Source organism: Pantoea sp. E2023-21, assembly GCF_051302795.1.
Lineage (GTDB): Bacteria > Pseudomonadota > Gammaproteobacteria > Enterobacterales > Enterobacteriaceae > Pantoea > Pantoea ludwigii_A.
On the sequence record NZ_CP195344.1, the window covers coordinates 284,584 to 341,802 of the forward strand.

Annotated in this window: 55 protein-coding genes and 7 tRNA genes (2 of these 62 cut by a window edge); 21 read left to right on the plus strand and 41 right to left on the minus strand. The window is 53.6% G+C overall.

Annotated elements, in window-relative coordinates; genetic code table 11:
* The 14 genes from ACRQ84_RS01360 to leuS all read right to left on the minus strand — a co-directional run.
* A protein-coding gene (locus tag ACRQ84_RS01360) for a hypothetical protein (RefSeq protein WP_483816988.1) crosses the window boundary here: on the minus strand, nt 1–634 show its 5' portion. 428 nt of this gene lie to the left of the window's left edge; 634 of the gene's 1,062 nt are visible here — the first part of the coding sequence; its start codon is at nt 632–634; its stop codon lies off the left edge, out of view.
* Nucleotides 635–759: 125 nt separating this feature from the next.
* A complete protein-coding gene (gene lipA / locus ACRQ84_RS01365; RefSeq protein WP_064740543.1) occupies nt 760–1,725 on the minus strand; it encodes a lipoyl synthase in 966 nt (321 codons plus the stop codon).
* Nucleotides 1,726–1,895: 170 nt separating this feature from the next.
* Complete coding sequence (lipB, locus tag ACRQ84_RS01370) at nt 1,896–2,552, minus strand: lipoyl(octanoyl) transferase LipB (protein WP_483816989.1); 657 nt, start codon at nt 2,550–2,552, stop codon at nt 1,896–1,898.
* A gap of 69 nt (nt 2,553–2,621) precedes the next feature.
* The gene (ybeD, locus tag ACRQ84_RS01375) at nt 2,622–2,885 is read right to left on the minus strand and encodes a DUF493 family protein YbeD (protein ID WP_008103691.1); all 264 of its coding nucleotides are present in this window, start codon (nt 2,883–2,885) and stop codon (nt 2,622–2,624) included.
* 97 nt (nt 2,886–2,982) lie between these two features.
* On the minus strand, nt 2,983–4,194 hold the full coding sequence (gene dacA / locus ACRQ84_RS01380) for a D-alanyl-D-alanine carboxypeptidase DacA (RefSeq protein WP_064740545.1): 1,212 nt from the start codon (nt 4,192–4,194) through the stop codon (nt 2,983–2,985).
* A gap of 117 nt (nt 4,195–4,311) precedes the next feature.
* A complete protein-coding gene (rlpA, locus tag ACRQ84_RS01385) occupies nt 4,312–5,412 on the minus strand; it encodes an endolytic peptidoglycan transglycosylase RlpA (RefSeq protein ID WP_483816990.1) in 1,101 nt (366 codons plus the stop codon).
* A gap of 10 nt (nt 5,413–5,422) precedes the next feature.
* Complete coding sequence (mrdB, locus tag ACRQ84_RS01390) at nt 5,423–6,535, minus strand: peptidoglycan glycosyltransferase MrdB (RefSeq protein ID WP_064741197.1); 1,113 nt, start codon at nt 6,533–6,535, stop codon at nt 5,423–5,425.
* An 8-nt stretch (nt 6,536–6,543) separates the two neighbouring features.
* On the minus strand, nt 6,544–8,448 hold the full coding sequence (gene mrdA / locus ACRQ84_RS01395) for a peptidoglycan DD-transpeptidase MrdA (protein ID WP_064740547.1): 1,905 nt from the start codon (nt 8,446–8,448) through the stop codon (nt 6,544–6,546).
* A gap of 34 nt (nt 8,449–8,482) precedes the next feature.
* Nucleotides 8,483–8,953, minus strand: coding sequence for a 23S rRNA (pseudouridine(1915)-N(3))-methyltransferase RlmH (rlmH, locus tag ACRQ84_RS01400; protein WP_008103678.1), 471 nt, complete (start codon nt 8,951–8,953; stop codon nt 8,483–8,485).
* 3 nt (nt 8,954–8,956) lie between these two features.
* Entirely contained in the window at nt 8,957–9,274 is a 318-nt protein-coding gene (gene rsfS / locus ACRQ84_RS01405; RefSeq protein WP_064740548.1) for a ribosome silencing factor, read from the minus strand.
* A gap of 91 nt (nt 9,275–9,365) precedes the next feature.
* Entirely contained in the window at nt 9,366–10,010 is a 645-nt protein-coding gene (gene nadD, locus ACRQ84_RS01410; protein ID WP_483816991.1) for a nicotinate-nucleotide adenylyltransferase, read from the minus strand.
* Complete coding sequence (gene holA, locus ACRQ84_RS01415; protein ID WP_483816992.1) at nt 10,003–11,034, minus strand: DNA polymerase III subunit delta; 1,032 nt, start codon at nt 11,032–11,034, stop codon at nt 10,003–10,005. The genes nadD and holA overlap by 8 nt, the downstream gene beginning before the upstream one ends.
* Nucleotides 11,031–11,630: an LPS assembly lipoprotein LptE gene (gene lptE, locus ACRQ84_RS01420; RefSeq protein ID WP_064740551.1), complete on the minus strand. Its 600-nt coding sequence runs from the start codon at nt 11,628–11,630 to the stop codon at nt 11,031–11,033. Before lptE ends, holA begins: the two co-directional genes overlap by 4 nt.
* Nucleotides 11,631–11,644: 14 nt before the next feature.
* Complete coding sequence (gene leuS / locus ACRQ84_RS01425) at nt 11,645–14,227, minus strand: leucine--tRNA ligase (protein WP_483816993.1); 2,583 nt, start codon at nt 14,225–14,227, stop codon at nt 11,645–11,647.
* Nucleotides 14,228–14,449: 222 nt separating this feature from the next.
* On the opposite strand from leuS, the gene ACRQ84_RS01430 reads away from it, so the two are divergent.
* Entirely contained in the window at nt 14,450–14,932 is a 483-nt protein-coding gene (locus ACRQ84_RS01430; protein WP_007890691.1) for a zinc ribbon-containing protein, read from the plus strand.
* An 83-nt stretch (nt 14,933–15,015) separates the two neighbouring features.
* On the opposite strand, the gene ACRQ84_RS01435 is transcribed toward ACRQ84_RS01430, so the two are convergent.
* The 9 genes from ACRQ84_RS01435 to miaB all read right to left on the minus strand — a co-directional run bounded on the left by ACRQ84_RS01435 (nt 15,016) and on the right by miaB (nt 24,321).
* Entirely contained in the window at nt 15,016–15,741 is a 726-nt protein-coding gene (locus ACRQ84_RS01435; RefSeq protein ID WP_061717389.1) for an amino acid ABC transporter ATP-binding protein, read from the minus strand.
* Entirely contained in the window at nt 15,742–16,419 is a 678-nt protein-coding gene (gltK, locus tag ACRQ84_RS01440) for a glutamate/aspartate ABC transporter permease GltK (RefSeq protein WP_483816994.1), read from the minus strand.
* On the minus strand, nt 16,419–17,159 hold the full coding sequence (locus ACRQ84_RS01445; RefSeq protein ID WP_064740553.1) for an amino acid ABC transporter permease: 741 nt from the start codon (nt 17,157–17,159) through the stop codon (nt 16,419–16,421). The genes gltK and ACRQ84_RS01445 overlap by 1 nt, the downstream gene beginning before the upstream one ends.
* Nucleotides 17,160–17,320: 161 nt before the next feature.
* On the minus strand, nt 17,321–18,214 hold the full coding sequence (locus ACRQ84_RS01450; protein ID WP_064740554.1) for a glutamate/aspartate ABC transporter substrate-binding protein: 894 nt from the start codon (nt 18,212–18,214) through the stop codon (nt 17,321–17,323).
* 437 nt (nt 18,215–18,651) lie between these two features.
* Nucleotides 18,652–20,178 (minus strand): apolipoprotein N-acyltransferase, encoded by a 1,527-nt coding sequence (lnt, locus tag ACRQ84_RS01455; protein WP_483816995.1) that lies wholly within the window; start codon nt 20,176–20,178, stop codon nt 18,652–18,654.
* Between the two features lie 4 nt (nt 20,179–20,182).
* Nucleotides 20,183–21,064 (minus strand): CNNM family magnesium/cobalt transport protein CorC, encoded by an 882-nt coding sequence (gene corC, locus ACRQ84_RS01460; protein WP_064740556.1) that lies wholly within the window; start codon nt 21,062–21,064, stop codon nt 20,183–20,185.
* A gap of 82 nt (nt 21,065–21,146) precedes the next feature.
* Nucleotides 21,147–21,620 (minus strand): rRNA maturation RNase YbeY, encoded by a 474-nt coding sequence (gene ybeY / locus ACRQ84_RS01465; RefSeq protein WP_064740557.1) that lies wholly within the window; start codon nt 21,618–21,620, stop codon nt 21,147–21,149.
* Nucleotides 21,617–22,690, minus strand: a complete 1,074-nt coding sequence (locus tag ACRQ84_RS01470) for a PhoH family protein (RefSeq protein ID WP_483816996.1) — start codon at nt 22,688–22,690, stop codon at nt 21,617–21,619. Before ACRQ84_RS01470 ends, ybeY begins: the two co-directional genes overlap by 4 nt.
* Nucleotides 22,691–22,896: 206 nt before the next feature.
* Nucleotides 22,897–24,321, minus strand: a complete 1,425-nt coding sequence (gene miaB, locus ACRQ84_RS01475) for a tRNA (N6-isopentenyl adenosine(37)-C2)-methylthiotransferase MiaB (protein ID WP_483816997.1) — start codon at nt 24,319–24,321, stop codon at nt 22,897–22,899.
* Nucleotides 24,322–24,603: 282 nt separating this feature from the next.
* Here miaB and ubiF point away from each other — a divergent pair, with 282 nt between their 5' ends.
* Nucleotides 24,604–25,776, plus strand: a complete 1,173-nt coding sequence (ubiF, locus tag ACRQ84_RS01480) for a 3-demethoxyubiquinol 3-hydroxylase (RefSeq protein WP_483816998.1) — start codon at nt 24,604–24,606, stop codon at nt 25,774–25,776.
* 86 nt (nt 25,777–25,862) lie between these two features.
* Here the strand turns inward: ubiF and ACRQ84_RS01485 are convergent.
* The 12 genes from ACRQ84_RS01485 to nagB all read right to left on the minus strand — a co-directional run bounded on the left by ACRQ84_RS01485 (nt 25,863) and on the right by nagB (nt 32,755).
* Nucleotides 25,863–25,937 (minus strand) — tRNA-Gln (locus ACRQ84_RS01485).
* A gap of 27 nt (nt 25,938–25,964) precedes the next feature.
* Nucleotides 25,965–26,039, minus strand: a tRNA-Gln gene (locus ACRQ84_RS01490).
* A 6-nt stretch (nt 26,040–26,045) separates the two neighbouring features.
* A tRNA-Met gene (locus tag ACRQ84_RS01495) sits at nt 26,046–26,122 on the minus strand.
* A gap of 26 nt (nt 26,123–26,148) precedes the next feature.
* A tRNA-Gln gene (locus tag ACRQ84_RS01500) sits at nt 26,149–26,223 on the minus strand.
* Between the two features lie 34 nt (nt 26,224–26,257).
* A tRNA-Gln gene (locus ACRQ84_RS01505) sits at nt 26,258–26,332 on the minus strand.
* A 21-nt stretch (nt 26,333–26,353) separates the two neighbouring features.
* Nucleotides 26,354–26,438 (minus strand) — tRNA-Leu (locus ACRQ84_RS01510).
* Between the two features lie 6 nt (nt 26,439–26,444).
* A tRNA-Met gene (locus ACRQ84_RS01515) sits at nt 26,445–26,521 on the minus strand.
* Between the two features lie 216 nt (nt 26,522–26,737).
* The gene (asnB, locus tag ACRQ84_RS01520) at nt 26,738–28,405 is read right to left on the minus strand and encodes an asparagine synthase B (protein ID WP_483816999.1); all 1,668 of its coding nucleotides are present in this window, start codon (nt 28,403–28,405) and stop codon (nt 26,738–26,740) included.
* Nucleotides 28,406–28,722: 317 nt separating this feature from the next.
* The gene (locus ACRQ84_RS01525) at nt 28,723–29,475 is read right to left on the minus strand and encodes an HAD-IIA family hydrolase (RefSeq protein WP_064740562.1); all 753 of its coding nucleotides are present in this window, start codon (nt 29,473–29,475) and stop codon (nt 28,723–28,725) included.
* A gap of 41 nt (nt 29,476–29,516) precedes the next feature.
* The gene (gene nagC / locus ACRQ84_RS01530; RefSeq protein ID WP_483817000.1) at nt 29,517–30,737 is read right to left on the minus strand and encodes a DNA-binding transcriptional regulator NagC; all 1,221 of its coding nucleotides are present in this window, start codon (nt 30,735–30,737) and stop codon (nt 29,517–29,519) included.
* 7 nt (nt 30,738–30,744) lie between these two features.
* Nucleotides 30,745–31,893, minus strand: a complete 1,149-nt coding sequence (nagA, locus tag ACRQ84_RS01535) for an N-acetylglucosamine-6-phosphate deacetylase (RefSeq protein WP_064740564.1) — start codon at nt 31,891–31,893, stop codon at nt 30,745–30,747.
* A gap of 61 nt (nt 31,894–31,954) precedes the next feature.
* Nucleotides 31,955–32,755, minus strand: coding sequence for a glucosamine-6-phosphate deaminase (nagB, locus tag ACRQ84_RS01540; RefSeq protein WP_064740565.1), 801 nt, complete (start codon nt 32,753–32,755; stop codon nt 31,955–31,957).
* Nucleotides 32,756–33,098: 343 nt separating this feature from the next.
* On the opposite strand from nagB, the gene nagE reads away from it, so the two are divergent.
* The 3 genes from nagE (at nt 33,099) to ACRQ84_RS01555 (ending at nt 37,576) form a co-directional block, all read left to right on the plus strand.
* A complete protein-coding gene (gene nagE / locus ACRQ84_RS01545; RefSeq protein WP_483817864.1) occupies nt 33,099–35,126 on the plus strand; it encodes an N-acetylglucosamine-specific PTS transporter subunit IIBC in 2,028 nt (675 codons plus the stop codon).
* Nucleotides 35,127–35,278: 152 nt separating this feature from the next.
* The gene (gene glnS / locus ACRQ84_RS01550) at nt 35,279–36,946 is read left to right on the plus strand and encodes a glutamine--tRNA ligase (RefSeq protein WP_483817001.1); all 1,668 of its coding nucleotides are present in this window, start codon (nt 35,279–35,281) and stop codon (nt 36,944–36,946) included.
* A gap of 234 nt (nt 36,947–37,180) precedes the next feature.
* The gene (locus ACRQ84_RS01555) at nt 37,181–37,576 is read left to right on the plus strand and encodes a hypothetical protein (RefSeq protein WP_483817002.1); all 396 of its coding nucleotides are present in this window, start codon (nt 37,181–37,183) and stop codon (nt 37,574–37,576) included.
* 60 nt (nt 37,577–37,636) lie between these two features.
* On the opposite strand, the gene fur is transcribed toward ACRQ84_RS01555, so the two are convergent.
* The 4 genes from fur to ybfF all read right to left on the minus strand — a co-directional run bounded on the left by fur (nt 37,637) and on the right by ybfF (nt 40,316).
* Nucleotides 37,637–38,086, minus strand: a complete 450-nt coding sequence (fur, locus tag ACRQ84_RS01560) for a ferric iron uptake transcriptional regulator (protein WP_064740568.1) — start codon at nt 38,084–38,086, stop codon at nt 37,637–37,639.
* Between the two features lie 354 nt (nt 38,087–38,440).
* Entirely contained in the window at nt 38,441–38,971 is a 531-nt protein-coding gene (gene fldA / locus ACRQ84_RS01565) for a flavodoxin FldA (protein ID WP_110865727.1), read from the minus strand.
* Nucleotides 38,972–39,108: 137 nt separating this feature from the next.
* Complete coding sequence (gene ybfE / locus ACRQ84_RS01570; RefSeq protein WP_007890670.1) at nt 39,109–39,384, minus strand: LexA regulated protein; 276 nt, start codon at nt 39,382–39,384, stop codon at nt 39,109–39,111.
* Nucleotides 39,385–39,551: 167 nt separating this feature from the next.
* A complete protein-coding gene (ybfF, locus tag ACRQ84_RS01575) occupies nt 39,552–40,316 on the minus strand; it encodes an esterase (RefSeq protein WP_483817003.1) in 765 nt (254 codons plus the stop codon).
* A 248-nt stretch (nt 40,317–40,564) separates the two neighbouring features.
* Here ybfF and seqA point away from each other — a divergent pair, with 248 nt between their 5' ends.
* Together seqA and pgm are read left to right on the plus strand one after the other, a co-directional pair.
* Nucleotides 40,565–41,104 carry a replication initiation negative regulator SeqA gene (gene seqA, locus ACRQ84_RS01580; RefSeq protein ID WP_483817004.1) on the plus strand — a complete coding sequence of 180 codons (540 nt, stop codon included), beginning with the start codon at nt 40,565–40,567 and terminating at the stop codon, nt 41,102–41,104.
* 24 nt (nt 41,105–41,128) lie between these two features.
* Nucleotides 41,129–42,769, plus strand: a complete 1,641-nt coding sequence (gene pgm / locus ACRQ84_RS01585; RefSeq protein ID WP_064740573.1) for a phosphoglucomutase (alpha-D-glucose-1,6-bisphosphate-dependent) — start codon at nt 41,129–41,131, stop codon at nt 42,767–42,769.
* A gap of 40 nt (nt 42,770–42,809) precedes the next feature.
* Here pgm and kdpE read toward each other — a convergent pair whose 3' ends face one another.
* Nucleotides 42,810–43,484, minus strand: coding sequence for a two-component system response regulator KdpE (gene kdpE / locus ACRQ84_RS01590; RefSeq protein ID WP_064740574.1), 675 nt, complete (start codon nt 43,482–43,484; stop codon nt 42,810–42,812).
* A gap of 247 nt (nt 43,485–43,731) precedes the next feature.
* On the opposite strand from kdpE, the gene ACRQ84_RS01595 reads away from it, so the two are divergent.
* From ACRQ84_RS01595 to nei, 11 genes are all read left to right on the plus strand, one after another.
* Nucleotides 43,732–43,932: a YbfA family protein gene (locus tag ACRQ84_RS01595; protein ID WP_008107019.1), complete on the plus strand. Its 201-nt coding sequence runs from the start codon at nt 43,732–43,734 to the stop codon at nt 43,930–43,932.
* 152 nt (nt 43,933–44,084) lie between these two features.
* A complete protein-coding gene (locus ACRQ84_RS01600) occupies nt 44,085–45,041 on the plus strand; it encodes a YbgA family protein (protein ID WP_064740575.1) in 957 nt (318 codons plus the stop codon).
* Between the two features lie 12 nt (nt 45,042–45,053).
* Entirely contained in the window at nt 45,054–46,481 is a 1,428-nt protein-coding gene (phrB, locus tag ACRQ84_RS01605; protein WP_483817005.1) for a deoxyribodipyrimidine photo-lyase, read from the plus strand.
* Between the two features lie 18 nt (nt 46,482–46,499).
* Nucleotides 46,500–47,243, plus strand: coding sequence for a type 2 GTP cyclohydrolase I (locus ACRQ84_RS01610; RefSeq protein WP_064740577.1), 744 nt, complete (start codon nt 46,500–46,502; stop codon nt 47,241–47,243).
* 175 nt (nt 47,244–47,418) lie between these two features.
* Nucleotides 47,419–48,075: a 5-oxoprolinase subunit PxpB gene (gene pxpB, locus ACRQ84_RS01615; protein WP_483817006.1), complete on the plus strand. Its 657-nt coding sequence runs from the start codon at nt 47,419–47,421 to the stop codon at nt 48,073–48,075.
* Nucleotides 48,069–49,001 carry a 5-oxoprolinase subunit PxpC gene (gene pxpC, locus ACRQ84_RS01620; protein WP_483817007.1) on the plus strand — a complete coding sequence of 311 codons (933 nt, stop codon included), beginning with the start codon at nt 48,069–48,071 and terminating at the stop codon, nt 48,999–49,001. Before pxpB ends, pxpC begins: the two co-directional genes overlap by 7 nt.
* Nucleotides 48,991–49,728, plus strand: coding sequence for a 5-oxoprolinase subunit PxpA (pxpA, locus tag ACRQ84_RS01625; RefSeq protein WP_483817008.1), 738 nt, complete (start codon nt 48,991–48,993; stop codon nt 49,726–49,728). Before pxpC ends, pxpA begins: the two co-directional genes overlap by 11 nt.
* 58 nt (nt 49,729–49,786) lie before the next feature.
* Complete coding sequence (locus tag ACRQ84_RS01630) at nt 49,787–50,515, plus strand: DUF969 domain-containing protein (protein WP_064740581.1); 729 nt, start codon at nt 49,787–49,789, stop codon at nt 50,513–50,515.
* The gene (locus ACRQ84_RS01635; protein ID WP_483817009.1) at nt 50,515–51,531 is read left to right on the plus strand and encodes a DUF979 domain-containing protein; all 1,017 of its coding nucleotides are present in this window, start codon (nt 50,515–50,517) and stop codon (nt 51,529–51,531) included. The genes ACRQ84_RS01630 and ACRQ84_RS01635 overlap by 1 nt, the downstream gene beginning before the upstream one ends.
* 7 nt (nt 51,532–51,538) lie before the next feature.
* A complete protein-coding gene (gene pcp / locus ACRQ84_RS01640) occupies nt 51,539–52,186 on the plus strand; it encodes a pyroglutamyl-peptidase I (RefSeq protein ID WP_064740583.1) in 648 nt (215 codons plus the stop codon).
* 11 nt (nt 52,187–52,197) lie between these two features.
* Nucleotides 52,198–52,986, plus strand: a complete 789-nt coding sequence (nei, locus tag ACRQ84_RS01645; protein ID WP_483817010.1) for an endonuclease VIII — start codon at nt 52,198–52,200, stop codon at nt 52,984–52,986.
* 51 nt (nt 52,987–53,037) lie between these two features.
* Here the strand turns inward: nei and ACRQ84_RS01650 are convergent, their stop codons facing one another.
* The gene (locus tag ACRQ84_RS01650) at nt 53,038–54,321 is read right to left on the minus strand and encodes a citrate synthase (protein WP_008107361.1); all 1,284 of its coding nucleotides are present in this window, start codon (nt 54,319–54,321) and stop codon (nt 53,038–53,040) included.
* A gap of 636 nt (nt 54,322–54,957) precedes the next feature.
* Here ACRQ84_RS01650 and sdhC point away from each other — a divergent pair.
* The 3 genes in view from sdhC to sdhA are tightly spaced (each overlapping or abutting the next) and all read left to right on the plus strand, a layout consistent with a single transcriptional unit that may run on beyond the window.
* The gene (sdhC, locus tag ACRQ84_RS01655) at nt 54,958–55,347 is read left to right on the plus strand and encodes a succinate dehydrogenase cytochrome b556 subunit (protein WP_036621571.1); all 390 of its coding nucleotides are present in this window, start codon (nt 54,958–54,960) and stop codon (nt 55,345–55,347) included.
* Complete coding sequence (sdhD, locus tag ACRQ84_RS01660; protein ID WP_064740586.1) at nt 55,341–55,688, plus strand: succinate dehydrogenase membrane anchor subunit; 348 nt, start codon at nt 55,341–55,343, stop codon at nt 55,686–55,688. Before sdhC ends, sdhD begins: the two co-directional genes overlap by 7 nt.
* Nucleotides 55,689–57,219, plus strand: partial view of a succinate dehydrogenase flavoprotein subunit gene (gene sdhA, locus ACRQ84_RS01665; RefSeq protein WP_483817011.1) — the 5' portion only. The gene runs 236 nt beyond the window's last position; only the first 1,531 of its 1,767 coding nucleotides appear in the window; its start codon is at nt 55,689–55,691; its stop codon lies beyond the right edge, outside the window.

The following is a 57,219-nucleotide window of genomic DNA, read 5'->3' on the forward strand; positions in this document are numbered from 1 at the left end:
CAGGTGCCTCACCGCTGAATGTCACGGCATCATTTTCTTGCTGATACTGACCGCGAATGATGACTTCATTTGCCGCGACGCTCTCTGGTTTGAACTGCGTCTGTAAATGAGTTTCGCTGCTGCTTTGCTGAGGCAAAGTGATTACGTCCACGTCTGCCGATTGCTGGCTGGTATAGGGCAGCGAAAACTGTGGTGATGGCGAACTGAAAGTGGCCTGCAGCAGACCGAAGTTCCATTCAGGTTCGGGTAATTGCTGCATTGCGGGTTGCACGGTATCCAGAATGCCCTGCGCAGACGTTTGTACCTCAATTTTTTCGCTCTGAACCGTAACCATGGGAATAGTCGCAATGGACGGCTTTACGGCAACCGGCAGTTGCAGATGTATTTCATCGAAGCGATGCTCAATACTGATAGCGGTGGCAATAAAAGCATTCGCACAAGAGGCATGAGATGACGTATAGGGATTGGTGATGTCCATGGGCGTGGTGCGTGCTTTAAGCGCATCCAGACTCTCTCCTGATGCGCTATAACGTCGCACATCTGAGGATGAAAGTGGTACATCCGGTGCTCGGAAAAATTCGAGCCCCTGTTCATGAAAGGATGTTTGCATTATCTGACCTTCAAAAAATGACACTGAGAAAAGAGAAATAGGCTCTTATGGCCTCAGCGGTTAAAGCGACAGATTTCAGACAGGGATTAAGACTTTTAAGGGGGTTTTTTACGATTGCGCCCTATTAAGAGCGCAATCGTGGGAGGTCATTACTTAACTTCCAGGCCTTTAGCTTGCATATCAGCATGATAAGACGAGCGCACAAACGGGCCGCAGGCAGCATGAGTAAAGCCCATCGCCATGGCTTCTTCTTTCATCTCGTCAAACTCTGCTGGGCTCACATAGCGCTGCACCGGCAAGTGGTGGCGGCTCGGCTGCAAATATTGCCCCAGCGTCAACATGGTGACGCCGTGACGACGCAGATCGCGCATTACTTCGATGATCTCAGCATTGGTTTCGCCCAGACCTACCATCAAGCCTGATTTGGTCGGAATATCCGGATGCGCTTCTTTGAACCGCTCCAGCAGCTTCAGTGACCAATCATAGTTGGCGCCCGGACGAACCTGACGATACACACGCGGCACGTTTTCCAGATTGTGGTTAAACACATCCGGCGGCGTTGCGGTGAGAATTTCCAGCGCGCGATCCATACGACCACGGAAATCAGGCACCAGAGTTTCAATTTTGATAGTGGGGCTTTTCTCGCGAATCGCGCTGATGCAGTCAGCAAAGTGCTGAGCACCACCATCACGCAAATCATCACGATCCACAGAGGTGATGACCACATAACGCAGCGCCATATCGGCGATGGTTTGTGCCAGTTTCAGCGGTTCGTTTGCGTCAGGCATATTCGGACGACCATGCGCCACGTCGCAGAATGGGCAGCGACGCGTACAGATTGCGCCGAGGATCATAAAGGTCGCGGTACCGTGGTTAAAACATTCTGCGAGGTTAGGACAGGAGGCCTCTTCGCACACCGAGTGCAGACCGTTTTTACGCATCGCAGCTTTGATGCCCTGAATACGACTGGAGTCCGCAGGCAGTTTGATCTTCATCCATTCCGGCTTACGCAGAATTTGTTCACGCTCTACCACTACGGTTTTCACCGGGATTAGCGCCATCTTGTCGGCATCGCGATACTTGACGCCACGTTCCATCTGAATTGGTTTACTCATAAATCTGCAGGTTCCGGTCGGGATTGCGATTTGAAAGCTTCCTCACTCAAACTGAGAACCAGGCTTTCAACTTTTTTTGAAAATATGGCAAAAATTATATCATCTCGTCTGCCCATAAGCAGCCGATTAGCCGGTGCAAAAGTTACAATTTTGTAAATACGCACGTACAGTCAAGGTCGGGCCGCGGCATCACGTTGCCATTCCAGTTGGGTAAATCCGCTTAAACGGGCGAAATGCTGCACCAGACGCGGCTGCACGTCGGCAAGCGTGACGCCCGGCTGGAACTGGCTCAGCTGTGTCATCTGCATGCCGGCATAACCGCAGGGATTGATACGCAGGAAAGGCGCTAAATCCATCGCTACATTCAGCGCCAGGCCGTGAAACGAACAGCCTTTACGGATGCGCAGCCCCAGCGAACAAATCTTGTCATCGCCCACATACACGCCTGGCGCATCCGGTCGCGCGCGCGCGTTGATATCATAGTCTGCCAGCGTCGCGATGACCGTTTCTTCCAGTGCGGTGACCAACTCGCGCACACCCATCTTGCGGCGTTTGACGTCAATCAGCACATACATCACCTGCTGGCCCGGGCCGTGATAGGTTACCTGGCCGCCGCGATCGCTTTGTACTACCGGGATATCGCCCGGCATCAGCAAATGTTCGGCTTTGCCCGCCTGACCTTGGGTAAAAACAGGATGATGTTCAACCAGCCAGATTTCATCGGCCGTGTTGCTGTCGCGCTGATCGGTAAATTGATGCATAGCATCGGAGATGGGTTGCCAATCGCGCTGGCCGAGTTGACGAACAAGAAGCGTATTAGCTGACAAAGCGACGTTCCGGTAGAGAGTGGAAGGCAGAGTATAACGCTGGCAAAGCGGACTTTGCCAGCGCCAGCATTACAGCACCATACGCACGATTTCGATGTTGCCCAACTCTTCATACAGGGTTTCAACCTGCTCAATGTGGGTGGCGATGATGGTAATAGAAACAGAGTGATAATTGCCTTTGCTGCTTGGCTTCACATCCGGTTTGTAATCGCCTGGCGCGTGGCGCTGCACCACTTCAACCACTTGATCAACCAGCTCCGGTTGCGCCAAACCCATCACTTTGTAGGTGAAGGGGGTCGGGAATTCGAGCAGTTCATTCAACTTGGTTTTCATATTTTGGCTCCGGTGCTTAAAAAAACAGGCTCCCGCCGTGGCGGGAGCAAAGATAGTAGCTTATTTGGGGGCAAATTGGCGTTTTTTCAAGCGCGCCTTAGCCGAACCAGTGGTGGAACATCAGTTTGATGTAATCGATAATGCGGCCAAAGAAACCACCTTCTTTCACTTCGTTCAGCACCACCAGCGGACGCTGTTCAACAGTTTTGCCATCAAGCTGGAAGTTGATGCTGCCAACCACCTGATTTTTCTGCAGCGGTGCGTGCAGTTCCGTGTTGTTTAACACATAGCTGGCTTTCAGGTCTTTCATACGGCCACGAGGAATGGTCAGATAGGCATCTTTTTCTACACCCAACTGCACGCGATCGCTATCGCCGAACCACACTGGCTCAGAAGCAAACTCTTTGCCGGCTTTCAGCGGTGCCACGGTTTCAAAGAAACGGAAGCCCCACGTCAGCAGTTTCTTGCTCTCAGTTTCACGGCCCTTATAGGTACGACCGCCCATTACGGCTGAGATCAAACGCATCTGGCCTTCAGTTGCGGAGGCGACCAGGTTGTAGCCCGCTGCATCCGTGTGACCCGTTTTGATGCCATCAACGTTTAGGCTGGTATCCCACAGCAAACCGTTACGGTTGGTCTGACGGATATTGTTAAAGGTGAAATCTTTTTCGCGATACACCGCGTACTCATCCGGTACATCACGGATCAACGCTTGGCCGATCAAGGCCATATCGCGCGGCGAGCTATATTGGCCTTCCGCATCCAGGCCGTGTACGGTCTGGAAGTGGGTATTTTTCAGACCCAGTGCGCCAACATAGTTATTCATCAGGTTAACGAACGCGTCCTGACTGCCCGCCACATAATCCGCCATCGCCACGCAGGCGTCGTTACCTGATTGCAGCACGATTCCGCGCGTCAGCTGAGAAACCGGTACACGATCGCCTGGCTTCAGGAACATCAGTGATGAACCTTTGAATACCGGATTACCGGTTGCCCAGGCATCTTTACCCACGGTCACGATATCATCGTTATGGATTTTGCCTGCTTTGACCGCTTGACCAATTACGTAGCTGGTCATCATTTTGGTCAGACTTGCCGGATCGCGACGTGCGTCAGCATTCTTTTCGGCCAGCACTTTGCCGGAGTTATAGTCGATCAGCACATAAGCTTCAGCATCAATGTCCGGTACGCCCGGAATCATAGTCTTAAGATTAATATCGTCCGCAAAAGCGACATGGCTGAGAGAAAGGGCGACCAGTGATCCCACTGTCAGGCGTTTCAGAAAACGAGAAGGTTTCAGCGTATTCATGTTCAGGACTACAACATCCGTGGGTTTAGAGTGAAAAAAGTGCCTAACTATAGCAAACGCCCGATCGGGCGACATCTTGCTTTGCAAATCAGTTTCAGCAGGAAATGTCACTGTCCGTTACATCGATGGACGGGCAGTGGTAATAAATGAGCTCATTTGCGCTTCCGTGTTTAGGCGCTGCTGTAATGCGGCGGCCTCGGCGCGGCTTTTATAGCCACCTAACTGGATGCGATAGACGTTGCCATTGGCTTCAACGGCACCCGGTACGCCAAAGCGTTTACCGAGATTTTCCGCCAGCTGACGTGCGCGCACTGGATCGTTAATGGCACCCACCTGCACCACATAACCGCTGCCGGGATGGGCATTCTGGCTGGTGGTTGGCGTAGCAGTTGCTGCTGGCGCTGGCGCTGAAGAGGTTGTTGGTGCTGACGCGGCAACCGGTTCGTTGCCTTCCAGCACGCCATTGGCTAATGGCTGCGGCGCGCCAAGAAAACCACTGCTCTGTACTGGCGCACCCATGCTGCCATTGCTTTGCAAGGTGCTGTTATCGACGGCGCGGACATCCTGTGGAGGCGGTGCGGGTGTGGCATTGGCACTGCCGCCCATCATAACCATACCGCCGCCAAGGTCTGGACGGGCGGGCAGGGCATAGCTCTGCTTGGCGACGGTTGTACCAATGGTGCCGGGACCAGAAAGTGAGCCATCTGGCGCCACTTTGATGTAGTCAACGCGCACGCGGGTATTGTTGGAGATATTCAGGCGATCGCCTGCCGCACGCGACAGGTCAATAATGCGGCCCGGCGTGTAAGGACCACGATCGTTGACGCGCACCACAATTTGGCGACCGTTAGCGAGGTTAGTGACGCGCACGTAACTTGGCAGCGGCAGCGTAGGATGCGCGGCGGTCATACCTTCCGGATCGTAAGATTCACCGATAGCAGTGCGATTACCCTGCGCTTCGTCACCGTACCAAGTTGCCAGTCCCACTTCGCTGTAGTTTGAAGGATCTTTTATCACGCGGTAGCTTTTACCGTTGACGCTGTAATCCTGGCTGGTGGCAGGGTTGATCGGTTCATAGCGGGGTTCCACGCCAGGAATTTCCACTACCGGGCCGTTATAGGCCGGTTGCGGCGGCGCAGTATTATTCTGCGGTTCCGGTGTGGAACAGGCAGCCAGTACCAATGATGCCAGTGCAACCCCAAGCCAGTCCTTACGCATGTGCAGCCTCTTAAACGCTTTTAGATAACATTTTTCGATGAGTATGGATCGACATCACGATGCCAAATCCAGCCATTAACACAATCAGTGCCGATCCGCCGTAGCTCACCAGCGGCAGCGGTACGCCAACCACCGGTAAGATACCACTTACCATGCCAATGTTAACGAAAACATAAACGAATAAAATCAGCATCAAACCGCCCGCCATCACGCGACCAAAGGTGGTTTGCGCTCGCGCGGCGATAATCAGGCCACGCATAATCAGCAGCAAATAGAGTACCAGCAATAACAACACGCCAACCAGACCGAGTTCTTCCGCTAACACGGCAAAAATAAAGTCGGTGTGGCGCTCCGGCAGAAACTCCAACTGTGATTGCGTGCCATGTAACCACCCTTTGCCGCGCAGGCCGCCGGAGCCGATGGCAATCTTCGACTGAATGATGTGATAGCCGGCACCCAGCGGATCGCTTTCCGGGTCCAGCAACATCATGACGCGGTCGCGCTGATAATCGTGCATCAGGAAGAACCACAAAATCGGAATAAATGCCGCGACCAGCAATACTGCAATACCAATTAGCTTCCAGCTCATACCGGATAAGAACAGCACAAACAGACCGGATGCTGCGATCAGAATCGAGGTGCCGAGATCAGGCTGTGCCGCCACCAGCAGCGTCGGCATGAAAATCAGAATCAACGCGATACCGGTGTTTTTCAGTGTTGGCGGACAAACATCGCGGTTAATAAAGCGTGCCACCATCAGCGGTACGGCTATTTTTGCAATTTCTGAAGGCTGGAAACGCACAAAACCAAGATCGAGCCAGCGCTGTGCGCCTTTACTGATATGCCCAAACGCGTCCACCGCAATCAGCAATATCACGCAGACAATATAGAGATAAGGTGCCCAGCTTTCATAGACGCGCGGCGGGACCTGCGCCAGCACCAGCATGATGACGATGCCCATGGCGATTTGACCAAACTTACGCTCGGTCATGCCGGGATCCTGTCCGCTGGCGCTCCAAATCACGATGGCGCTATATGCCAGCAGGCTGAGAATGAGCAGCATAAACAGTGGGTCGATATGGATGCGTGTCCAGATGGTTCTTTTCTGCGGACTATCGTTCATGGACATCTTTATTCACCTTCGTAGCCGGGCGGCGTCGGTGTCGCTTCGGGCAACACGGTATTATTGTCGCCTAACATTATGTGGTCGAGAATCTGGCGCATCACGGTACCCACAGCTGGCCCCGCACCGCCGTTTTCCAGAATCATGGTGACGGCCACGCGCGGCTTATCATACGGTGCGTAGGCGGTCATTAATTTATGGTCACGCAGACGTTCAGCAATTTTGTGCGCGTTATAGGTCTCATTCTCTTTAAGGCCAAAGACCTGCGCCGTACCCGATTTTGCCGCGATTTTATACGGCGCATCGGCAAAGCTTTTATGCGCGGTACCATTGGCGCGGTTGGCGACGCCATACATACCATCTTTGGCAATTTCCCAATAGCCTGAGTGAATGTCGCCAATCGGCGCATCCGGCACCTGGCGATACGGCACCATTGTTTGGCCTTCACGCGTGGCGCGCAGCAGGTGTGGCACTTTGATCACGCCGTCGTTTATCAGAATCATCATCGCTTTGTTCATCTGTATTGGCGTCGCGGTCCAGTAGCCCTGACCGATGCCCACGGGAATGGTGTCACCCTGATACCACGGCTTCTTAAAGCGCTTCTGCTTCCATTCACGCGTTGGCATGTTACCGGCGCTCTCCTGCGGCAGGTCGATGCCGGTGCGATGACCGTAACCAAACTTGGTCATCCACTCAGAGAGGCGATCAATGCCCATGTCATAGGCGACCTGATAGAAAAAGGTATCCGCCGACTCTTCCAGTGATTTCGTCACGTTCAGACGACCGTGGCCCCATTTTTTCCAGTCACGATAGCGCTTTTCTGAGCCGGGTAGCTGCCACCAGCCGGGATCGAACAGGCTGGTATTGCGGTTGATCACGCCTGCGCTCAGTGCCGACACGGCCACGTAAGGTTTAACGGTGGAAGCCGGTGGATAGGAGGCTTGCAGCGCACGGTTATACAGCGGGCGGTTTTCGTCGCTTAACAGCGCTTTGTAATCTTTGCTGGTGATACCGTCGACAAACAGGTTTGGATCGTAGCTGGGTGTTGATACCAGCGCGAGAATTTCGCCCGTTCGCGGGTCACTGACCACCACTGCCGCGCGGCTGCCGGTCAGCAGGGTTTCGATATATTGCTGTAGCTTGAGGTCAACCGTCAGATAGATGTCACGTCCGGCCTGCGGCGATTGTTCATGCAGTTGACGGATCACGCGGCCACGGTTGTTGACTTCAACTTCTTCATAGCCGGTTTTGCCGTGCAGGACATCTTCATAGAAATTTTCGATGCCCAGCTTACCGATGTCGTGCGTGGCGGCATAGTTCGGCCATTTCCCTTCCTGATCGAGGCGCGTGACGTCGCGATCGTTAATTTTGGAAACATAACCCACAACATGCGTTAGCGTCTGACCGTATGGATAGTAACGGCGCTGATAACCTTTCACTTCTACGCCCGGAAAACGGTATTGATTAACGGCGAAACGCGCTACCTGTACCTCGTTCAAACCGATTTTTACTGGAATAGAGGTAAAGCGGCGCGAGCGTTTACGTTCTTTTTCAAACGCATCGATATCGTCGTCAGTCAGATCCAGAACCGGGCGCAGCGCCTGTAATGTCTGCTTCAGGTTCTCGACCTTCTCCGGCATCAGTTCAGCTTGATAGATGGTGCGGTTGAGCGCCAGCGGCACGCCATTGCGATCAAAAATAATGCCGCGGCTGGGCGCGACGGGGACCAGCTTAATGCGGTTTTCATTGGAACGGGTGCTGTAGTCGTCAAAGCGCAGGATTTGCAGGTGGTACATATTGACCACCAGTACGCTGGAGAGCAGCAGAATGACGACAAAGGCCACCAACGCTCGGCGGACAAAGAGTTTCTGTTCGGCTGTGTAATCGCGAAAGGCGTTGCTCTGTAATTTCATCCGCTACATCTATTGTCTGGGGGTTGTCAGGCGTTTATTCACGATGATAAGGATGATTCGTGGTGATGCTCCACGCACGATACAGACTTTCCGCTACCAGCACTCGCACCAGCGGATGTGGCAACGTGAGTGCTGAAAGTGACCAGCTTTGTTCAGCAGCCGCTTTGCACGCAGGTGCCAGTCCTTCCGGACCACCAATTAACAGGCTGACATCGCGGCCATCCAGTTTCCAGCGTTCAAGTTGCTGCGCCAGCTGTGGGGTTTCCCACGGCTGTCCGGGAATATCCAGCGTAACGATGCGATTGCCTTTGCCCACGGCGGCCAGCATCGCTTCACCTTCTTTTTCCAGAATGCGTTTGATGTCGGCGTTTTTGCCACGTTTACCGGCAGTCACTTCGATCAGTTCAAAAGGCATATCCTTCGGGAAGCGGCGCAGATACTCCATGAAACCGGTCTGAACCCAGTCGGGCATTTTGGTGCCGACGGCTACAAGCTGCAGTTTCACGGTTTAACTCCAGAGTTTTTCCAGCTCGTACAGCTGGCGGCTCTCTGCTTCCATTACGTGCACAATCACGTCACCCAGGTCAACAACCACCCAATCGGAGGCCGTTTTACTGTCAACGCCCAGCGGCTTCAGGCCCGCAGCGCGCGATTCCTGTACCACGTGATCGGCGATAGAGGCGACGTGACGTGTAGACGTGCCGGTGCAAATAATCATGCAATCGGTGATGCTGGATTTGCCCTGAACATCAATCGCAATGATGTCCTGGCCTTTGAGATCATCAATCTTATCAACAACGAACTCTTGGAGTGCTTTACCTTGCAAAAGGTTCCCCTTAAAAACAGGTGATTATGGACGGGCTAGCGATTCGAGAAAGGTAGCCGAAAATGAAGCGGCGCAGTATAGCATGCTGCCTTTAGCTGCGATATAAGCCAACGCTATCGATATAGCCGATAACCGTTTCAGGCAGTAAGTCCGCGCAAGAGGCGCCGTTATGGCGACGCTGACGAATTTCCGTGGCGGAGATGTCGAGTAGCGGCGTATCCGCCAGCCAGATGTATCCCGCAGGCGAGTGATGTAACTGCTGGACATGATCGGCAAGATGAGCCTCAAGCCACTGCTGCATCTCTGGGGTTTCCATCTGCGTTGCATAACCTGGACGCTTACATACCAGTAAATGGCATAGCGACAGCAGATCCTGCCAGCGATGCCATTTGGCTAACGTTAGCAGAGAATCCTGACCAATGATAAACGCGAGGGGCTGTTCTGCTCCCCGTTCCACACGCAACGCTTCCAGCGTGGCGACGGTCCAGGAAGGCGTTTCACGCTCAAGTTCGCGCGTATCAATATCAAATAGCGGGCGATCGGCGATGGCACAGCGCAGCATCTCAACGCGCTGCTGCGCGCTCGCTTCCGGCTGCGGACGGTGCGGCGGCACATTGTTTGGCAGCAGCGTGACCTTTTTCAAACCCACCTGCTGTGCCAGCGCTTCTACCGGGCGCAAGTGGCCGTAGTGAATCGGATCGAAGGTGCCGCCAAACAGGGCGTAAAGTTTAGACATCGGTAAAGCTCAGTGGGAAATCGCGGTGACACAGGAGTAGCGACAGCGTTTCCAACTGCGGCCACAGATTTTGTCCGTAATCCTGCTTCATGCTGAGCTCCAGCTCTGCCAACAAATGCACCGCACGCTGTAAGCGCTGTGCATCAAGGCGCTGCAGCGCTTCGGTAAACAGGGCACGACGATTTTGCCAGATACGTTGTTGATCCATCAGCGTGCGCAGCGCTTGTTTCGCCTGATTACGTTGCAAATGCAGCAGCGTGAGCAAATCGCGTTGCAGCGTGCGCAGCAGAATCACCGCTTCGCTGTCCTCTTTCTCCAGCTGATGCAGGATGTGCAGGGCGCGTTTACTTTTTCCCGCCAGCAGCGCATCGACCCAGTGGAACGGGGTAAAGTGCGCGGCATCATTGACGGCGGCTTCGACGCGCGGCAGCGTCAATTTTCCATCTGGCCACAACAGCGATAAGCGTTCCAGCGCCTGCGACAGTGCCAGCAGATTACCTTCGTAGCAGTAGCAAAGCAGCTGTATCGCCGCATCATCCACACTCAGCTTCATTGCTTTGGCGCGGCTGATCACCCAGCGCGGCAGTTGCGCCTGCTCGGGCGTCTGACACGGTACCAGCACCGCCTGCGCGCTCAATGCTTTAAACCAGGCGCTGTTCTCCTGCGCTTTGGTCAGTTTCGCCATGCGCAGCACCAGCAGAATGTCGCTGTGCAACAGCGTAGCCAGTTTTACTAACTGCTCGGCGATAGCGGCGTTTGGGCCGCTTTCTGGGAGCTGTAGCGTCAGGGTTTGGCGTTGAGTAAACAGGCTGAGCGATTGGCAGCTGACGAAAATCGCATCCCAATCCGTTTGCGCATCGATGGTGATGCTGAAATGCTCTTCAAATCCCTGTGCTGTGGCGGTTGCACGGATAGCATCCGCGCTTTCCTGAATCAGCAAAGGTTCGTTACCGGTGAGAAAATAACAGGCGCGCAGCCCCTCTCGAAGCTGCGCGCTCAGTTGTTCAGGATAAATCCTGATCATTGCAGACTGGTGGCTGACGAAGAAGACACTTCCGGTGAGTTCTCTCCCGGTGCAATCGTCTCAGGCTGCGGCAAGGTATCTTTGTTGCTTTCCTGCGCGGCGTGCACGGTCAGCAGTTTACGGACTAACTGCTCAGCCGCGCGCTGACGCATCTCTTGCACGATCATATCCTGCTCGGCATCCTTTGCCAGTGCGGCATTCGGGTTGTCGAAGAAGGAGCGATACACGGTGGTGCTGATCGGGTAGATACCTTTCCCCGGCAGCAGCACCTGTGCGGTTACCGTCATCACCAGCGAGTACTCTGCGGTGGTTCCGCTAATAAACACCGAAGCGGTATCACGTCCCTGGGCTTCAGCACCCAAGCGCAGCGTTGGGTATTTGGCGCTGGCCGCTTTGCTGTCTTCAATGACGTTCACATTGTTGATGCGCAGCTGCTGGCGCACTACGCGCGACAGCGGGCCATAAGGATCGCCGCTCTGGACGATAAGTGTTTTCATTTCGCTCGGCACCGATGTGGTGCCGCGCGGGTGAAAACCACAGCCGGCGGTAATCATTACCGCAAGCAGGACAAACAGCCTGATAATCAGTTGTCGCACAGTTCCTCCTGAACTTAACCTACGACCAGGTTAAGCAGTTTGCCAGGGACATAAATCACTTTACGAATGGTGACGCCATCCAGATATTTCGCCACCAAATGCTCCTGCGCAGCACGCGCCTGCACCTGCTCCTGTGTCGCATCCGGCGCAACGGTAATCTTGCCGCGCACTTTGCCATTCACCTGCACCACGACCAGCAGCGAATCTTCCACCATGGCCGCTTCATCGGCTACCGGCCAGCTGGCTTCGTCAATGCTGCCTTCGCCGCCCAGCGCTTGCCACAGCACATAGCTGGCGTGCGGGGTGAACGGATAGAGTAGACGCGTCACTGCGACCAGCGCTTCCTGCAGTAGCGCGCGATCTTGATCGCTCTCCTGCGGGGCACGGATCAGTTTGTTCATCAGTTCCATGATGGCGGCGATGGCGGTGTTGAATGTCTGACGACGGCCAACATCATCGGCCACTTTGGCGATGGTCTTGTGCAGATCGCGACGCAGCGCTTTCTGATCGTCATTCAGGCTATTGACGTCCAGCTCCACGGTGGCGCCTTTCGCAATATGTTCGTAAGCCAGTTTCCATACGCGCTTCAGGAAGCGGTTGGCACCTTCAACGCCAGATTCCTGCCACTCCAGCGTCATCTCTGCTGGAGAGGCAAACATCATGAACAAACGCACGGTATCTGCGCCGTAACGCTCAACCATCAGCTGTGGATCGATGCCGTTATTTTTCGACTTCGACATTTTGCTCATGCCAGCGTAAACCACCTCACGACCTTCGGTGTCGGTGGCTTTAACAATGCGGCCTTTCTCATCGCGCTCAACGGTCACGTCAACCGGAGAAACCCAGTTGCGCTCGCCGTTCACGCCAAGGTAGTAGAACGCATCAGCCAGCACCATACCCTGACACAGCAGGCGTTTGGCAGGTTCATCTGAATTTACCAGACCGGCATCACGCAGCAGTTTGTGATAGAAGCGGAAGTACATCAGGTGCATGATGGCGTGTTCGATGCCGCCAACATACTGATCGACTGGCAGCCAGTAGTTCGCTGCCGCCGGATCCAACATACCTTCGTGGTAATTCGCACAGGTGTAACGCGCGTAATACCAGGATGATTCCATAAAGGTGTCAAATGTATCGGTTTCACGCAGCGCAGGCTGGCCGTTAACGGTGGTTTTGGCCCACTCAGGATCGGCTTTAATTGGGCTGGTGATACCGTCCATCACCACGTCTTCTGGCAGGATCACCGGCAATTGATCTTCTGGCGTTGGCATTACGGTGCCATCTTCCAGCGTTACCATCGGGATCGGTGCTCCCCAGTAGCGCTGACGGGAAACGCCCCAATCGCGCAGACGATAATTCACTTTACGCACGCCCACGCCTTTCGCAGCGAGCGCGTCGGCGATGGCGTTGAAGCCTGCTTGATGATCCAGACCGTTGTATTCGCCCGAGTTGAACAGCGCGCCCTTTTCGGTCATCGCAGCGGCACTCAGATCCGGTTCTGAACCGTCGAGATTCAGGATCACTGGCTTGATGTTCAGGTTGTACTTGGTGGCAAACTCCCAGTCACGCTGATCGTGGCCTGGAACGGCCATCACCGCGCCGGTGCCGTATTCCATCAGGACGAAGTTAGCCACCCACACCGGAATCTCTTCACCCGTCAGCGGATGGATAGCGAACAGGCCGGTAGCCACGCCTTTCTTCTCCATCGTCGCCATGTCAGCTTCGGCAACTTTGGTGGTGCGACATTCGTCAATAAACGCAGCCAGCGCGGGATTGGTGGCAGCAGCTTGCTGTGCCAGCGGATGACCTGCGGCTACCGCCACATAGGTCGCACCCATAAAGGTGTCCGGACGGGTAGTGTAAACGGTCAGCTTTTCGGCGCTGTTGGACACGTCAAAAGTGATTTCCACGCCTTCAGAACGGCCAATCCAGTTGCGCTGCATGGTTTTGACCTGCTCAGGCCAATCTTCCAGCTTATCAAGATCGTTGAGCAGCTCTTCCGCATAGGCGGTGATTTTGACAAACCACTGTGGAATCTCTTTGCGCTCAACTTTGGTGTCGCAGCGCCAGCAGCAGCCATCGATAACCTGTTCGTTGGCCAGCACGGTCTGATCGTTCGGGCACCAGTTCACCGCAGAGGTCTTTTTATAGACCATGTCTTTTTCATACAGCTTGGTAAAGAACCACTGTTCCCAGCGATAGTATTCTGGCTGGCAGGTCGCCAGTTCGCGGCTCCAGTCGTAGCCAAAGCCCAGCAATTTCAGCTGGTTCTTCATGTAGGCAATGTTGTCGTACGTCCACGGCGCAGGTGCCGTGTTGTTTTTCACCGCTGCGCCTTCTGCTGGCAGACCAAACGCATCCCAGCCGATCGGCTGCAGTACGTTTTTGCCAAGCATACGCTGATAGCGTGCAATCACATCGCCGATGGTGTAGTTACGCACGTGACCCATGTGCAGGCGGCCAGAAGGATAGGGCAGCATCGAAAGGCAGTAATATTTCTCTTTGCCTTCCTGCTCGGTCACTTTAAAGGTTTCGTTTTCGTCCCAGTGCTGTTGGACGCGGGATTCTATCTCTTCCGGGCGGTATTGCTCTTGCATGGCTGCCTGTGGTCCTTTGTGAAAATCGCTAAGCATACTTTTAGATCCGCATAGCATACCCATAAGGCTGCGCCTCAACAACTTTTCACGCCCTCGCTGACCGGATTTCTGCCGAATGCGCCACCGCTTTCACCCTTTTGTGATTTCTGCGGTGGCTGCCCATGCAATTGTGACAAAACCGCTAAACTTAACAGCAGTATCCGCAGCGGAAAGGAGAATAAAATGAATAACGTGGCGCAGGAATACCGTGCAACGATTGAAGCATTATCCCAGCGATTGGATCACGGTGAGCGCGATGTTGATGCGCTGGTCGCCGAGGCCCGGCAAAGTTTGCTGGCGAAAAAAACGCTTTCGCCCGCCGAGGTGAATGAGGTGATGCGCGCCGTGCGACGTGATTTGCACGAATTTGCGCTGAGCTATCAGGAGTCGTCCGATGTGGTCGGCGATTCCGTGTTTTTACGCGTGATTCGCGAAAGCCTGTGGAAGGAACTGGCGGATATTACTGATAAAAGTCAGTTGGAGTGGCGCGAAGTGTTTCAGGATTTACGCCATCACGGCGTTTACCAGAGCGGTGAAGTGGTGGGATTGGGCAATTTGGTGTGTGAGAAGTGCGGTTTCACGCGGGCAATTTATACGCCGGAAAGCTTAACGCGTTGCCCGGAGTGTGGGCACGATCAGTTTCAGCGCCAGCCGTTTGAACCCTGATTGATGAATGAATCAACCCGCGCGATGAATCGCGCCGCTACGGACACGCGCATATGCCGTAGCGGCGCAATTTATTGCGCTTATCAGTGCAAAATTTTCGCCAGGAAGTCTTTCGCACGATCGGATTGCGGATTGTTGAAGAAGTCATCCTTATTGGTGTCTTCGATAATTTTCCCTTCATCCATAAAGATCACGCGGTTGGCGACTTTGCGCGCAAAGCCCATTTCATGCGTTACCACCATCATGGTCATGCCTTCATTCGCCAGCTCCACCATCACGTCCAACACTTCGTTGATCATTTCAGGATCGAGCGCCGATGTCGGCTCATCAAACAGCATCGCAACCGGATCCATGCACAACGCACGCGCGATCGCCACGCGCTGCTGCTGACCACCGGAAAGCTGACCCGGGAATTTATCCGCGTGCGCAGTCAGCCCAACGCGTTTCAGCAGGCTCTGCGCTTTCTCACGCGAGGCCGCTTTATCACGTTTCAGTACTTTGACCTGCGCCAGCGTCAGGTTCTCGATGATGCTGAGATGCGGGAATAACTCGAAGTGCTGGAACACCATGCCTACTTTGCTACGCAGTTGGGCGAGGTTGGTTTTTTTGTTGTTCACTTCGGTGCCGGTCACCTGAATGCTGCCCTTTTGAATCGGCTCCAGACCGTTCACGGTTTTAATCAGCGTTGATTTACCTGAGCCAGACGGACCGCAGACCACTACTACTTCACCTTTTTTCACTTCGGTGGAGCAGTCGGTCAGCACCTGAAAGTGCCCATACCACTTTGAAACATTTTTCAGGCTAATCATTTAAACCGTCCTCTTTCTTTTCAGATAGGTAACCAACAGCGAAGCGCTCAGGCTGATCACGAAGTAGACCAGACCAGCAAACAAAATCATTTCAACCTGGGTTCCGTCGCGCTCACCAATGGTTGAAGCGGTACGGAAGAAATCGGCCAGGCTCAGTACATACACCAGCGAGGTATCCTGGAACAGCACGATGCCCTGCGTCAGCAGCAGCGGCACCATGGCGCGGAACGCCTGCGGCAGCACGATCAGTTTCATCGATTGCCAGTGCGTCATGCCGAGCGCCAGCGCGGCGTTGGATTGCCCGCGTGAGATGCTCTGAATACCTGCACGGATGATTTCCGAATAGTACGCAGCCTCAAATAGCGCAAATGCCACCATGGCGGAAATCAGGCGGATATCCGATTTAGGCGATAAGCCCAGCACCTGTTGCAGGAATGCGGGCACCACCAAATAGAACCACAGCAGCACCATCACCAGCGGTACGGAGCGGAACAGGTTGACGTACAGCTTGGCAAACCAGCGCACCGGTGCAATTGGCGACAAGCGCATCATCGCCAAAATCGTGCCCCAGATAATGCCAAACACCACGGCAATCGCGGTGATCTTGAAGGTAATGATCAAACCATTCCACAAGTAAGGCAGGCTGGGAACGATCGAACTCCAGTCAAACTCGTACATTATTTGCCTCCCATATTGCCAGGCAGGCGAATTTTGCGTTCTACCAGACTCATAATCAGCATGATCACCAGGTTAATGCCGACGTACGCCAGAGTGATGGCGGTAAAGGATTCATAGGCGTGCGCGGAGTAATCCAGCAGCTTGCCGGCCTGCGCTGCCATATCCACCAGGCCGATGGTTGAGGCGATCGCCGAGTTCTTCACCAGGTTAAGCATTTCCGAGGTCATCGGCGGCACAATCACGCGATAGGCATTCGGCAGCAGCACATAGCGATACGTTTGCGGCAGCGTCAGGCCCATCGCTAAGCCGGCATTTTTTTGACCGCTTGGCAGCGACTGAATCGCCGCGCGCACTTGCTCACACACGCGTGCTGCGGTGAACAAGCCAAGGCAAATCGTTGATGAAACGAAGAATTGGATGTTGGGATCCAGTTCCGCTTTAAACCACATGCCGAGGTTTTCTCCGACCAGTTCAGGCGCTACCAGATACCAGAAGAAGAACTGCACAATCAGCGGGATGTTACGAAACAGCTCCACGTAACAGGTGCCAATCGTCGACAGCAGTCGGTTGGGCACGGTACGCAGAATGCCAAAGAAGGAACCTACCAGGAAGGCGATAATCCAGGCGCAGCAGGACACCGCAATGGTGACCTGAAAACCGGACCACAGCCAGCCGAGGTAAGTCGTATTGCCGAACGGGGCCTGTTCAAGAAAAATGCCCCAGTTCCAATCGATACCCATAACGAGCTCCGGTAAAAAAAGGGTAGCGAGGCTACCCATAAGATTGTTGAGCGGTGTCTTACGTCCTGCTTCAGGGGAACGGCCTGTTACAGTCTGTCTGTCCGCACCGCATTTTCAGCAATCGAGAGGGCAGCAGGACTGCCCTTGTTGTCGTTGTTAATTCAGAGTGCTTTATCGTTCGGTGCTTTGAACAGGGCCTGCATATCACTAGAGAGTTCGAAGTTCAGGTTCAGATTCTTTGGTGGAATCGGTTGTTTGAACCAGGTTTCAAACCATTTTGACGCTTCGCCAGAGGTCTGCGCCTTGGCAATGGTTTCATCCATCAACTGTTTGAACTGTGGATCCTGATTGCGCAACATGCAGCCGTAAGCTTCTTTCGATTGTGGCGTACCCACGATGTCCCAGTTGTCAGGTTTCTTGGCTTTCGCACGTTCACCCGCCAGCAGCGCGTCATCCATCATGAAGGCCACAGCACGACCGGTTTCCAGCGTGCGGAAAGAATCGCCATGGTCTTTTGCGCTGATGATGCGCATATCCATTTTCTTGTCATCATTCAGCTTGTGCAGCAGAACTTCAGAGGTGGTCCCGGAAGTGACAACAACGGTTTTACCCTTGAGATCAGCGAAATCTTTGATGTCACCGCCTTTTTTCACCAGCAGACGCGTACCAATGATGAACACGGTGTCAGAGAATGCCGCTTGTTTCTGACGCTCCAGGTTGTTGGTGGTCGAACCGCACTCAAAATCGTACGTCCCGTTCTGCAACAGTGGAATACGGTTCTGCGAGGTGATTGGCAGCATTTTGATCTGCAAATCGGGCTTATTCAGTTTGGCCTTAATGGCGGCAATGATGGCGTTTGAATAATCCTGTGAATAGCCAACCACTTTTTGTTGGTTGTCATAGTAAGAAAAGGGAACTGATGATTCACGATGCCCAACGACGATTACGCCGCTATCATTGATTTTTTTCAGGGTACCGGTGAAATCTTCCGCCTGGGCCGCTCCCGCTGCTGCTCCCAGCAGCAAAAGAGATAATGCCACTTTGCGTATCTGCATGTTCCAACTCCTTCGTATGGATGTCGCGCAGAACATAAACTGCGCAGATTGTGATGTTGTGTGTATTTCGTGCTGCTTTTTTAGTTATCCCATAGCGCAACTGCGCGCAGGATAGTGATTAACATAGCGAATTGTTAACGCAATGAAACAAAAAAGTTTCTTTTTTGCGAGCCGCTCCGCACCAATAAAAGGCAAAAATCGACCTATGCGCTAATGCAGTGCGCAGCATTGCCTTAAATTAGTGCGTAAAGGTTGCATTACGCTGACAAAAGCCGATGTTTACGAAAATCACTGAAATAAATAGCAATGATCGTGCCAGCACGATGAATAAGTGTAAAAAGCCAGCAGAGAATCGGGGAACGCAGAGTAGAAGGGGGAGAAAACAGCGCATTAAAAAGGCGAAGTGTGCACTTCGCCTGTCAGAGTTGCATCCTGAATCAGTGGCGGCGACGCAGAATGGCCACAACAATGCCCATCAGTGTCAGAAGCCAAACCGGCCAGATGCCCGCTTTGGCGTACGGTGTTTCACCTTGAGTCGGCGTCACTTTGGCTTCCAGCACATCACGGGTGAACTGTGGCAACGCTTTCTCCACCTCGCCGTTGGCATTCACTACCGCGGTAACACCGTTATTGGTGGAGCGCAGCAACGGACGTCCCAGCTCCAGCGCGCGCATGCGTGCCATCTGGAAATGCTGCCATGGCCCAATAGAGTGACCGAACCAGGCATCGTTGGAGACGGTCAGCAGGAAGTTGGTATCGGGCCTGAAGTTGGCGCGTACTTGTTCACCCAGCACGATCTCATAGCAGATAGCGCTGGTCAGGTTATATCCCGACACTTTCAGCTGCGGCTGTATATAGGCGCCACGGCTGAAGGAGGACATCGGCAAATCAAAGAACGGCGCCAGCGGACGCAGCAGCTCTTCCAGCGGTACAAATTCACCAAATGGCACCAGATGATTTTTCTGATAGCGGTTCTGGCTTTGATAGCTGTAAGGCTGTTCGCCGCCCAGCACAATCACGGAGTTGTAGTCGTGATAGCGATTATCACCTTCCACGCGAGAATCCACGATACCGGTAATCAGTGAACTGCCGCGCGCGCGCAGTTCAGCATCCAGCGCTCGCAGGAACGGCTGCTGGTTACTCTCTAAATCGGTAATGGCCGATTCGGGCCAGATAATAATCGGTGCCTTGCCGATATAAGGCTGGCTGTAAGAGGTGTAAACGCGCAGCGTGTTCAGCAACTGCTGCGGATCCCACTTCATCGACTGTGGGATGTTGCCTTGCACCATCGCAATATCGACGCTGCGTTGCGGCAGCGGCTGATACCACTGCAACATGCGCAGCGGCCACGGCAGCAATAGCAGTAACGCGGCGGCGATTAAACTTTTCACGCTACGATGATGCAACGCATGCGCCAGCAATCCGGCGATCACCATCAGCAGGAAGGTGATGGTTTCCACACCGGCTAACGGCGCTAAACCTTTTAGCGGACCGTCAATCTGGCTGTAGCCAAACTGCAGCCACGGAAATCCGGTCAGAACCCAACCGCGCAGGAATTCGCTTATTTGCCACAAGGCAGGTGCCGCCAGCGCTAAACGCCACAGCGAAGCGCGTGGCCAGAAGCGGTTAAGCAGGCTGGCGAACAGCAGCGGATAGAGTGACAGATAAGCCGCCAGCAGAATCACCAGGAAGATATTAACCGGGCCGGGCATACCGCCAAAGGTGGCGATGCTGACGTAAACCCAGTTAATGCCGCTACCAAATAGGCCAAAGCCCCAGACGAAGCCGATGGCTGCTGCCTGGGCAGGACGGCGTTCCAGCAGCAACAGTTGCAGACCAAACAGCGAAACTAACGCCGCGGGCCAGAAATCGTAGGGGGAAAAGGAAAGGGTGCCAACGGCACCCGAAATTAACGCCAGCAGCAGGCGAACCCGCTGCTGCGAGTAAAGAGAGGCTAAAGCCATAAAGTTATTCGTCTTCCAGTTGCGGTTGTGGTGAGTCTTCCGGAATTTTTACATGCACCTGGATGATACGGCGGCTGTCAGCCATGGCGACTTTGAATTGATAGCCATCAATGACAATACTTTCGCCGCGAGCGGGAAGGTGGCCGAAGCCCTGCATGACCAATCCGCCAATGGTATCGACTTCATCATCACTGAAATCGGTGCCAAAGACCTCATTGAAATCTTCAATTTGCGTCAGGGCGCGCATGGTATAGGTGTAACGATTGAGCTGGCGGATATCACGATCTTCTTCATCGTCATACTCATCTTCAATTTCGCCGACAATCAGCTCAAGGATATCTTCAATGGTCACCAGTCCGGAGACGCCGCCAAATTCATCAATGACAATCGCCATGTGATAACGCTGCGAGCGGAACTCCTTCAGCATACGGTCTACGCGCTTGCTTTCAGGCACCACCACGGCGGTACGCAGTACTTTTTCCATGCTAAACGGCTCAGACGCGCTGGTCATAAACGGCAGCAGGTCCTTGGCCATCAAAATACCTTCAACATGGTCTTTGTCTTCGCTGATCACCGGGAAGCGTGAATGCGCAGATTCAATAATCACCGCAAGGCACTCTTCCAGAGTTTGGTTGCGTTTCAGGGTGATCATTTGCGAGCGTGGGATCATAATGTCGCGCACGCGCTGGTCGGCAATATCCAGCACCCCTTCGAGCATGTCGCGGGTATCCTGGTCGATCAGCTCTTTCTGCTCAGAATCGCGGATTAACCCCAGCAGTTCATCACGGTTTTTTGGTTCACCGTGAAACAGTTGGTTGATTAACAGGGAGAAAAATCCCTTTTTACTACTGGGTGCGTCGCTGTTTTGAGAATGGTCGTCGCTCATGGCGTTTTTATTTAGTTCTCTCTAATGAGGGATTGGGGCTGCCGGCATCCACGCCAGCAGCGCAATAACCTGAACCAGCGGCTCAGGCGTCTTCTTTCTCCGAAATGTACGGATCAGGATAACCAAGAGCAAGCATTATCTCGGTCTCCAGCGCCTCCATCTCTTCGGCTTCTTCATCTTCGATATGGTCGTAACCCAGCAGATGCAGCGTTCCGTGCACCACCATATGCGCCCAGTGGGCTTCGACAGTTTTGCCTTGTTCAGCAGCCTCTTGCTCGACAACCTGACGGCAAATAATCAGATCGCCAAGCAACGGCAGTTCAATTCCCGGCGGTGCTTCAAACGGGAATGACAGCACGTTAGTCGGCTTATCTTTACCGCGATAAGTCAGATTAAGCTCATTACTCTCCGCTTCATCCACCAGGCGGATCGTCACTTCGCTTTCTGGTTGAAATGGCGTGACTGCTGCTTCAAGCCAGCGTTGAAACTCATGTTCCGCGGGCAGATGGTTTTCATCGGCGCAGGCCAGCTGTAGATCAAGAATCACCGCGCTCATGAACGCTCCTGCGTACTGGTTTGGCTGGCAAGCTGAGCCGCGATAGCTTCGCGTTTGCGCTCTTCTGCCTGTTGATCGCGGCGTTTCTGGTCGGCGGTCTCCCAGGCCTCATAGGCATTCACGATGCGTGCGACAACCGGATGACGTACTACGTCTTCGCTGTGGAAAAAGTTAAAGCTAATTTCATCGACTTCTGCCAGCACTTCAATGGCGTGGCGCAGGCCGGATTTGGTGCTGCGCGGCAAGTCAATCTGCGTCACATCACCGGTAATGACCGCTTTCGAATTGAAGCCGATACGCGTCAGGAACATCTTCATCTGTTCGATGGTGGTGTTCTGGCTCTCATCCAGGATCACGAAAGCATCGTTCAGCGTACGTCCGCGCATGTAGGCCAGCGGAGCCACTTCTATCACGTTACGCTCAATCAGCTTCTCTACACGCTCAAAACCGAGCATTTCGAACAGCGCGTCGTACAGTGGGCGCAGATACGGATCGACTTTCTGGCTGAGATCGCCGGGCAGGAAGCCGAGTTTTTCACCGGCTTCAACCGCAGGACGTGTCAGCAGGATACGACGAATCTCCTGACGCTCCAGCGCATCAACCGCGGCCGCCACTGCCAGATAGGTTTTACCGGTACCGGCAGGGCCGATACCAAAGGTGATGTCGTGGGCGAAGATATTGGCGATGTATTGCGCCTGATTAGGCGTACGCGGTTTGATCACGCCGCGCTTGGTCTTGATGTTCACCGCTTTACCGAATTCCGGCACGCTCTCCGCGCTCTGTTCCAGCACGCGGCTCTCTTTGATCGCCAGGTGGATCTGGTCCGGTTCGATATCTTTAATCTGACCACGCATGGGGGCGGTATCAACGTACAGCGTGCGTAGGATATTGACGGCAGCGTCTACGCACAGCGCGCGCCCAGTCAGGGTGAATTGGTTATCGCGGCGTTTGATTTCAATGCCCAAACGGCGCTCCAACTGTTTCACATTGTCATCCATCGGACCGCACAAGCTCATCAGTTGTTGGTTATCTGCCGGTTCAAGGGCGATTTCACGCGTTTCGATATTCAAATGAATCCTTAAGGTCACTCAGGGCCAGTTGAAAAGGTGTGCCGAAGGCTGAAGGAAAAGTTTCAGCATCTTTAGGGAATTATTTATGGCGCTGCGCAGAGGCGCAAGCTTCAGAAACGATATTTGGGCAGCACTTGTGTAAAGCAAGGGCTTTAAGATGCAACAGGCGACAGCGCTTTGTGCGCTGCCGCTCAACGTTCGAGGTTTCACGGCTGGAACATAGCGACGCCAATGTCGTTCTCTTTGCGGGTACGGGCAATCACTGACGCCGGGCTTTCGGCCACACGCAGCGCCATTTGCGCTTCGGTGCGAACCAGCACGCCACGCAGGGAACTGGCATACACATCAACAATTTCGACATCAACAAACTTACCGATCATTTCTACTGGCGCTTCAAAATTGACCACGCGGTTATTATCCGTGCGGCCAGTCAGCTCCATCACATTCTTACGCGAAATGCCTTCTACCAGCACACGCTGTGTGGTGCCCAGCATGCGGCGACTCCATGCCATCACCTGCTGATTGATGCGGTCCTGCAGGATGAAAAGACGCTGTTTTTTCTCGTCTTCTGACACATCGTCTGGCAGATCGGCCGCGGGCGTTCCTGGTCGCATGGAGTAGATAAAGCTGAAGCTGACATCGAAATTCACGTCGCCAACCAGCTTCATGGTCTGCTCAAAATCCTGCTGCGTTTCGCCGGGGAAACCGATGATGAAATCGGAGCTCAGCTGAATATCCGGACGCGCGGCTTTCAGTTTGCGGATAATCGCTTTGTACTCCAGCGCGGTGTGAGCGCGTTTCATCAGCGTCAGAATGCGATCCGAGCCGCTCTGTACCGGCAGGTGCAGGAAACTCGCCAGCTCTGGCGTATCGCGATAAACCTCGATGATGTCATCGGTAAATTCGATCGGATGGCTGGTGGTGAAGCGAATACGATCAATGCCGTCAATTGCCGCAACTAAGCGCAGCAATTCAGCAAAGGTGCAGACGTCGCCATCAAAAGTGGCACCGCGATAGGCGTTGACATTCTGGCCCAGCAGATTGACTTCCCGCACGCCCTGAGCGGCAAGCTGGGCGATTTCCAGCAGAATATCATCGCTTGGGCGGCTGACTTCCTCGCCGCGGGTGTAAGGCACCACGCAGAAAGTACAATATTTGTTGCAGCCTTCCATGATGGAAACAAAGGCCGTTGGACCATCGGCGCGCGGTTCTGGCAGGCGGTCAAACTTCTCAATTTCCGGGAAGCTGATATCAACAACCGGGCTTTTACTACCGCGCACGGTGTTAATCATCTCCGGCAGGCGATGTAAGGTCTGCGGGCCAAAGACGATATCTACGTAACTGGCGCGTTGACGCAGGCGCTCGCCTTCCTGCGAGGCGACACAGCCGCCGACGCCGATGATGAGTTCGGGGTTGTTTGCTTTCAGCTTTTTCCAACGGCCTAACAGAGCAAAAACCTTCTCCTGCGCCTTTTCACGAATAGAGCAAGTGTTGAGCAGCAGAACGTCCGCCTCTTCAGCTTCCTCGGTGAGGGTGTAGCCGTGCGTACTGTTCAGCAGGTCGGCCATTTTTGATGAATCGTATTCGTTCATCTGACAGCCCCAGGTTTTGATATGCAGTTTTTTGGTCATCGAACTAGCCATTGATTAAAGCGAAGTGCAGGGCGCGTATTGTAATGCCTCGCTGCTGCTGTGACCAGCTAACCCTGCATACTTCACGCTGCAGGTGCGTTGCATCCGCTTATCCCAGTAACTTACTTTTGTAAGCGCCTGGAATAAGCGCACTTATCGGCTTCCTGCCACGCGACGTATGCAGGGTGAAGTGCACATCTGATCAGACGACGAATTTCCGGTACACTTTAGCTATCAACGTGATGCTGTCAGGTCTCACGACAAAAAGAAGGATTAGAGTCGATGCAGGATTCACATTTTGATGTGGTGATCGTGGGCGGTGGCATGGTCGGCGCGGCGCTGGCGTGTGGGCTGGCACAGCAACAGTTTCGCGTAGCGGTGATTGAACGAGCGGAACCTGCGGCCTTTGATGCCAGTAGCGATCCGGATGTGCGAATTTCCGCGATTGGCGCTTCGTCGGTGGCATTGCTACAGCAACTGGAGGTCTGGCCGCGCGTGCAGGCGATGCGTTGTGCGCCTTATCGTCAGCTGGAAACCTGGGAGTGGCAAAACGCGCATGTGACGTTTGATGCGGCGTCGCTGGGATTGCCTGAGTTGGGCTTTATGGTGGAAAACAGCGTGCTGCAACGTGCGCTGTGGGAAAAGATGCAGGAAGAGGGCATCGAGCTGATTTGCCCGGCGAGTTTGCAGGGGTTGCAGCCGCATAACGCCGGCTGGCATGTGCAACTCGATAACGGTCAAACGCTGGATGCGCGTTTAGTGGTAGGCGCAGATGGCGCCAACTCGCGTGTGCGTCAATTAGCGGGCATCGGCGTGCATGGCTGGAACTATGCGCAATCCTGCATGCTCATCAGCGTGGAGTGTGAGCAGGATGCCGGCGATTCAACCTGGCAGCAGTTTACACCACAAGGGCCGCGCGCGTTTCTGCCGCTATTTGATCGTCGTGCTTCGCTGGTGTGGTACGACGCGCCAGCGCGCATCCGTCAGTTGCAAAGTTTGTCGCTCCAGCAGCTGGAGAAAGAGATTTATGCGCATTTCCCGTCACGCGTTGGGCGTATTCAGGTGAAAACCGCCGCCTCTTTCCCGCTGGTGCGACGTCATGCCACGCGTTACGTGATGCCGGGATTAGCGCTGGTAGGTGATGCGGCACACACCATCAATCCGCTGGCCGGGCAGGGCGTTAATCTGGGATATCGGGATGTAGACGCCTTGATCACGACGCTGGTGGAGGCGCGAAGCCAGGCTGAGCTTTGGTCGTCGGATGCCGTGCTGCAGCGTTATCATCGCCAGCGTTATAAAGACAACTTACTCATGCAAGGTGGGATGGATCTGTTCTACTTTGCGTTTAGCAATAAACTACCGCCATTACGCGTGGTACGTAACCTGGCGCTGATTGCGGCGCAGAATGCCGGATCGTTGAAGCGCAAGGTGCTGCGTTATGCATTAGGTTTGTGATACGCCGGGAGCGCATTCATGCGCTCCTGACTTGCCGATAAGCAGAAAACAATAAAGCCCGCATAAGCGGGCTTTATTGTGCAATTTGGCTGGGGTGCAGGGATTCGAACCCCGGAATGCTGGTATCAGAAACCAGTGCCTTACCGCTTGGCGACACCCCATTAGGTGTTTATCAAATTGTCTTTTTATGGCTGGGGTGCAGGGATTCGAACCCCGGAATGCTGGTATCAGAAACCAGAGCCTTACCGCTTGGCGACACCCCAATAATTTGGTGGCTACGACGGGATTTGAACCTGTGACCCCATCATTATGAGTGATGTGCTCTAACCAGCTGAGCTACGTAGCCTTTGTACTGCTTACTGCCTTTAACGATGGCTGGGATACCTGGATTCGAACCAGGGAATGCCGGTATCAAAAACCGGTGCCTTACCGCTTGGCGATATCCCATTCGTCGATTTTGTATCCACAACATGTTCCGGATTGGCTGGGGTACCAGGATTCGAACCTGGGAATGCTGGTATCAAAAACCAGTGCCTTACCGCTTGGCGATACCCCATCCGGCTGCCGAAGACTGAAATGGTGCGGGAGGCGAGACTTGAACTCGCACACCTTGCGGCGCTAGAACCTAAATCTAGTGCGTCTACCAATTTCGCCACTCCCGCAAAAGATGGTGGCTACGACGGGATTTGAACCTGTGACCCCATCATTATGAGTGATGTGCTCTAACCAGCTGAGCTACGTAGCCATCTTTTTCGCGTAACCTTCATCGGCGTTGCGGGGCGCATTATGCGTATTGAGTCTTGTAGCGTCAACAATTTTTTTGTCGAATTTCGCCTTAAAAACGCCTGTTTGTCTGGCTTGTAACCAGGCTGGTGATTTATTCGGCAGATTTTAAACGTTACACGACTTATTGCATCAAAAAGAGGCTCGATTGAGCCCCTTATCTTGTTGAGTAAAAACCTTATTTATACGCCGACTGATGCACGCCAACGGCGCGGCCTGAAGGGTCATCCATTGATTTGAATGCTTCATCCCACTCAATCGCTTTTGCAGAAGAACAGGCTACCGACGGACCGCCAGGAACACACTCTGCGGCGCTGGCAATCGGGAACAATTCTTCAAAAATTTCACGATACAGATACGCTTCTTTCGAGTTTGGCGTGTTGTACGGGAAGCGGAAGTGCGCAGTAGACAACTGTTGATCGCTAATTTGTTTCGCCGCCACTTCTTTCAACGTATCAATCCAGCTATAGCCTACACCGTCAGAGAACTGCTCTTTCTGGCGCCACGCTACGCTCTCTGGCAGATAAGAAGAGAAACATTCGCGCAGGATGTGTTTTTCCATCTTGCCGTTGCTGCCGCACAGCTTGTCTTCAGGGTTGATGCGCATTGCCACGTCGAGGAATTTCTTATCGAGGAACGGCACACGCGCTTCCACGCCCCAGGCGGACATCGCTTTGTTGGCGCGAGCACAGTCAAACATGTGCAGGGCCAACAATTTACGCACGTTTTCTTCGTGGAATTCTTTTGCATTTGGCGCTTTGTGGAAATAGAGGTAGCCGCCAAAGACTTCATCCGCACCTTCACCGGATAACACCATTTTGATGCCCATCGCTTTAATCTTACGCGACATCAAATACATCGGCGTAGAAGCGCGAATGGTGGTCACGTCGTAGGTCTCAATGTGATAAATCACGTCACGAATCGCATCCAAACCTTCCTGCACGGTAAAATGGATTTCGTGGTGCACGGTGCCAAGGTGTTCTGCTACCGATTTCGCTGCTTTCAGGTCTGGAGAACCTTCCAGGCCAACGGCGAAAGAGTGCAGCTGCGGCCACCATGCATCGCTCTTATCGGCATCTTCAACGCGTTTCGCAGCGAAGCGTTTGGTCACGGCAGAGATGATTGAAGAATCGAGACCGCCAGACAGCAGCACACCGTAAGGTACGTCGGACATCAGATGGCTTTTCACTGACTCTTCCAGCGCATGTTTCAGCTCTGCGGCATCGGTGGTGTTGTGCTCAACGGCAGAAAACTCCATCCAGTCACGCTGCCAGTAACGACGGATTTCACCATCGGCGCTCGACATGTAACTTCCCGGTGGGAACTCTTTGATGCTGCGGCACACCGGCACCAGCGCTTTCATCTCGGAAGCGACATACAGGTTGCCGTGCTCGTCGTTACCCATATACAGCGGGATAATCCCGATATGGTCGCGGCCAATCAGATATTGTTGCTTCACGCTGTCCCACAGGATGAAGGCGAACATGCCTTGCAGTTCATCGAGGAAATCGACGCCTTTCTCCTGATAAAGTGCGAGGATCACTTCACAGTCAGAGCCGGTCTGGAATGCATAACGATCGCTCAGCTCAGCACGCAGCGACTGATGGTTGTAAATTTCGCCGTTAACAGCCAGTACGTGGGTGTGGTCAGCGTTATACAGCGGCTGTGCGCCGTTGTTAACGTCAACAATCGATAGACGCTCATGCACCAGAATGGCTTTATCATCCGCATAAACACCTGACCAATCTGGGCCGCGGTGACGCATCAGACGAGAAGATTCCAGCGCTTTCTTGCGCAGCTCAATAGGATCGCTTTTCAGATCCAGCACACCAAAAATTGAACACATAACTGACTCCTGATCTCACCTTGTGGCGAAGTAATTTTTACGTTTGTCCGGCAGCCTCGACTGCGTGATGTATAAGAAAATGCGCTAAATGGTGGTGTTGGTGCAAGCAAAATTGCGATTCTTTGATAAAAAGAATGTTGATGAGCGAGTAATATTGAATATTATCTAATTAATTGATGAATATTTTAGATGGCATCTAATGAATCGGTGTTGTCGTTCGTTTTATGCGCATAATTAGTGCGGCGTAGAAATGGGTAACGACAGTAAAAACAAAAGCCCTGCATGTGCAGGGCTATAAGAAGAGGTGATGGCTGGCGTCAGAACAGGTCGATATCGGCGACCGATGGATAAATCCAATCCGGGCGGAAAGGCATCGCATCGATATCACTGAGCGTTGAAACCCCCGACAGCACCAGAATCGTTTCCAGCCCCGCCTGGAAGCCCGCCAGAATGTCAGTACGCAGGTTATCACCGACGATCACTGTCTCTTCCGAATGCGCATGCATTTTGTTTAGCGCAGCGCGCATGATGTACGGACTTGGCTTGCCGACGTAAAACGGTTTACGGCCGGAGATGGTTTCAATGCCAGCGCATAGCGCACCGCAGGCAGGGACAAAACCGCGCGCGTGCGTATCGGGGTTGGTGGCGATGAAACGTGCGCCATTGGCCACAAAGAAGGCGGCTTTGTGCATCATGTCCCAATTGAAAGAGCGTGTTTCACCGACGATGACAAAGTCTGGGTTAACGTCGGTGATGGTAAAGCCGGCTTTATACAGCTCATGGATCAGTGCACCTTCGCCAATCACATAGGCTTTTTTCCCTTCCTGACGACGCAGGAAATCGGCGGTGGCCATCGCCGAGGTGTAAAACACCGAATCCGGAACCTCAATGCCTGCGTTGGCAAAGCGGTTCGCCAGATCAAGAGCGGTTTGTGAAGGATAGTTGGTCAGCACCACCAACGGCATATCCTTCGCCAGAATGCGCTGCAGAAATTCGTTCGCGCCGGGAACGGCGGTATTGTCATGCATCAACACGCCGTCGATGTCACAGATTACGCTTTTAATCGTCATAAATTGCATCCGGTCGGGCCTGCTAAACAGCAGGCTGGTGGTTACTCTTCCAGCAGATGTTGCAGCAAAATACCGTTCAGCATAGCGCGTTTTGCCAATGCAAAAGCGCCAATTGCCGAGCGATGATCGAGCTCGGAACGCACAACCGGCAAGTTTTTACGGAAGGCAGCGAGCGCCTGCGTATTGATGCAACCTTCAATGGCAGGGAACAGCACTTTATCGGCTTCGGTGATCTCACCGGCCAACACCACTTTTTGTGGATTGAATAAGTTGATGGCGATGGCGATAGCCTTACCTAAATAGCGGCCGACATGTTCAATCACTTCGCACGCCAGCGCGTCGCCGTGATTAGCTGCGCGGCAAATCTGCGGCATCAGACAATCATTCAGCGTTAAGGTGCTTGGATAGCCTTGATTAAGCAGATGACGTACGCGATTTTCAATCGCACTATTAGCCGCAATGGTTTCCAGACAGCCAAAGTTACCGCAGTGGCAGCGTTCACCTAACGGATCGACCTGGATGTGACCGATCTCGCCAACGTTGCCGTTGCTGCCGAGAAAGATATGGCCATTGGCGATGATTCCGGCGCCGGTACCACGATGCAAACGCACCAGAATGGAGTCTGCGCAATCGCGACTTGCACCGAAGTAGTGCTCGGCTAGTGCCAGGCTGCGAATATCATGTCCAACAAAGCTGGTCACGTTAAAGCGTTTTTTTAAGCTGGAAACCAGCGGCCAGTGACTCACCGCGATATGGGGCATGTAGCGGATGATGCCATTAATCGGATCGACTAAACCAGGCAGAATCACCGCAATGGCAATCAGTTCATGGATCTTACGCTGATGCGCCGCCATAAAGGCGCTGATGGCATTGAACAGCGCGTTCTCCAGCGTTTCCTGGGTACGCTCCGGCAGCGGATAATCTTCCTGCGCCAGCGATTTTCCGCTTAGATCAAATAAGGTTAATGTGGCGTCATTACGCCCCAGGCGTACGCCGATAGTATGAAAATGACGCGTTTCAGTAATAATCGAGATAGCGCGGCGCCCACCGGTGGAGGCTTGTTGCTCCACCTCTTTGATGAGGCCGCGCTCAATAAGCTGGCGGGTAATTTTGGTGACACTGGCGGGCGCAAGCTGGCTATGTTCAGCAATCTGAATGCGCGAAATCGGTCCTTGTTGATCTATTAACCGATAGACGGCTGCACTGTTGAGTTGTTTAACAAGATCGACATTTCCTATTTGAGACTGGCCGCCAGTGGTCATTCAATACTTACTCGCTGAGGACGTTGTCTCCGTTGACAAACGTCTTAGTGATTTGATAATCGCGGGTAAAGACAGTCAGGTTGGCGACTTTTCCTGCTTCGACCGTTCCTAACTGTTTCTCCACACCCATCGCCTGCGCCGGATAGAGCGTCGCCATACGCAGCGCTTCATCGAGAGCGATACCGCAGTGTTCAACGCTATTCTGCACCGCTTCAATCATGGTTAAGGCAGAACCGCTGAGCGTACCGTTCTCGTCAACGCACAGGCCATCGCGATAGTATATTGTTTTGCCTGCAAAAATGAATTGATCAATCGACGCGCCCGCCGGTGCAGTGGCATCCGTCACTAACACCAGTTTGTCGCCTTTAATGCGTTTTGCATTGCGCACATTAGCGTAATGGACATGTAAACCATCCGCAATAATGCCGCAGTATACATCAGGCGAATCAAACAGCGCACCGATCAGACCCGGCTCACGTCCGGCGAAGGTCGGCATGGCATTATAGAGGTGGGTGGCAAAGCTCACGCCCGCGCTGAAACCCATTTTTGCTTCTTCATAGGTCGCGTTGGAGTGGCCTGCTGACACGATAATTCCGGCATCACGCAGCTTACGAATGACTTCGCTACCCGCATTCTCAGGCGCCAGCGTAACTTTGGTGATCACGTCGGCATTGGCGCAGAGGAAATCCACCAGCTCGGCATCTGGCAGGCGAATCAGTTCAGGGTTGTGCGTGCCTTTCTTGGCTTTGTTCAGCCAGGGGCCTTCAAGATGCAGGCCAAGCGCCTGATGTTGATGCTTCGCCAGAAAGGCGCGCATCGTTTCAACGGCGCGTTTCATCAGCGCATCTGTGCTAGTGATGAGTGTCGGCAAATAGCTGGTGCAGCCTGACTTTTCGTTGGCACGCTGCATGATCTCAAGCGTCTCGACGCTTAACGCGTTAATGTCATCGTTAAATTGCACGCCACCGCAGCCATTAAGCTGCAAATCAATAAAACCAGGAGCGATATACGCACCAGCCACGTCCTGCTGTGGAATTGCCGCGTCCAGGGCATCACGCGGGCACACGCGTTCAATCAAGCCATCCGCAATCACGATCGCATGATTATCCAGAATTTCATGACCGGTAAAAATCCGGCCGTTCACTAATGCGTACATCGTTTCTCTCTCCCGGCTAAGCCTGCCGCATAACAGCAGCAGGTTTTATTACATCGTGTTTTCACACACCTTTCATATTTTCCGCTTCCATTTCGCGGAAATATTTTACGGTTTTCACTTTCAATTCCATGGTGGCTGGCTCGTCACAGACCACGACAGATTTGGCATGCAACTGCAGGCAGCTAATCGTCCACATGTGGTTGACGTTACCTTCAACGGCAGCTTGCAGCGCTTGCGCTTTCAGATGGCCGGTAACCAGAATCATCACTTCTTCTGCATCCAGTAGTGTACCGACACCGACAGTCAGCGCATATTTCGGCACCTGATCCACATCACCGTTAAAGAAACGGGAATTGGCCATGCGCGTATCGTGCGTCAGGGTTTTGATGCGGGTACGTGAGGAGAGCGAGGAGGCCGGTTCGTTGAAGGCGATGTGACCATCGTTACCCACGCCGCCCATAAACAGGTTAATTTTGCCGTAAGCACGGATCTTCTCTTCGTATTGGCGACATTCTGCGTCAATGTCTTCGGCATTGCCATTCAGCAGATTGATATTTTGCTGTTGAATATCAACGTGATCGAAAAAGTTACGGTACATGAAGCTGTGATAGCTTTCAGGATGCTCTTTAGGCAGGCCAACATATTCATCCATGTTGAAGGTAACAACGTGCTTGAAACTAACCTGGCCCGCTTTGTGCATATCGATTAGGTGCTTGTAGGCTTCCAGCGGTGTTCCACCGGTTGGCAGGCCGAGCACGAAGGGACGTTCTGCGCTAGGCTTAAACGCATTAATGCGGTTAACAATGTGGCGTGCAGCCCATTTACCCACTTGGGTCGGTGTGGCCAAAGGGATCAGTCTCATGTCTTCACCTCAATTAAGATTGGAAATGTGGAGTTGCCGTTTCTCTGACAGTTTTCTGCCTTTAAGCGTAATGCGTTTAAGCGTAACCATCTGGGAAAAGTGCGCCTCGATATTTTTCATCATAAAATAAGTTTGTGGTGCTGGCTAGCATTTCGCGTTATCAAACCACCATTTTGGTGATTAAAGTCACAGTTGTAGTGGTTTTAATTTGCGAGGCGAATTAATTTATCTTTACACTGCGCCTCGTGGTGAAAAGTGTCATCAAGGTACCGGGCGACGGGATAATAAAATCAACCTGCGCCACGGCAAAACGCCAGTCTCATAGGGGGAGAATAAGGTGAGTATTCTAGGATATCTGCAAAAGGTCGGCCGCGCGCTTATGGTGCCGGTAGCGACTCTGCCGGCAGCGGCAATCTTGATGGGTGTCGGATATTGGATTGATCCAGATAGCTGGGGCGCAGGCAATGCGCTGGCAGCACTGCTGATCAAATCCGGTTCGGCGATCATCGACAACATGTCTGTGCTGTTTGCCATTGGTGTGGCATACGGTATGTCTAAAGATAAAGACGGTGCAGCAGCGTTAACCGGTTTTGTCGGCTTCCTGGTGGTGACCACGCTCTGTTCACCGGCAGCGGTAGCGATGATTCAGAAAATACCGGTGGAGCAAGTTCCTGCCGCCTTCGGTAAAATCAATAACCAGTTCGTCGGTATCCTTGTTGGTATTCTCTCGGCTGAGGTTTATAACCGCTTCAGCCATGTTGAGCTACCAAAAGCGCTGTCGTTCTTCAGCGGCCGCCGTCTGGTGCCTATCCTTGTCTCCTTCCTGATGATCGTCGTGGCCTTCGTGCTGATGTATGTCTGGCCGCTCATTTTTGGCGGACTGGTGAGCTTTGGTGAGCACATCCAGAAAATGGGGTCAATCGGTGCTGGCGTCTACGCCTTCTTTAACCGTCTGCTAATCCCGGTTGGCCTGCATCACGCGTTGAACTCAGTATTCTGGTTCGACGTTGCGGGTATCAACGATATTCCTAAATTCCTGGGTGGCGCGCAGTCTATCGCAGAAGGTACAGGAATTCCGGGCATTACGGGTCGTTATCAGGCGGGCTTCTTCCCAATCATGATGTTTGGTCTTCCGGGGGCAGCACTGGCAATTTACCACTGCGCGCGTCCTGAAAACCGCGCCAAAGTTGGCGGTATCATGCTGGCCGCGGCATTTGCAGCCTTCTTTACGGGTATCACCGAGCCGCTGGAATTCTCCTTTATGTTCGTGGCACCGGTGCTGTATGTCATTCATGCGGCATTGACGGGTCTATCCGTGTTCATCGCGGCGAGCATGCAGTGGATTGCCGGTTTCGGCTTCAGTGCGGGTCTGGTAGATATGGTGCTGTCAACACGTAACCCGTTGGCGGTGCACTGGTGGATGCTGATCCCACAAGGCTTGGTATTCTTCGTTATCTACTATGCAGTGTTCCGCTTCACCATTCAGAAATTTAACCTGATGACGCCGGGCCGTGAACTCTCTGCCGGTGACGAAACCGATGGTTATGACGTAAATGTTGATCATAGCGGCAACGGCGAAAGCCAAACTGAATCTCTGGCGCGTCGTTATATTGCGGCAGTTGGTGGTTCGGAAAACCTGACCAACATTGATGCCTGTATTACTCGTCTGCGTCTGAACGTCAAAGATTCCGCGCAGGTCAATGAAGGTGTGGCTAAACGTCTGGGTGCTTCAGGCGTGATTCGTCTGAACAAGCAGAGCGTGCAGGTTATCGTGGGTACCCAAGCGGAAAGCATTGCAACGGCAATGAAAACCGTCCTGAGCAAAGGTCCGGTTGCGGCATCTGCCGCTGCGTCAACGGCTGCACCCGCTCCAGCAGTTAAACCGCAGGCCGTAATGAACAGCGAAAAAGCGGTAATTGCTACGCTGCTCGCGCCAGTAACCGGTGAAATTGTTGCGCTAGAAAATGTGCCTGACGAAGCGTTCGCCAGCAAGGCCGTCGGCGATGGTCTGGCTATCAAGCCAACCGGCAAAACCGTGGTCGCGCCAACGGCCGGAACCGTGGTGAAGATCTTCAATACTAACCATGCGTTCTGCCTTGAAGCGGAAAACGGTGTCGAGATTGTCGTGCACATGGGACTGGATACGGTTGCGCTGGAAGGCAAAGGCTTCACGCGTCTGGTCGAAGAGGGCGCAACGGTAACGGCAGGTCAGCCAATCCTGGAAATGGATTTGGATTTCCTCAACGCCAACGCACGCTCGATGATCAGTCCGGTTGTCGTCAGCAATAGCGATGATTTTGCCGGTCTGAATTTACTGGCAACCGGTTCAGTGGTTGCAGGCCAAACCCCGCTGTACGAGGTTAAAGGCTAAGTCCTTGTGATTGAGCCAGAAGGCAGGAAGCGATTCCTGCCTTTTTTGTTTTAAAACGACCAACAAACGGTTGTTTCCCTCCTGCGCTTTGTGGATCATACTCCGTTACTTCGTGGTACAAATCACCCGTTATAGTTTTTGAGGATTTTGAGATGAGTGAGGCTGAAGCCCGCCCAACGAACTTTATTCGTCAGATCATCGACGAAGATTTGGCGAGCGGTAAGCACAGCAGTGTGCATACCCGTTTCCCGCCTGAGCCCAATGGTTATCTGCATATTGGCCATGCGAAATCTATCTGCCTGAACTTTGGTATCGCACAAGACTACCAAGGTGAGTGCAATCTGCGTTTCGATGACACTAATCCGGTAAAAGAAGATCTGGAGTTTGTCGAATCCATTAAGCGTGACGTGCAATGGCTGGGCTTTGAGTGGAGCGGCAACATTCGTTACTCCTCAGACTACTTCGACCAATTGTTCAACTATGCGGTTGAGCTGATTAACAAAGGTCTGGCATACGTTGATGAACTGTCGGCGGATGAAATTCGTGAGTATCGCGGTTCCCTGACGGCGCCGGGCAAAAACAGCCCGTATCGCGATCGCAGCGTGGAAGAAAACTTAGCGCTGTTCCAGAAGATGCGCGATGGCGGTTTCGAAGAGGGCAAAGCTTGTCTGCGTGCCAAAATCGATATGGCGTCCAGCTTTATCGTGATGCGCGATCCGGTGCTGTACCGCATTAAGTTTGCCGATCACCATCAGACCGGCAGCAAGTGGTGCATCTATCCGATGTACGACTTCACGCATTGCATTTCGGATGCGATTGAAGGCATTACGCATTCTCTCTGCACGCTGGAGTTCCAGGATAACCGTCGCTTGTACGATTGGGTGCTGGATAACATCACTATCCCAGTGCATCCGCGTCAGTATGAGTTCTCGCGCCTGAATCTGGAATACGCCGTGATGTCGAAGCGTAAACTGACTCAGTTGGTAAGCGAGAAGGTTGTAGAAGGCTGGGACGATCCGCGCATGCTGACCGTTTCCGGTCTGCGTCGTCGTGGTTACAGCGCCGCTTCTATCCGTGAGTTCTGCCGCCGCATCGGCGTAACCAAGCAGGACAATATCGTGGAGATGGCGTCATTAGAATCGTGCATTCGTGACGATCTCAATGAAAACGCGCCACGTGCCATGGCTGTAATGGATCCGCTGAAGGTCGTAATCGAGAACCTCCCTGCAGGTCATGAAGAGATCATCAGCATGCCGAATCATCCGAACAAACCGGAGATGGGCACGCGTGAAGTGCCATTCAGCCGTGAAGTGTGGATCGATCGCGCTGACTTCCGTGAAGAAGCCAACAAGCAATATAAACGTCTGGTGCTGGGTAAAGAAGTGCGTCTGCGTAATGCCTACGTGATCCGTGCCGAACGTGTGGCGAAGGACGATGAAGGTAATATCACCTGCATCTACTGTACCTGCGACGTTGATACTCTGAGCAAAGATCCAGCTGATGGCCGTAAAGTGAAAGGCGTCATCCATTGGGTTTCTGCTATTCACGCGTTGCCAGCGGAATTCCGCCTGTATGATCGTCTGTTCAGTGTGCCAAATCCGGGCGCGGCTGAGGATTTCCTCACCACCATTAACCCGAACTCACTGGAGACTAAACAAGGCTTCGTTGAGCCAGGTCTACGTGTAGCCGAGCCAATGGCAGCGTACCAGTTTGAACGCGAAGGTTATTTCTGTGCTGATAGTGTGTATTCACAGCCATCCAAACTGGTGTTTAACCGCACCGTTGGCTTGCGTGATACCTGGGCAAAGATCGGCGATTAAGCGTTTTTGACATCACGCGATATGATCATGTAAGGGCGAGCAATCGCCCTTTTTTATTATCTCTATTTGGCAAGCTACAACCTTTTATGCTGCCCGCCTCATCAAGCCTATAATTCCTCATTTGCGACTATTCTGACTTTAGAATAATTAACCCATTTGCCAGTGTGAAAAACTTTTTTTCAGGTAGGCTATGCGCTCTCAGACGTTGCTCCGCGGGTTATCTAAGGAAAAAAAATGACAAGTCTCGCTCAGGAAGCTAAGCATAGCGTGGTCGTTTTACATCAGCTTATCGAACGTATTTTCAATCAGGCAGAAGGTAGCGACGACAGTATTGACCTGTTTTTGTCGTACTTTCATCCCGAATTTAAAATGGTGACGCCGCAAGGCAAAAGATTGGATCTCAACGAAATGGAAGTGCTTTTTCGCCAGCTGCAGGGACAGCGTGAAGGTATGCGCATTGCGACCAGTGAGCACGCCATCATTTCGCAGCAAAGCGAGGAAGTGACGATTCAGTATCGTGAATTACAGATGATGAACGGTACCAATCAGAGCCGCATTTCACTGGCGGTACTGGATTGCAGCACCACCATTCCTCGCTGGCGTTACCTGCAAGAAACTTTCGTTGCCTGATTTCAGGTATAAAAAAACCGGCTCAAGCGCCGGTTTTTTTATACTGCATAGCACACTCAATTACTTATCGTGGAGCGAGTCGTCTTCGCGGCAGTCTCCCAGCGCACAGTGACCGTAGAGGTACAGGCTGTGGTTGCTGAGTTTGATGCCATGGCGAGTGGCAATTTCACGCTGACGCGTTTCAATTGATTCATCGCTGAATTCGATAACTTTGCCACAATCCAGGCAAATCAAGTGATCATGGTGATGCTGCTGAGTCAGTTCGAAGACAGATTTACCGCCTTCAAAGTTATGACGGGTTACGATGCCCGCGTCGTCAAACTGGTTAAGAACGCGATACACCGTCGCCAGGCCAATCTCTTCGCCCATATCAATCAGGCGCTTGTACAAATCTTCCGCACTGACGTGATGGGACTCGGGGCCAGGTCCCTGAAGCACTTCCAGAATTTTCAGTCTGGGTAGCGTGACTTTCAGGCCAGCCTTCTTCAATGCGGAGTTGTTGTCAGTCATGCGGATATTGTCCTGTTACTTTGCTAGTCACTTGCGGCGCAGGGGCCTTGAATGTTTAGGTCAACGCGCATTCTCATTTGCGTCTCATTATAGAACTCAAGCAGTGAAATGAAAACCAAAGCAACGTCCTTAATCACCAAAGGCTGTAAGGATAATGTCACTAACGTCTTCATGACGCTTGGGTTTTGGATTCCATTTCACTCAGCCTCATTCTACTGCCAGAGGAATAAGCGGATGACCATTGCGGGTATTCTACAGATTTGCGGGGAAAAGTTAAAAAACCGTAGCTATTATTTTTATAGGAAATTCCGTTACCCGATGTGAGATTACGCCCACATCGGGCAGAGCAGGGAATCAGGCTTCAATAATCTCTTTCAGCTGCAGCTCGTCAAAGATCTGCTTAACCCACTTCTCAACACGTTCGTTGGTCAATTCCGGCTGACGATCTTCGTCGATAGCCAGACCAAGGAAGTTTTTATCATCGGCCAGGCCTTTTGATGCTTCAAAATGATAGCCTTCAGTTGGCCAGTGACCGACGATCACCGCACCGTTCGGCTCGATGATGTCACGGATGGTGCCCATCGCATCACAGAAGTACTCGGCGTAATCTTCCTGATCGCCACAACCAAACAACGCTACCAGCTTGCCATTGAAGTCAATCTCTTCCAGCGTCGGGAAGAAATCATCCCAGTCACACTGCGCTTCGCCGTAATACCAGGTTGGAATGCCCAGCAGCAGGATGTCGAAAGCCTCGAGATCTTCTTTGGTGCTCTTAGCAATGTCATGCACTTCGGCGACATCTTTACCCAGTTGTTTCTGGATCATCTTTGCAATATTTTCAGTGTTGCCGGTATCGCTGCCGAAGAAAATGCCTACGATTGCCATGGGTTAGGTAACCTCTTAAATCCTGATTGTGAATGTAAGTCAGTTGACTGCACAGTTATGCGAATAATAGCAGACCGGTAAAAAGTGCGGAACGTGTAAAGCCGTGACTTTGTGTTCCAGCGTGCGGTCTTCGTGCGTTACGACAGTTTGAGCTGTGCCAGCAGCATTTGTTCAATCAATTCGCTGCGACTGATATTTTGCTGATCGGCCAGCGTGCTGAGCGCGTCAACCGCTTCGCTCGACATCTTCAGCTCAACACGACGCAGCCCACGCACTTTATCGCGCTTGAGCTGATTACGTTTGTTGATGCGTAACTGTTCATCACGCGTCAGCGGGCTAGTTTTCGGGCGACCAGGACGCCGCTCGTCTGCGAAGAGATCAAGCGTAGTGCGGTCTGTCTGTTCTTTTGCCATGGTTTGTAAAACTGAGTGGGCGCGAACGGCGGAAAGGCGCTGCGCGATTAAAACATTATCGGCCCGACCACGGCGAAAAACACGCTGTGGCAAATTTTTAGCGCGACATCATACTCCAGCGCCTTCCCTGACGCCAATCCTAAAGCGCAAGCGGCAAGCTTTTGCTTTTACAGGTTAAAGAAACGCCGAACGGCGCGTAACACCGCATCGGGTTTCTCAGCATGCACCCAATGTCCGGCGCCGTTGATCACGTGCGCATGCGCCTGCGGGAACTGACGCAGCAGGGCATCGCGATGCTGATTATCCAGATAAGGCGAATCGCCGCCGCGGATAAACAGTGCCGGATGCGACCACGCAGGAATTTCCTCCCAGCCGGATAGGGTGCTGTAGTTATCCCACAGCACGGGCACGTTAAAGCGCCATTCGCCTTCAGCGAAAGACTTAAGGATAAACTGGATCACGCCATCCTCAGCAATATGCTGACGCATCACTTCAGCGGCTTCACTGCGACGCGTGACGCCCGCAGCGGTGACGGCACGAATAGCGGCAAAAATTTCGTCATGGCGGCGTGTCTGATAATCAACGGGCGCGATATCGATCATCACCATTTTTTCAATGCGTTCTGGCGCAATCGCGCTGAGCGCCATGGCGATTTTGCCACCCATTGAGTGGCCGATCACGCCAGCGCGATCGATGTTGTGTGCATCCAGCGTTGCGACAATGTCCTGTGCCATGGCGTGATAGTTCATCACATCGCTTCGCGGGGACAAGCCGTGGTTACGCACATCAACCTGCAGTGTGGGACGAGCATCGCGCACACCTCGCGCCAGCACGCCAAGATTATCAAGGCTACCAAAAAGACCATGGATTAACAGAATCGGCGTGGCATCAGGGGTAGATTGTTCAGTTTGCAGACGGGCGTTCAAAATCATGGCTAAAGTTCTTACGGTTGTGACCTTGGCTTAGGTTATCATGGATTCACCTGTCCAGCAGTCAGGCCGGTGGGCATTAGGGCATATTCCGACTTTTGCCCGGAAACGTTGCCAACGCTATCGGCTGCCACGGATTTAACTTTATAATCCTTATGTTAGAACCCGCTCACATTTTGCACGACTGGATTTTGCTAAAGCCGTTGCAATAATGCGTGGTTCTGTCATTTGCCAGAATCGTACGGAAAAAGATGAAAACGATTGAAGTTGACGAAGAACTCTACCGTTATATTGCCAGCCACACGCAGCACATTGGTGAAAGCGCCTCAGATATTTTGCGCCGCATGTTGAAGTTCACCGCCGGACAGAGCGCACCTGCTGTGCCTGCCGCTGGTGCATCAATGAAAGAAGCTCAATCTGCCAGCCGCGAAGCGCGTCCTCAGGATCGCGTTCGTGCGGTGCGTGAACTGCTGCTTTCCGATGAATATGCCGAGCAGAATAAGGCGGTTAACCGCTTTATGTTGGTACTGTCAACGCTCTATCGTCTTGATCCGGCTGCGTTTGCTGAAGCTACTGCCTCGCTGCAGGGCCGTACCCGCGTCTACTTTGCGGGCGACGAGCACACGCTGCTGCAAAATGGCACCCATACCAAGCCTAAGCACGTTCCCGGCACACCGTACTGGGTGATCACGAATACCAATACAGGTCGCAAATGCAGCATGGTGGAACACATCATGCTGGCTATGCAGTTCCCACAGGAACTGACAGAGAAAGTTCGCGGCACCATTTAACTGAAGCGTCAGGGAGAAGCGCCAATGGCCAATCACCCCCGTGCTGGGCAGCCTGCCCAGCAGAGCGATTTGATTAACGTTGCACAATTAACCTCGCAGTATTACGTCCTGAAGCCCGATGTGGCGAATCCGGATCATGCGGTGAAATTTGGCACTTCAGGCCACCGCGGCAGCGCGGGACGCCAAAGCTTCAATGAACAGCACATTTTAGCGATCGCCCAGGCAATTGCTGAAGAGCGCAAAAAGAACGGCATCACCGGTCCATGCTACGTCGGTAAAGACACGCATGCGCTGTCTGAGCCAGCGATTCTGTCAGTGCTGGAAGTGCTGGCCGCTAACGGCGTGGACGTGATTGTGCAGCAGGACAACGGTTATACACCGACGCCTGCCATCTCTAACGCCATTCTTGAGCACAACAAACGCGGCGGCGCGCAGGCGGACGGCATCGTTATCACGCCTTCACACAACCCACCGGAAGATGGTGGTATCAAATACAATCCGCCAAACGGTGGCCCGGCTGATACCAACGTCACCAAAGTGGTAGAAGATCGCGCTAACCAGCTGATCAAAGGCGAGCTGAAAGACGTGAAACGTCTGCCGCTGGATCAGGCATGGGCGAGCGGTCACATCGTTGAGCAGGATCTGATCCAGCCGTACGTTGAAGGTCTGGCGCAGGTGATTGACTTCGCCGCCATCCAGAAAGCGGGTCTGAAAATTGGCGTGGATCCGTTAGGCGGTTCTGGCATTGCTTACTGGCAGCGCATCGCTGAGCATTACCAGCTTGATCTGACCATCGTTAACGATGCGATCGATCAAACTTTCCGTTTCATGCATCTGGATAAAGATGGCGTGGTGCGTATGGACTGCTCATCAGAGTGCGCGATGGCCGGTTTGCTGGCGTATAAAGACAAATTCGACCTGGCCTTTGGTAACGATCCCGATTACGACCGTCACGGTATCGTCACGCCTGCGGGTCTGATGAATCCGAACCACTATCTGGCGGTAGCGATCAACTACCTCTTCCAGCATCGCCCACAGTGGGGCAAAGACGTTGCTGTGGGTAAAACCCTGGTTTCCAGCGCAATGATTGACCGCGTTGTCAACGACATTGGCCGTAAGCTGGTGGAAGTACCGGTTGGTTTCAAATGGTTCGTTGATGGTCTGTTCGATGGCAGCTTTGGCTTCGGCGGTGAAGAGAGCGCGGGCGCATCCTTCCTGCGTTTCGATGGCTCAGCCTGGTCAACCGATAAAGACGGCATCATTCTGTGCCTGCTGGCCGCAGAAATTACGGCGGTAACCGGCAAGAACCCGCAGCAGCATTATGACGAGCTGGCTGAGCGCTTTGGTGCGCCAAGTTATAACCGTCTGCAGGCACCGGCGACTTCGGCACAGAAAGCGGCGCTGTCTAAGCTGTCACCAGAAATGGTGAGCGCTGATACACTGGCAGGTGATCCGATCACCGCACGCCTGACTGCCGCGCCGGGTAACGGTGCGTCAATCGGTGGTCTGAAAGTGATGACGGAGAACGGCTGGTTTGCCGCACGTCCGTCGGGTACTGAAGACGCTTACAAAATTTACTGCGAGAGCTTCCTTGGTGCTGAACATCGTCAGCAAATTGAGAAAGAAGCGGTTGAGATTGTTAGTGAAGTGCTGAAAAACGCCTGATTAGATCAGTGAAGAGAAAAGGCCGCTTAGCGGCCTTTTTTTATGGCATAAAACGGTAGCCGATACCGGTTTCTGTCAGCAAATGGCTTGGCTGTGTCGGATTGGCTTCCAGCTTCTGCCGCAAATGGCCCATATAGATGCGCAAGTAGTGGCTGTGCTCCACCGCATTTGGCCCCCAAACCTGATTAAGCAACTGACGCTGCGTCAGCACTTTGCCGGCATTATTCAGGAGTAAGCTCAGCAGACGGAATTCAGTCGGCGTCAGATGCACTTCCTGTTCGTTGCGCAGCACGCGGCGCGCTGCCAAATCGACGCTCACTTCACCAAATTTCACAATTGGTTCAGGCTGGCTGCTTTGATGACGACGCAGCGCCACGCGCACGCGCGCTAGCAGTTCACCAATGCCAAATGGCTTGGTCAGATAATCATCCGCACCGGCGTCCAGCGCATCAATCTTATCCTGCTCATCGCTGCGCGCCGACAACACAATCACCGGCATGCTGCTCCACTGGCGTACTTCACGGATAAAGTCATTGCCATCGCCATCGGGCAAGCCAAGATCAAGGATGACCAGATCGGGCTTACGCGTGGCCGCTTCAATCAGGCCGCGCTGCAACTGTTCAGCTTCCACAATCTTCAGGCCCTCGCTCTCCAGCGCCAGGCGCACGAAACGGCGAATCTCTTTTTCATCTTCCACTATCAAGATGGTCGTCACGCTGCCTCCAGCGGCAAAAAAGTTAACGTATCACTTTAGCAATAAAGCGGCCCGCCGTCCGTCACGAAGATATTAACTCGCAAAGAACCTTTAATTCACAATTATGTAACTAAATTTCATCCCGGCGCAAAGTGATTGAAAAAAGCACAAATAAGGTGGTCGGATGAGTAGTAAAATTACATAATAACGGGTAATATCTGAACCAGATCACATTTCAACGCAACGTTTACCACAAGGGGGCCAAAAAATGGATAGAGCATATCCACTGTATAAAATCGTATTGCGCCGCGTGCTGGTGGTAGCAATCGGTTTGCTGGCGCTGCCAGTCATGTTATTCCGCTCAGATCGTGCACGTTTGTACAGTTACCTGCATCGCATGTGGTGCAAAACCAGTACTAAACCGGTATGGCTGGCGCAGTCGGAAGCGGCTGCCGGCATTCACTGGTAAGCGATTTCTACGCATCATTAACCCGGCGACTTCCCGTGAAGCGCCGGGTTTTTTTATTGATAATTTTCACTCCTTGCTTACCTTGCCACTGTTATCCCGCGCTAATTCAGCTACACTTAAAACCTCTACAAGATTTCAGAGGTTGTACAAGTATGAGCGAGAAAATTCCTGTCGGTATCAGCGCTTGTTTGCTCGGGGATAAAGTCCGATTCGATGGCGGTCATAAACGTTTTACGTTCGCTACTGATGAACTCGTGCCATTTGTGCGCTTCGAACCTATTTGTCCTGAAATGGCAATTGGCTTACCGACACCGCGTCCGGCTTTGCGTCTGGTCAAAGAGAGTGATGACAATATTCATCTCTGTTTCAGCAAGGATGGCGGCGAAGAAGTTACCGATAAGATGCAGCGCTGGTCCGCAGAGCGTGTGAAATCGCTGCATCATCTGTGCGGCTACATTCTGTGTGCCAAATCGCCAAGCTGTGGGTTGGAGCGCGTGCGCGTTTATGAACCCGAAACCAACAACAATCGTAAAGCGGGCACCGGCATGTTCACCGCATTTCTGCAGAAAGAGATGCCGTGGTTACCGCTGGAAGAGGATGGACGCCTGCACGATGATGCCATTCGCGAAAACTTTATCGGCCGCGTTTACGCGCTGCACGAATTCAACGAGATGTGGCGCAGCGGCCTGTCGCGTCACAAGCTGATGGCCTTTCATAGCCGCTATAAACTGCTATTGCTCTCTCATGCGCAGGATGAATACCGTGAAATGGGCCGCTTTGTCGCGGCGATGGATCAGTGGGATTCGCTGGAAGACTACGCCTGCGAGTACCGCAATCGCCTGATGCATCTCATGTCGCATCAGGCATCACGTCGTAATCACACCAATGTGCTGATGCATGTACAAGGCTATTTCCGTCCGCAACTGAGTTCGCCACAGCGGCAGGAGCTGGCACAACTTATCGATCGCTATCGTCTTGGCGTGCAACCTTTATTAGCGCCGATAACCATGCTGAAACACTACATGGCGGAGTATCCACACCCGTGGCTGGCTCAGCAACGCTACTTTGATCCTTACCCGGAAGCGCTACGTTTGCGCTACGGGCAATAATTTCGGGGCTTTATGACCACCCATTTAGTTTGGTTGCGTAACGATCTGCGCATCAATGACAACATGGCGCTGGCCGCTGCCTGCCGCGATAGCCAAACCAAAGTGATTGCGCTGTTCATCGCCACACCGCAGCAATGGCAGCAGCATCAGATGGCGCCGAAGCAGGCCGCATTCATCCAGCAAAATCTCTGTTTATTGCAGCAATCGCTGGCCGAACGCGGCATTCCGTTGCATTACCATCAGTGCGATGACTTTGCCGCTTCAATTGATTACCTGGCCGAATTTTGCCAGCAACAGCAGGTTGATGCGCTGTTCTATAACTATCAGTACGAAATCAACGAACGAGAACGCGATGCTCAGGCAGAAAAGCGCCTGGACGCGCAGGGCGTAATTTGTCAGGGATTCGACGACAGTCTGCTACTGCCGCCGGGCAGTGTGCAAACCGGCAGTAATACCATGTTCAAAGTGTTCACGCCGTTTAGCAGAGCCTACGTTCGTCGCTTGCATCAGGGACTTCCGGAGTGCTATCACGCACCGAAAGCGCGTGACGGTGCGCCTATCAGCATCGAAAAAAAGATTCCCGCCTTTGATTATCCTTGTGAAGCCTTTGATGAAAGCTGGTTTCCGGCTGGTGAAGAGGCGGCGTTAAAACAGCTGCGTCACTTTGCCCAACAGGCGGTGCAACATTATCCGGAGCAGCGTGATTTACCGGCCATTGATGGCACCAGCCGTTTATCGGCCTATCTGGCGATTGGCGTGCTGTCGCCGCGCCAGTGCCTGCACCGGGTATTAAAAGAGCATCCTGATGCGCTTAACGAAGGCAAAGCCTTTACCTGGCTGAACGAACTGATCTGGCGCGAGTTTTACCGTCATCTGATGGTGGCGTTTCCGGCCTTGTGTAAGCATCAGCCATTTGTCGACTGGACGCGCAACGTGGATTGGCAGCAAAACGAAGCGCATCTTAAAGCCTGGCAACAGGGCAAAACCGGCTATCCCATTGTTGATGCGGCGATGCGTCAGCTCAACACGCTGGGCTGGATGCATAACCGTCTGCGCATGATTACCGCCAGTTTCCTGGTGAAGGATCTGTTAATCGACTGGCGTGAAGGCGAGCGTTATTTCATGCAACAGTTGATCGATGGCGATCTTGCCGCCAATAACGGCGGCTGGCAGTGGGCCGCGTCAACTGGCACCGATGCCGCACCCTATTTTCGTATTTTCAATCCGACCACCCAGGGCGAGCGCTTCGATAAACAGGGCGACTTTATCCGGCAGTGGCTGCCTGAACTCAGCGAAGTGCCCGACAGTGATATCCATCAGCCGCAGGTATGGGCGCAGAAAAATAACAAGAAACTCGATTATCCAGCGCCAATCGTGGAACATAAGGAAGCACGTAAAAAGACACTAGACGCCTTTGAGCGCGCTCGCAGCGCGGCTTAAGGCGGTCAGGGAGCCGTAATGAATAATGTCGAGTTAGAACAGATCGTCAACCAGCAATTGAATAACAGCGCCTTCAGCGACTATGCGCCGAACGGTTTGCAGGTTGAAGGGCGCGCCGAGGTGAAAACCATCATCACCGGCGTTACCGCCTGTCAGGCGTTACTGGATGAAGCGGTAAAGCGCAACGCCGATGCAGTGCTGGTGCATCACGGTTACTTCTGGAAGAGCGAAGCGCCGGTAATTAAAGGCATGAAGCGCCAGCGTCTGCGTACGTTATTGGCAAATGATATCAACCTGTACGGCTGGCATCTGCCGCTGGATGCGCATCCCGAGTTGGGTAACAACGCACAGCTGGCGCGCTTGTTTGATATTGAAGTTAAAGGCGAGATTCAGCCGCTGGTGCCGTGGGGCGAGCTGGCAGCACCCTTAAGTGGCGCGGCGCTGGCAGAGAAAATTGCCCAGCGTTTAGGCCGCACGCCGCTGCACTGCAGTGACAACGCCCCTGCGCTGATAAAGCGCATTGCGTGGTGCAGCGGCGGCGGTCAGGGCTTTATCGATAGCGCAGCCGCCTTTGGCGTCGATGCCTTTATTACCGGTGAAGTGTCTGAGCAAACCATCCACAGCGCACGCGAACAAGGTTTACATTTCTTTGCCGCTGGACACCACGCAACCGAACGCGGTGGAATCAAGGCGCTGGGCGAGTGGTTAGCTGCCCATCACGGCCTTGATGTGACCTTTATCGACATCGACAATCCTGCCTAATTTCTCCCCTTTCACGCCCTTAACCTGCGTTAGGGGCGCAAATCTGTTGACACATCTCTGTCACTTTCGCATAACTTATGGCCTTTACGCATAAACGATACATGCGGTTGCCATTCATGGCGCCCCTATAACATTCGTTCCGCGACATGTTTTGACTTTTACCAGGAGGTTGTTTTTGCAACGAGCACGTTGTTATCTGCTAGGTGAGCGCGCGGTGGTGCTGGAGCTGGAACCGCCGGTTTCGTTGGCCAGCCAGCAGCGCATCTGGGGATTATGTCAGCGTTTGCAGCAGAACGAGCAGGTAGAGGAAGTCATTCCTGGAATGAACAACCTGACGCTGCTGCTGCGCGATCCGCAACTCAATGCATTGGATGCCATGGAACGTTTGCAGCGTTGGTGGGAGGAGAGTGAAGCGCAACTGCCTGAGTCGCGCCGGGTCGAAATCCCTGTGGTGTACGGCGGTGCAGGCGGACCGGATCTGCAAGTGGTCGCCGATCGCGCCAATATGACGCCAAAGCAAGCGGTAGAACTGCACAGCAGCATTGATTACGTGGTCTATTTCATCGGCTTCCAGCCCGGTTTCCCGTACCTCGGTGGTTTGGATGAGCGTTTACACACGCCGCGCCGCGCCGAACCGCGTGTGATTGTACCGAGTGGCTCCGTGGGCATTGGCGGCAGCCAAACCGGCATCTATCCATTAGCCGCGCCCGGCGGTTGGCAACTGATTGGACACACGCCGCTTAGCCTCTTCGATCCGCTTCAGCATCCGCCAACACTGCTACGTCCCGGCGATAGTGTGCGTTTTGTGCCGCAGCAGGAGGGCGTATGTTAAAAATTCTTCGCGCAGGCATGATGGCCTCGCTACAGGACCACGGCCGCACCGGCTTCCGCCAATATGGCATCAGCGTTGGCGGCGCGCTCGATCAACCGGCAATGCGTACCGCCAATATGCTGGTGGGCAACCCTGAGCAGAGCGCGGTGCTGGAAATCGTGCTGGGACAACTTAAAGTGCAGTTTACCCGCGATGGCTGGTTTGCGCTGACGGGCGCCGGCTGCAATGCCGATCTGGATGGCAACCCCGTCTGGACCGGCTGGCGACTACCGATGAAAAAAGGTCAGGTGCTGACGCTGGCGACGCCAACGCGCGGTATGCGCAGTTATCTGGCGGTGAACGGTGGCTTTGCCGTGCCGGAAATGCTCGGTTCGGTTAGTACCGATCTCAAGGCGGCATTTGGCGGCTGGCAGGGACGTAAATTGCAGGACGGCGACGAACTGCCGTTGGGCAAACCGACGCGTGACTTCCATGATAAAGCCGGCGTGCGCCAGTTGCTGTGGGGCAACCGCATTCGTGCCTTAGCGGGCCCGGAATATAACGAGTTCTCCCGTGAGGCGCAGCAAGGTTTCTGGCGCAGTCCGTGGAAACTCAGCCCACAAAGCAACCGTATGGGCTATCGCTTGCAGGGACGTGAACTGAAGCGCGATGCCAAGCGCGATTTGCTATCACACGGTTTGGTGCCCGGCGTGGTGCAGGTACCGCCTAACGGCCAACCGATTGTGTTGATGGCCGATGCCCAGACCACCGGCGGTTATCCACGCATTGCCTGCGTTATCGAAGCCGATCTCTACCATCTGGCGCAAATTCGCCTTGGCGAGCCCATTCACTTTATTCACTGCACGCTGGAGGATGCGATCAGCGCCAAACAGCATCAACAACGTTCGTTCGACCAAATGGCTTGGGGACTGGCACATGAAGATTGATCTTAACGCCGATCTCGGCGAAGGCAGCGCCAGCGATCAGGCGCTGCTGACGCTGGTCAGTTCAGCCAATATCGCCTGTGGCTTCCACGCCGGTGATGCACAAACCATGCTGCAATCGGTGCGCTGGGCGAAAGCGTCTGGCGTGGCGATCGGTGCCCATCCGAGCTTCCCCGATCGGGAAAACTTTGGCCGCACCGCCATGCAGCTGCCGCCCGAAACGGTGTATGCGCAGATGATCTATCAGATTGGTGCGCTAAAAAGTATTGCGGAAAGCGAAGGTGAACGACTGGTGCACGTCAAGCCGCACGGCATGCTGTATAACCAGGCTGCGGGCGATCCGCAGTTAGCAGATGCTATCGCGCGCGCGGTAAAAGCCGTGGATAGCGGATTGATTCTGGTGGGATTGGCGGGCAGCGCCTCGATTACGGCGGCGGCGCATCATGGTTTGCGCACGCGCGAAGAGGTGTTTGCCGATCGTGGCTATCTGGCAAGCGGGGCTTTAGTACCCCGCAGTCAGCCTAAGGCGATGATTGAAGATGCCGATCAGGCGCTGGCGCAAACGCTGGCGATGGTGCAGCAGCGTCAGGTGCTAAGCATCAGCGGCGAATGGGTGAAGGTCAACGCGGAAACCGTTTGTTTACACGGTGACGGTGCGCACGCGCTCCAATTCGCCCGCACATTGCGTGCGGCATTTGCGACGCATCGGATTGCTGTCACCAGCGCATAACTTTTTACTTATTGCCCGGCATCATGCCGGGCTTTGTCTTTTCACATAAGGGAACAACATGGATAACGTGGTTAACCTCTGGCCGCTGCTGGGCATTGCCGCCATCATTGTGGGTTTTGTGCTGCGCTTTAACCCGGTGCTGGTGGTCATTGTAGCGGGCTTCGTCACCGGGCTGGCGGCGCATCTGCCGCTGGCGGATATTCTGGAAAAACTCGGTTCTGGCTTCCTCAATACGCGTAACCTGCCGCTGATTCTGCTGCTGCCGCTGGCGGTTATCGGCTTGCTGGAGCGTCATGGCTTGAAAGAGCGCGCGCAAAGCTGGATCGCGCAGATCAAAACCGCTACGGCGGGTCGTTTGCTGATCGTCTACCTGTTCGTGCGTGAAGCTACCGCCGCGCTGGGCTTGACCAGCCTTGGCGGCCATCCGCAGATGGTGCGTCCGCTGCTGGCACCGATGGCGGAAGGCGCCACGGAAAACCGCTACGGTGAAGTCCCGCCAGAAGTGCGTCACCGTCTGCGCGCCATGTCTGCGGCGACCGATAACATTGGTCTGTTCTTTGGCGAGGATATCTTCGTTGCCTTTGGCGCGATTATCTTCATGCATAACTTTATGCAGGAATCTGCCGGTATCAGCACTGAACCGCTGCATATCGCGCTGTGGGGCATTCCTACCGCAATTTGTGCTTTCCTCATTCATTCAGCCCGTCTGGTGCGTCTTGATCGTCAACTCTCGCGTGAATTGGGCGCGTTGAACCAGCAGGCGCTGAACGCCAAAGGAGGAAAGTAATGTTCCAGCAACAATATTTGATGTGGCTGGCAGGGGTGATCCTGCTGGTTGTCGCGGTACTTTCCTGGCGTGACAGCGCCAACCCGCGCCGTTTCACCACTGGCCTGTTCTGGGCACTGTATGGTCTGATTTTCCTGATTGGTGATGGTGCCTATCAGCTGATGGGGCAATGGGCGGGTGATGCCGAACTGGGCCGCCGCTGGTTGCATATCGGCGTGGGCGTTGCCGTGGTGTTGATGGCGTTAATCGCCGGTTTCGGCGGCGTGCGTTTGGGCCGCTATCATCAGCGCAGTGATGAGCAGAAGCAGGAAAGCGCAATGCGTCTGCGCAACAAACTGTTCCTGCCGGCGCTGGCGATTCCGCTGGTGACAGTGATTGGCGTACTGGCGTTTAACCATATTCCCGGTTTGCAGGACACCGTGTTTGGCCCGGGCAATCACTCCACGCTGGTGACACTGTTCTCAATGATGATTGGCTGCCTGCTGGGCTGGCTGATTGCGTTGAAAATTACCCATGAAAAGCCGCTGCAGTCGATGCAGGAAACCCGTCGCCTGCTGGACGCTGTGGGTTGGGCGTTTATTCTTCCGCAGATCCTGGCCACGCTCGGCCTGCTGTTCACCAGCGCCGGGGTCGGCACGGCGATTTCGCATCTCACCGAGCAGTATCTGGCGGTTGATAATCGTCTGATTGCCGTCGCGGTCTATGCGGGTGGCATGGCGTTGCTGACCATGGTAATGGGCAATGCGTTTGCCGCCTTCCCGATCGTCACGGCGGGCATTGGTATTCCGATTCTGGTGCTGCAACACGGCGGTAATCCGGCGGTGATGGCGGCGATTGGTATGTTCTCCGGCTATTGCGGCACGCTGATGACGCCGATGGCGGCCAACTTCAACATCGTGCCGGCGCGCCTGCTGGAGCTGCCAGACCGCAACGCGGTGATCAAGGCTCAGGTGCCAACCGGTGTGCTACTGTTGGTAGTGAATATTTTCCTGCTCTACTTCCTGATGTTCTTGTGAGGTTGCCATGAAAACGGTGTTAATGACGGCATTTGAGCCCTTTGGTGGCGAAAGTATCAATCCTTCGTGGGAAGCGGTGCGCAGCTTCGACGGTAAAGAGATTGCCGGTGCGCGCATTGTGGTGCGCCAGCTGCCGGTGGTATTTGCCACCTGTGGTGAGGTGTTGACGCGCGCACTGGAGGAGATTCAACCCGATCGCGTGTTGTGCGTTGGGCAAGCCGGAGGTCGCGCCGATATTACCGTTGAACGCGTCGCTATTAACGTGGATGACGCACGCATTCCGGATAACGATCAGCAGCAGCCGATCGATCAGCCGATTGAGGCCGATGGCCCGGCAGCCTATTTCTCTACGCTGCCGATCAAAGCGATGGTTGCCGCACTGCGCGAAGTGGGCGTGCCGGCTTCGGTATCGCAAACTGCCGGTACCTTCACTTGTAATCACGTGATGTACAGCCTGCTGCACTGGATTCATACCACTAACAGCAAGGCGCGCGGCGGCTTTATTCACATCCCGTACATGCCGGAACAAGCGGTAAATCACCCTGGTGTGGCAAGTATGGCCACCGCCAGCGTCATTCAGGCGCTGGAGACTTCGCTGCAGGTTATCCTGAGCACGGAAAGTGATATCCGCGTCGTTGGTGGCGCCACCCATTAACCGGAGTTTTTATGCCTGAGGGACCGGAGATCCGCCGCGCAGCGGATCAACTGGCAGCGGCAATGGTTGGCAAACCGCTCACCGATGTGTGGTTTGCCTTTCCGGCGCTCAAGACCTACGAACCGGCATTGATGGACGCCACCATCAATGCCTTCGAAACGCGCGGTAAAGCGCTGCTCACACACTTCTCCAACGGGTTAACGCTCTACAGCCACAATCAGCTGTACGGCGTGTGGCGTGTGGTGCCCACCGGTACGCAGCCGAATACCACGCGCCAGTTACGCGTGCGGCTCGCAACTGCGGATAAAACCATTTTGCTGTATAGCGCGTCGGATATTGAGCTGCTCAATGCCGATACCTTAGCCGCGCATCCGTTTTTGCAGCGCGTGGGCCCGGATGTGCTGGATGCCAGCTTAACGGTTGAGGAGGTGCGCGATCGTCTGCTGTCGCCACGTTTTCGTCGTCGCCAGTTCAGCGGCTTGCTGCTCGATCAGGCTTTTCTCGCCGGCTTGGGCAATTATCTGCGGGTGGAGATTTTGTGGCACGCCGGACTGCTGGCGTCACATCGGGCCCAGGATCTGAGCGAACAGCAGTTAACGGCGCTGAGTGAGGCGATGCTGGCGGTGCCGCGCTTGTCGTATCAGATGCGTGGCAGCATGAAGAAGTATCACGAGGATGCGGCTTTTCGCTTCGAGGTGTTTCATCGGCAGGGTAAGAAATGTCGGCGGTGCGGCGCGGTGATTGAGAAGGGCGTGTTGTCATCGCGGCCGTTTTACTGGTGTCCGGGATGCCAGTCGTAGCGGCGCGATTTATCGCGCAATAAAAAAGGCGGCCATTTGGCCGCCTTTCTCTTATTTATCCAGCGCCGAGGTAAAGGGACGCTCGGTGTAACCGGTATACAGCTGACGCGGACGCGCAATCTTCATGCCTTCGTCGTGCATCTCTTTCCAGTGTGCAATCCAGCCCACGGTACGCGCCATCGCGAAGATAACGGTAAACATGGAAGACGGAATACCCATCGCTTTCAGAATAATGCCTGAGTAGAAATCGACGTTTGGATAGAGTTTACGTTCAATGAAGTACGGGTCGTTCAGCGCAATGTGTTCCAGCTCCATCGCCACTTCCAGCAGATCATCTTTCATGCCCAGTTCATTCAGCACTTCGTGACAGGTATCGCGCATCACGGTGGCACGCGGATCGTAGTTTTTGTACACGCGGTGGCCAAAGCCCATCAGACGGAACGAGTCGTTCTTGTCTTTCGCGCGTTTAACGAATTCTGGGATGTGATCAACGGTGCTGATCTCTTCCAGCATGCGCAGTGTCGCTTCGTTGGCACCGCCGTGCGCCGGTCCCCACAGTGAAGCGATACCGGCGGCGATACAGGCAAACGGGTTGGCGCCTGAAGAGCCTGCGGTACGTACGGTAGAAGTAGACGCGTTTTGCTCGTGGTCGGCGTGCAGAATCAGAATACGATCCATCGCACGTTCCAGTACCGGGTTCACTTTGTACTCTTCGCACGGCGTGGCGAACATCATGTGCAGGAAGTTACCGGCATAAGAGAGGTCGTTGCGTGGATACACAAACGGCTGACCAATCGAGTATTTGTAGCACATCGCCGCCATGGTCGGCATTTTCGACAGCAGGCGGAATGCAGCGATTTCACGGTGACGCTCAATGTTGACGTCTAAGGAGTCGTGATAAAACGCTGCCAGCGCCCCGGTCACACCGCACATCACTGCCATTGGATGCGAATCGCGACGGAAGCCGTGGAACAGTCGAGTGATTTGCTCATGAATCATGGTATGGCGGGTAACGGTGGTGCGGAATTCTTCAAACTGGGCTTGGGTCGGGGCTTCGCCATTCAGCAAGATGTAACACACTTCGAGATAGTTAGAGTGGGTTGCCAGCTGGTCAATCGGGAAACCGCGGTGTAACAGAATGCCTTCGTCACCGTCGATAAAGGTGATCTTAGATTCGCAGGACGCCGTAGAGGTGAAGCCGGGATCGAAGGTGAACAGGCCTTGTGAGCCAAGGGCGCGCACATCAACAACATCTTGTCCCAGCGTGCCTTGCATCACGTCCAGTTCAACAGACGTATTATCTTGTAGGGTTAGCGTCACTTTTTTATCTGTCATTATTTCGTCTCCATAGCGCCTTTAAGGTAAGGATCTTAGACACCAGAATAGCCTTCATGTTGCATAAAACCACAATCTTCACAGCATCACTCTGCGGTAACGTGGTTCGTGCAGGGTTACAGAGTGAACGCTGAATTTGGGCCATTCGGTGGCATCGGGGCATGACATGCTGCACATCGAGGATGTTAAAGTTCCTGTCACGACATAACTTCTTGGTAACCAATAACCTGATGCTTTGTAATGCTTGTATTGGCAATGTTACATAACTTGAGCTTAGGGGAAAGTGTATCCCCATAACTTTTGTGCATCATAGGGCTTTAATGCGATTGTTTGTAACTGAAATGTTGATCTTTTGTCAAATCAGATAATTAAAAATGTATTAATTGTGAAATTCGTGAGCATGATCACTGTTCAACCTAAATGTGACCAAAGAGATTGTAGGGGAATTGTAATCAGAATGTGATCCTCCTATACTGCGGCCAGGTCTCCGGAACACCCTGACACCAGGAGCCACCCAGCGTTTTACCCGCTTTATTAACACTGGATGTTGCTATTTTGGTGGCGGTTGCAGTCTGAACACATGCTGTGTCTCTGTTGCAACTCAGGACCGGAGGAAGCAAAATAAAAAAGAGCTGTGTGGGCAAAACCGTGAAAAAACAAAGACCTGTTAACTTGGATCTCTCGACGATCCGGTTTCCCGTTACTGCAATATCGTCCATTCTCCACCGCGTCTCCGGCGTGATCACCTTTGTCGCCCTCGGAATTCTGCTCTGGTTACTGGGTCTCTCTCTCTCCTCTCCAGAAGGTTTCCAGCAAGCGGCATCCATCATGGATAGCTTCTTCGCCAAATTCATCATGTGGGGCATTTTAACTGCGCTGGCGTATCACGCTGTGGGCGGTATTCGTCATATGTTGGCTGATTTTGGCTTTATGGAAGAAACCCTGCAGGTGGGAACCCGTTCCGCGCAAGCGGCTTTTGTTATCACTGTCGTGCTCTCAATTTTGGCTGGAGTCCTCGTATGGTAAGCAATGCTTCTGCATTAGGACGCAACGGTATCCATGACTGGCTGTTACTGCGTGCTGCTGCAATCTTAATTACGCTCTACATTATCTACATCCTCGGTTTCGTCGTGATGACAGGCACGCTGACGTATGACGTCTGGCACGGCTTCTTCTCATCCGCCTTCACTAAAGTGTTCACCATGTTGACGCTGTTCTCGATTCTGATCCACGGCTGGATTGGGATGTGGCAGGTGTTGACTGACTATGTGAAACCGGTAGCAACCCGTTTGCTGCTGCAGTTTGTGATTGTGGTTGCGCTGTTGTCGTATGCAATTTATGGAATCGTTGTGGTGTGGGGTGTGTAAATGAGTTTGCCAGTCAGAGAATTTGATGCCGTGGTGATCGGCGCGGGTGGTGCAGGTATGCGCGCCGCTCTGCAAATCTCCCAATCGGGCCAAACCTGTGCCCTGTTATCCAAAGTTTTCCCAACCCGTTCCCATACCGTATCGGCGCAGGGCGGTATCACCGTTGCGCTCGGTAACACCCATGAAGACAACTGGGAATGGCACATGTACGACACCGTCAAAGGTTCCGACTTTATCGGCGACCAGGACGCGATCGAATATATGTGTCATGTCGGTCCGGAAGCGATTCTGGAACTGGAACATATGGGATTGCCATTCTCCCGTCTGGATGACGGCCGCGTGTATCAGCGTCCGTTTGGTGGTCAGTCGAAGAACTTTGGCGGTGAGCAGGCGGCGCGTACCGCTGCGGCTGCCGACCGTACCGGCCACGCCTTGCTGCATACGCTGTATCAGCAGAATCTGAAGAACAAAACCACCATCTTCTCCGAATGGTATGCGCTGGATCTGGTGAAAAACGAAGACGGTGCGATTGTCGGCTGTACGGCCATCTGCATGGAAACCGGCGAAACCGTCTACTTCAAAGCCAAGGCGACCATTCTCGCCACCGGCGGCGCGGGCCGTATTTACCAATCCACCACTAACGCCCACATCAACACCGGTGACGGCGTCGGTATGGCGCTGCGCGCAGGCGTGCCGGTGCAGGATATGGAAATGTGGCAGTTCCACCCAACCGGCATTGCCGGTGCGGGCGTATTGGTCACCGAAGGTTGCCGTGGTGAAGGTGGTTACCTGCTGAATAAGCACGGTGAACGCTTCATGGAACGTTATGCGCCGAACGCCAAAGATCTGGCGGGTCGTGACGTGGTAGCACGTTCGATGATGGTGGAAATCCGTGAAGGTCGCGGCTGCGATGGTCCGTGGGGCCCGCATATTAAACTGAAGCTCGATCATCTCGGTGCTGAAGTCCTGGAATCGCGTCTGCCTGGCATCCTTGAGCTGTCGCGTACCTTTGCTCACGTCGATCCGATTAAAGAACCGATTCCGGTGATCCCAACTTGCCACTACATGATGGGCGGCGTGCCGACCAAAGTGACTGGCCAGGCGCTGCGCGTAAACGAGCAGGGCGAAGATGTGGTGATTCCGGGGCTGTTTGCCGTCGGCGAAATCGCCTGCGTATCGGTACACGGTGCTAACCGCCTCGGCGGTAACTCGCTGCTCGATCTGGTGGTGTTTGGCCGCGCTGCCGGCGTACATCTGCTGGAGTGTATTGAAGAACAGGGTGAACTGCGTGAAGCCACGCAGGAAAATCTCGATGAAGCGATGGCACGCTTCAACCGTTGGGAAAATAACACCACCGGTGAAGATCCTGTCGAAATCCGTAAAGCGCTGCAGCGTTGCATGCAGAATAACTTCTCGGTTTTCCGCGACGGCGAGGCGATGCGTGAAGGTCTGGAAGAGCTGAAAGTGATACGTGAGCGCCTGAAATCAGCGCGCCTTGACGACCGTTCGCCAGACTTCAACACCCAGCGTA

Excerpts from the sequence above, each read along its gene's own strand:
- lipA (WP_064740543.1), bottom strand. The coding sequence starts at position 1,725 with ATGAGTAAACCAATTCAGATGGAACGTGGCGTCAAGTATCGCGATGCC.
- ybeD (WP_008103691.1), bottom strand. The coding sequence starts at position 2,885 with ATGAAAACCAAGTTGAATGAACTGCTCGAATTCCCGACCCCCTTCACC.
- dacA (WP_064740545.1), bottom strand. The coding sequence starts at position 4,194 with ATGAATACGCTGAAACCTTCTCGTTTTCTGAAACGCCTGACAGTGGGA.
- rlpA (WP_483816990.1), bottom strand. The coding sequence starts at position 5,412 with ATGCGTAAGGACTGGCTTGGGGTTGCACTGGCATCATTGGTACTGGCT.
- mrdB (WP_064741197.1), bottom strand. The coding sequence starts at position 6,535 with ATGAACGATAGTCCGCAGAAAAGAACCATCTGGACACGCATCCATATC.
- mrdA (WP_064740547.1), bottom strand. The coding sequence starts at position 8,448 with ATGAAATTACAGAGCAACGCCTTTCGCGATTACACAGCCGAACAGAAA.
- nadD (WP_483816991.1), bottom strand. The coding sequence starts at position 10,010 with ATGTCTAAACTTTACGCCCTGTTTGGCGGCACCTTCGATCCGATTCAC.
- holA (WP_483816992.1), bottom strand. The coding sequence starts at position 11,034 with ATGATCAGGATTTATCCTGAACAACTGAGCGCGCAGCTTCGAGAGGGG.
- leuS (WP_483816993.1), bottom strand. The coding sequence starts at position 14,227 with ATGCAAGAGCAATACCGCCCGGAAGAGATAGAATCCCGCGTCCAACAG.
- ACRQ84_RS01430 (WP_007890691.1), top strand. The coding sequence starts at position 14,450 with ATGAATAACGTGGCGCAGGAATACCGTGCAACGATTGAAGCATTATCC.
- ACRQ84_RS01435 (WP_061717389.1), bottom strand. The coding sequence starts at position 15,741 with ATGATTAGCCTGAAAAATGTTTCAAAGTGGTATGGGCACTTTCAGGTG.
- gltK (WP_483816994.1), bottom strand. The coding sequence starts at position 16,419 with ATGTACGAGTTTGACTGGAGTTCGATCGTTCCCAGCCTGCCTTACTTG.
- ACRQ84_RS01445 (WP_064740553.1), bottom strand. The coding sequence starts at position 17,159 with ATGGGTATCGATTGGAACTGGGGCATTTTTCTTGAACAGGCCCCGTTC.
- ACRQ84_RS01450 (WP_064740554.1), bottom strand. The coding sequence starts at position 18,214 with ATGCAGATACGCAAAGTGGCATTATCTCTTTTGCTGCTGGGAGCAGCA.
- lnt (WP_483816995.1), bottom strand. The coding sequence starts at position 20,178 with ATGGCTTTAGCCTCTCTTTACTCGCAGCAGCGGGTTCGCCTGCTGCTG.
- corC (WP_064740556.1), bottom strand. The coding sequence starts at position 21,064 with ATGAGCGACGACCATTCTCAAAACAGCGACGCACCCAGTAGTAAAAAG.
- ybeY (WP_064740557.1), bottom strand. The coding sequence starts at position 21,620 with ATGAGCGCGGTGATTCTTGATCTACAGCTGGCCTGCGCCGATGAAAAC.
- miaB (WP_483816997.1), bottom strand. The coding sequence starts at position 24,321 with ATGACCAAAAAACTGCATATCAAAACCTGGGGCTGTCAGATGAACGAA.
- ubiF (WP_483816998.1), top strand. The coding sequence starts at position 24,604 with ATGCAGGATTCACATTTTGATGTGGTGATCGTGGGCGGTGGCATGGTC.
- asnB (WP_483816999.1), bottom strand. The coding sequence starts at position 28,405 with ATGTGTTCAATTTTTGGTGTGCTGGATCTGAAAAGCGATCCTATTGAG.
- ACRQ84_RS01525 (WP_064740562.1), bottom strand. The coding sequence starts at position 29,475 with ATGACGATTAAAAGCGTAATCTGTGACATCGACGGCGTGTTGATGCAT.
- nagC (WP_483817000.1), bottom strand. The coding sequence starts at position 30,737 with ATGACCACTGGCGGCCAGTCTCAAATAGGAAATGTCGATCTTGTTAAA.
- nagA (WP_064740564.1), bottom strand. The coding sequence starts at position 31,893 with ATGTACGCATTAGTGAACGGCCGGATTTTTACCGGTCATGAAATTCTG.
- nagB (WP_064740565.1), bottom strand. The coding sequence starts at position 32,755 with ATGAGACTGATCCCTTTGGCCACACCGACCCAAGTGGGTAAATGGGCT.
- glnS (WP_483817001.1), top strand. The coding sequence starts at position 35,279 with ATGAGTGAGGCTGAAGCCCGCCCAACGAACTTTATTCGTCAGATCATC.
- ACRQ84_RS01555 (WP_483817002.1), top strand. The coding sequence starts at position 37,181 with ATGACAAGTCTCGCTCAGGAAGCTAAGCATAGCGTGGTCGTTTTACAT.
- fur (WP_064740568.1), bottom strand. The coding sequence starts at position 38,086 with ATGACTGACAACAACTCCGCATTGAAGAAGGCTGGCCTGAAAGTCACG.
- fldA (WP_110865727.1), bottom strand. The coding sequence starts at position 38,971 with ATGGCAATCGTAGGCATTTTCTTCGGCAGCGATACCGGCAACACTGAA.
- ybfE (WP_007890670.1), bottom strand. The coding sequence starts at position 39,384 with ATGGCAAAAGAACAGACAGACCGCACTACGCTTGATCTCTTCGCAGAC.
- ybfF (WP_483817003.1), bottom strand. The coding sequence starts at position 40,316 with ATGATTTTGAACGCCCGTCTGCAAACTGAACAATCTACCCCTGATGCC.
- seqA (WP_483817004.1), top strand. The coding sequence starts at position 40,565 with ATGAAAACGATTGAAGTTGACGAAGAACTCTACCGTTATATTGCCAGC.
- pgm (WP_064740573.1), top strand. The coding sequence starts at position 41,129 with ATGGCCAATCACCCCCGTGCTGGGCAGCCTGCCCAGCAGAGCGATTTG.
- ACRQ84_RS01595 (WP_008107019.1), top strand. The coding sequence starts at position 43,732 with ATGGATAGAGCATATCCACTGTATAAAATCGTATTGCGCCGCGTGCTG.
- ACRQ84_RS01600 (WP_064740575.1), top strand. The coding sequence starts at position 44,085 with ATGAGCGAGAAAATTCCTGTCGGTATCAGCGCTTGTTTGCTCGGGGAT.
- phrB (WP_483817005.1), top strand. The coding sequence starts at position 45,054 with ATGACCACCCATTTAGTTTGGTTGCGTAACGATCTGCGCATCAATGAC.
- ACRQ84_RS01610 (WP_064740577.1), top strand. The coding sequence starts at position 46,500 with ATGAATAATGTCGAGTTAGAACAGATCGTCAACCAGCAATTGAATAAC.
- pxpC (WP_483817007.1), top strand. The coding sequence starts at position 48,069 with ATGTTAAAAATTCTTCGCGCAGGCATGATGGCCTCGCTACAGGACCAC.
- pxpA (WP_483817008.1), top strand. The coding sequence starts at position 48,991 with ATGAAGATTGATCTTAACGCCGATCTCGGCGAAGGCAGCGCCAGCGAT.
- ACRQ84_RS01630 (WP_064740581.1), top strand. The coding sequence starts at position 49,787 with ATGGATAACGTGGTTAACCTCTGGCCGCTGCTGGGCATTGCCGCCATC.
- ACRQ84_RS01635 (WP_483817009.1), top strand. The coding sequence starts at position 50,515 with ATGTTCCAGCAACAATATTTGATGTGGCTGGCAGGGGTGATCCTGCTG.
- pcp (WP_064740583.1), top strand. The coding sequence starts at position 51,539 with ATGAAAACGGTGTTAATGACGGCATTTGAGCCCTTTGGTGGCGAAAGT.
- nei (WP_483817010.1), top strand. The coding sequence starts at position 52,198 with ATGCCTGAGGGACCGGAGATCCGCCGCGCAGCGGATCAACTGGCAGCG.
- ACRQ84_RS01650 (WP_008107361.1), bottom strand. The coding sequence starts at position 54,321 with ATGACAGATAAAAAAGTGACGCTAACCCTACAAGATAATACGTCTGTT.
- sdhD (WP_064740586.1), top strand. The coding sequence starts at position 55,341 with ATGGTAAGCAATGCTTCTGCATTAGGACGCAACGGTATCCATGACTGG.